Raw genomic sequence first — 57,671 nt, forward strand, 5'->3', positions numbered from 1 at the left:
CGATCGCCAGGATCCCAGAGCCGCAGCCAAAATCGATCACCGTTTTACCGTTCAGATCCAGACCGTCGAGCCACGTCAGACAGAGCGATGTGGTGGGATGTGTGCCGGTTCCGAAAGCCAGCCCGGGATCCAGCATGACATTGACGGCATTCGGATCGGGCACATCGCGCCAGCTCGGGCAGATCCACAAGCGTTCGCCAAAGCGCATAGGATGGAAGTTCTCCATCCACTCGCGTTCCCAGTCTTTGTCTTCGATCTGCTCGATCTTGTGGCGAAAATTCTCTCCCAGCAGTGGATGCTGTGAAAGTTCGGCAATGATGCCTTCCATGTCGCTTTCGGCATCGAACAACCCGATAACATCGGTATCGCCCCATAAACGGGTTTCCCCGGGCAGAGGTTCGTAGACGGGCGTGTCATGGGTATCCTGAAAGGTCACTGACACGGCACCGGTTTCCATCAGTGCATCGCTCAGCGCCTCTGCGTTGGCACCAGAACTGTTAATTTTGATTTGAATCCACGGCATAACATCTCTCTTAATTCAGTGTTGTGGTGCGTTAACCACGGCGGGTAAACGCCCAAACAGATTGCCGACCAGGAACGCCAGCAGACTTAACAATAAGGAAGGCACGATGGGATGAAATCCCCATAGTTGCAGGCCCAGGGTTGCCAGAATGGCATAACAGCCTCCGCCCACCACCATCCCGCTGAGCGCGCCTGCGGCATTGGCGCGTTCCCAATATAACCCCAGAACCAGCGGCCACAGGAATACTGCCTCCAGCCCACCAAACGCCAGCAGGTTAAGCCAGATAATCATGTCGGGCGGATGCCAGGCCACGAACAACAAAACGACACCCAGGGCAAATGTCACCGTGCCCGATAACATCCGCAGTCGTGGCTCATTGTCCAGTTGCTGAGGTGCGAGGCGTAAATACAGATCTTTTACCAGCGTAGCGGAAGCCTGCAACAGCTGCGCATTGATGGTCGACATGATCGCCGCCATCGGCGCCGCTAAAAACAGCCCAGCGGCCAGCGGCGGCAGGACGGTAATCATCAGCGTCGGGATAACCCGATCCGGCACGGTCAGATCGGGCAATATGGCGCGGCCCAGCGCGCCTGCCAGATGCATTCCCAGCATCAGTACCACCACCACGATAGTGCCGAGAACAATCGCCCGGTGAACGGCTTTACTGTCCTTGTAGGAAATACAGCGGACAGCGGTATGGGGCAGACCGATAACGCCAAAACAGACCAGAACGATAAATGAGCTCAGGAACGTCGGCGTAATGATATCGCCCGGCCCCTCAGGAGACAGCAGTTTGGGATCAATCGCATGCAGTTTTTCTACAGCAGTGTGGATCCCTCCGGCATGGTGAATAATTGCAAACAGCAGCAAAAAGGTGCCAATCAGCATCACAATGCCCTGCATGGCATCGTTAAGCACGCTGGCCCGGAAGCCACCAAATGCCGTATAAAGCGCGATAGTCCCACCGAAGATCAGTAATCCCGTGTCGTAGGGGATACCGGCTGCGGTTTCCAGCAGGCGTGCGCCACCGATAAACTGCACGGCCATCGCGCCCACAAAGGCAACGAGTAAACTCAGGCTGGCCAGGACCACCAATAGTGTGCTGCCATAGCGCGCATAGAGCATATCGTTAAGCGTGACCGCATTATGCTTACGCGCCAGAATGGCAAATTTCTTCCCCAGTACACCTAGTGAAAGCCAGACAGCAGGAACCTGAACCATGGCCAGCAGCACCCAGCCCAGACCATATTTATACGCTGCGCCTGGGCCACCGATAAAGGAGCTGGCGCTGATATAGGTGGTGGTGATGGTCATAGCCAGCACAAATCCGCCCATCGAACGGCTACCCAGAAAATACTCGGTCAGGAAATTTCCTTTGCGCTGTTTACGCATCGCAAAGACGGACAGACCGGCAATAACGACCAGATAAGCCAACAGTGGCAGGATGATTTCAGTGTTCATCTTCCTCCTCAAGAGACATCTCACGGAAGCGTGTACGGACCATTAGCCAGCACAGAAAAATGAACAGCAGAGGCGCAAAAATGCAGGAGAGCTCAAACCAGCGTGGCAAACCGGTTATGCCAACCGCATCGCCGCCCGACCAGGCGGAAATGCCCCAGACAGCCAGCCAGGCCAGCGTGAGACAGAGCGACCAGCGAGCCTCTTTGTGAGCCTGTAAAAAACGCGCGTCCATGATGTGACCTTAACGCCAGCGGGAAAAGAAAAAGGCCGGAATATCCGGCCTCAGACTAACTCAGCATTGCGATTACTTCTCGTGCAGGCCGAGTTTTTTCTCCAGATAGTGGATATTGGTGCCACCGTGCTGGAAGTTTTCATCGGACATGATTTTCATCTGCAGTTCGATGTTGGTTTTGATGCCGTCGATAATCAGCTCCGCCAGCGCGTTTTTCATACGGGCAATGGCGATATCACGGGTTTCACCGTAGGTGATGAGCTTTCCGATCATGGAATCATAATACGGCGGCACGCTGTAACCCGCATAAATATGGGATTCCCAACGCACACCAAAACCACCCGGTGCATGGAAACGGGTAATCTTACCAGGGCTTGGCAGGAAGGTGACCGGATCCTCGGCGTTGATACGGCATTCAACCGCATGACCGCGAATAATCACATCTTCTTGCTTGATTGACAGCGGCTGGCCAGCAGCAATACGCAGCTGCTCTTTAATCAGGTCGACGCCGGTGATCATTTCGGTGACCGGATGTTCAACCTGAATACGGGTGTTCATTTCAATGAAATAGAACTCGCCATTCTCGTACAGGAACTCAAACGTCCCTGCGCCGCGATAGCCGATATCGATACAGGCTTTAGTACAACGCTCACCGATGAATGAACGCAGCTCTGGCGTAATGCCCGGTGCTGGCGCTTCTTCCACGACTTTCTGGTGGCGGCGCTGCATAGAACAGTCACGCTCGCCCAGATAGATGGCGTTGCCCTGGCCATCAGCCAGAACCTGGATTTCGATGTGACGTGGATTTTCCAGATACTTCTCCATGTACACCATGTCGTTGTTGAAAGCCGCTTTGGCTTCCGCTTTCGTCATGTTGATGGATTGTTCCAGATCTTTGTCACTGCGCACAACGCGCATACCACGACCGCCGCCGCCGCCGGAGGCTTTAATAATGACCGGATAGCCGATGCGCTTGGCGAAGGCACGGTTTTTTTCCATGTCATCGGTCAGTGAGCCATCGGAGCCAGGTACGGTCGGCACGCCAGCTTTCTTCATCGCCGTGATGGCCGACACTTTATCGCCCATCAGGCGGATGGTGTCAGCTTTTGGACCCACAAAGATAAAGCCAGAGCGCTCAACCTGCTCAGCAAAATCCGCGTTCTCAGACAGGAAGCCGTAGCCAGGGTGAATCGCCACCGCGCCGGTGATTTCTGCAGCAGAGATCAACGCCGGGATGTTGAGATAACTTTTGACCGACTGTGCCGGGCCGATGCAAACCGTTTCGTCTGCCAGCAGCACGTGTTTCAGGTCACGGTCCGCGCTTGAGTGAACAGCGACAGTCTTAATGCCCAGTTCTTTACAGGCACGCAGAATGCGCAGTGCAATCTCACCGCGGTTAGCAATAACAATTTTATCCAGCATGGTTCGCCCCGTTATTCGATGACAACAAGTGGCTCGTCAAATTCTACCGGTTGACCACTTTCGACCAGAATGGCTTTAACAACGCCAGATTTGTCGGCTTCGATCTGGTTCATCATTTTCATGGCTTCAACGATGCACAGCGTGTCACCGGCATTGACTTTCTGGCCCACTTCCACAAACGCTTTCGCATCCGGGCTTGGTGTGCGGTAGAAGGTACCGACCATCGGTGAACGTACGATGTGACCACTGATTTCTGCTGGTGCAGCTTCTGCGACAGCGGCAACAGGTGCCACGGCGCTCGCCAGCGCCGGTTGCTGAGCAACAGGCGCAGCATAAGCCTGCTGCATCATCGGATAACCAGTGTTTGCAGGTGCACGACTGATACGAACAGACTCTTCACCTTCGGAAATCTCCAGCTCAGAAATGCCAGATTCTTCAACCAGTTCGATCAGTTTTTTAATTTTACGAATATCCATGAATGGGGTTCCGTACTCAGTTTGATTAATTAGTATGAGACAGGCGCTTTACTGCCGTTTGTAATGCCCACGAGTAGCCATCGGCGCCAAGCCCACAAATAACGCCCGCAGAGACATCAGAAAAATAGGAATGTTGGCGGAAGGGCTCGCGGCTGTGCACATTTGACAAATGAACTTCGATAAAGGGAATGTCCACTGCTAACAGCGCATCACGAAGTGCGACGCTGGTGTGCGTAAACGCGGCAGGATTGATGATGATATAATCCACGTTGCCTTTTGCCTCATGAATGCGATCAATGAGCTGATATTCAGCATTGGACTGCAAATGGCTTAACGCTACATTCAACTGGTCTGCCTGCTGCACCAGACGAGAAACGATCTGATCCAGCGTGACGTCCCCGTATTTTTCAGGCTCGCGCGTTCCCAACAGATTAAGGTTGGGACCGTTCAAAAGCAGAATATGTAATTTATCGGCCATCTTGCTGCCATCTCCCGCAATCATTGAGGCATCGCGTAAAATACCTTGCCGCTTTCCATTTGTCACCCGTCACGGTGAAAAAGAAGCGTCAAATCGCAATAAAGCCGGCCATTATATCCGTTTCGTGGCATTTCGCAGCAAAATACTGGTCTTATCTGCGAAGTTGATCGGATGCGGTCCGGAGACCGCATTTTTGCAGACGATAGCGGGGAAAAGAGCGGTTAACGCGGCCACCACTTAATGAACTTTTTGTAGCGCCACGCTAACAGGACCAGGGCTAAAAGCGCATAAATAATGGGTTGCGGCGAAAGGATTTTGACTGACCAGAGATAATGGACAGGTGCCAGGATCGCGACCAGATAGATCAGGTTATGCAATGTTTGCCACCGTTTGCCAAGTTTACGCTGCATGCGCTGGAAAGACGTGACGGCCAGCGCCAACAAGATAAACCAGGAGAGGATCCCCAGCGTCAGATAGGGCCGGGAAATCAGCTCACTGCCCAGCAGGCCGATGTTATTTATTCCCAGCTCCAACAGGTAGTAGCTGGTCAAATGCAAACTGGCCCAGAAAAATGTCCAGATCCCCAGCAGGCGTCGGGTCCGAATAAGCAGGGGTTGTTTTATCAGGCGCGTTAAGGGCGACACCAGCAACGTAGCCAACAGCAGTTTCAATGCCATTCGGCCGGTAAAATGCTGGATATCCTTTGCCGGATCGGCGCTCAGTCCACCGTGCATCGCGGCCATGATCAAATAAACCAACGGCAGGAACGCAGCCAGATGCAACAGGACTTTAAGCCAGCCGATCTGCTTTATTGTCAGGCGCACTCAATAATTCTCCCGCAAATCCATGCCGCGATAGAGCGAGGCAACCTGATCGGCATAACCGTTGAAGAGTAACGTGGGCTGACGATCCACATTAAAGCTACTGCCCGGACCAATAAAACGTTCGGTCGCCTGTGACCAGCGTGGATGGTTCACATGGGGATTCACGTTGGCATAGAAACCATACTCATTGTCGGCAATCTGATTCCATGTCGTTGGCGGTTGATCGTGAGTGAGCGTAATTTTCACAATGGACTTGATGCCCTTAAAGCCATATTTCCACGGAACCGTCAGGCGAATCGGCGCACCATTCTGCGGCGGCAGCGCTTTACCGTATACGCCCGTTGTCAGAATCGTAAGCGGATGCATCGCTTCATCCAGGCGCAAACCTTCTACATAAGGGTAATTGAGCCCGCCGCCAATAAACCGGTCTTTTTGCCCTGGCATCTGATCGGGCGCGTACAGCGTCTGGAAGGCGACGAAGCGGGCTTTGCTGGTGGGTTCTGCCAGCTTCAGCAGTTTATTTAGTTCAAATCCGATCCAGGGAACGACCATCGACCAGGCTTCAACACAGCGCATGCGATAGATTCGTTGCTCCATCGCGAAGCGCTTAAAAATATCATCCATGTCCAGCGTCACGGGCTTAGCCACTTCGCCCTCAATCGTCAGTTTCCAGGGATCGGTTTTTAGGGTACTGGCGTTCGCCGCAGGATCGGCTTTATCCAGACCAAATTCGTAGAAATTGTTGTATCCGGAAACTTTATCGGCGGGCGTTAAGGGCAGGTTAGCCTGGTACTGGGCGGGTTTGGTAAAGTCAAGCGGACGGCCTGCGGGGGCAGCAGGGCGGTCGTTGCCTTTGAACCAGCTCAGGATATCAGCATTCGCCATGCCGGGAAGGCCCATGGCTGCGGCACCCAGCCCCAGCGTCTGAAGCACCCGACGACGGTTCATATTAAAGATGCTTTCTGGCGTTACATCTGCTTCGGTCAGGCTTTTAGTCGGCTTCATCGTTTTTCTCCAGGCGCGATAGTCTCAACCAGCATGATGACTATTACTTATGCTGGCGAATTTCGCTGCAAAAATGTGAAATTTCCTGGCTTCGCTCTCAAATGGGAATCCACTGAAAAATGTAGAATCAGGCGCTGTGAGATCTTCTCAGCGGTATACTTCGCCTTCACGCACAACGCCACTGTTGCCAGACGACATTTGTGTTATTTTGCACAAATTTCTTCCGGCTGCAGTGCAGCGCCAGCGTGATCCGGCGACAACCGAAGTGAAACAGGCACAGGGATGCGATTAACGACCAAACTTTCTGCATTTATTACACTGATTAGCGTACTGGCAATGGTTTTAATGCTGGTGGGTTGTGCTTTTAGTGTTTTCTGGCTCACGCATCAGCGCGTCGAAAGTCGCGTACAGGTGCTGGCGACCGAAGTTGATAACGTCTTGCTGAGCCAGCCTCCCGATGCGCTCAAGGCCTGGCTGGCCCCGATGTTGCCTGTTATCAACGCGAAGCAACTTTCTCTCTATAATGGTCGCCAACCTGTTTTTACGCTGTCCCGCCATGAAAATCAGATGCTCGAGCACGAAAAAAACCGCTATATCCATTTTGACATTGCGCTAATGCACCAACCGGGAATGCGGCTCCAGTTGACGATTCTCGATCCTGCACAAACCTGGCTACGCTCGATTCCTGCAACTTATACCCTTGTCGCCCTCGTGCTGGTTGTACTGATTATGGCGGTGATGCTGTCCATCATCCATCGCTGGCTGGTGCGTCAATGGCGCGGGATGGAACACCTGGAAAGTCGTTCGGCATCGATTCTTGCTGGCGAGCGTACCTTCTTCCGCCAAAAGGAGCGTGATGAGTGGCCGCCCAAAGCCAGTCGGGCGATCGATCAGCTTCTGTCAGATTTACAGGAAGCCGGCGAGCAGCGCGTTCGCATTGATACGTTAATTCGTACCTTTGCTGCGCAGGATGGCCGAACCGGGCTGAATAACCGGCTTTTCTTCGATAATCAGTTGGCCACCTTGCTGGAGGACCAGGAAGATGTCGGGACACACGGCGTGGTCATGATGATCCGCTTTCCTGAGCTCGACACGCACGATCACTCGCTTGGACCGGTGCTGGTTGAAGAGTACCTGTTTAACGTCGTCAATATGCTGTCCACTTTTGTCATGCGTTATCCCGGCGCGCTTCTTGCGCGTTATTTTCACAGTGATTTTGCGGTATTGCTGCCGCACCGCAGCCTGAAAGAGGCCAACAGCATCGCTGACCAGTTAATTAATGCCGTTGATGCGTTACCTCCTATGCGCATGGTGAACCGTGACGACTTTATTCACATTGGTATCAGCGCCTGGCACAGTGGCCAGACGGTGCCGCAGGTAATGGAAAATGTGGAGATGGCGACGCGACGGGCAACGCTGTCCGGTGGCAATAACTGGTCAAACGGCGCGGGCAATCCGCAGGATGCCGGGCGCGGCAGTGTTCGCTGGCGCACTTTGCTGGAAAATACACTCAGTCGCGGTGGGCCGCGGCTCTATCAAAAACCTGCCGTGGACCGTGAGGGCAAGGTTCGTCATCGTGTCATACTCAGCCGCATCTTTGATGGTGATAAAGAAGTGCTGTCGGCTGAATACATGCCACTGGTGCAGCAGCTTGGGATGGTAGAGAGCTGGGACCGGCAGATGGTGTTGCGCATTGCCGCTTTGTCAGAGCTGTGGCCTGAAGAAACACTGGTTATCCCGGTCAGTATCGACTCTCTGTTAAAGCGTCCCTTTGTCGTCTGGTTGCAGCGAATGTTGCTGGCCTGCCCAAAAAGTCAGCGAAAACGATTTTTATTTGAACTTGCGGAAGGGGATGTTTGTCAACACATCAGCCGTTTGATTCCGGTGTTGCATTCGCTCCAGGCATTTGGCTGCCGGATTGCCATCAGTCAGGCAGGACTGACGGTAGTCAGTAGCGCCTATATCAGGCAACTGCCGGTCGCGTTAATCAAGCTGGATGCCGGCCTGGTGCGCAACATTGAGCGCCGTACTGAAAATCAGCTGTTTGTGCGGAGCCTGCTGGACGTCTGCAAGCCGACCGGTACCCGGCTTTATGCGGCAGGCGTTCGCACAAAAGCGGAGTGGCAAACTCTGGTCGAATTAGGGGTTGAAGGCGGGCAGGGCGACCTGTTTTCACCTTCTCAGCCGGTCAACAGTAATGTGAAAAAGTACTCGCAACGTTACCAGATTTAATCGTTTGCCTGAATTCGCCGGTTTTACGCCAGCTTTTAGTGAATACAGGACAACAAACAGGCAGAATAGAGCGCCTGAAATGTTAGATTTTATGTCGGAGTAAAGTTAAGAAAATTCTTTAACAAGCAGCTCTGATAGCGTGATATCGCTGTTCCGCTCGTGTGCGAAACAGCTGTAAATGATTTAATGCGAATGTCGCCTAATTTTTCACCGAAGCAGAACGTTTTTGCGCCTTGTGGCAGCTTCGTGTGGTTGGTAAAGTAAGCGGATTTTATTTTCCGCCTCCAGCTTGCAGGATTATCCCTTAGTATGTTTAAAAAATTTCGTGGCATGTTTTCCAATGACTTGTCCATTGACCTGGGTACCGCGAACACCCTGATTTATGTAAAAGGACAAGGCATCGTGCTGAACGAGCCTTCCGTAGTGGCTATTCGCCAGGATCGTGCCGGCTCACCTAAAAGTGTAGCGGCCGTTGGTCATGACGCCAAACAGATGCTAGGCCGTACACCGGGCAATATTGCAGCCATTCGTCCTATGAAAGATGGCGTTATCGCCGACTTCTTCGTGACCGAGAAAATGCTGCAGCACTTCATTAAGCAGGTTCACAGCAACAGCTTTATGCGCCCAAGTCCGCGCGTGCTGGTATGTGTGCCTGTCGGTGCCACGCAGGTTGAGCGCCGCGCAATCCGCGAATCTGCCCAGGGGGCGGGTGCACGTGAAGTGTTCCTGATTGAAGAACCTATGGCGGCCGCCATTGGCGCTGGCTTACCGGTTTCTGAAGCGACCGGGTCAATGGTAGTCGATATTGGTGGCGGTACCACTGAAGTTGCCGTCATTTCTTTGAACGGCGTAGTTTACTCTTCTTCCGTGCGTATCGGTGGTGACCGCTTCGATGAAGCCATCATTAATTATGTGCGCCGTAATTACGGTTCACTGATTGGTGAAGCCACAGCGGAACGTATCAAGCATGAGATCGGCTCTGCTTACCCGGGTGACGAAGTGCGTGAGATCGAAGTGCGTGGTCGTAACCTGGCAGAAGGTGTGCCACGCGGCTTTACCCTTAACTCAAATGAAATCCTTGAAGCCCTGCAAGAGCCGCTTACCGGAATTGTGAGTGCAGTAATGGTCGCGCTGGAACAGTGTCCGCCAGAACTCGCCTCTGACATTTCCGAGCGTGGCATGGTCCTGACAGGCGGTGGTGCGCTGCTGAGAAATCTGGATCGTCTGCTGATGGAAGAAACAGGCATTCCTGTTGTCGTCGCGGAAGATCCGCTGACCTGCGTTGCGCGCGGCGGCGGTAAAGCCCTGGAAATGATCGACATGCATGGCGGCGATTTATTCAGCGAAGAATAATGGCCTCAACCGGCTGAGACCGTCGTAACAGTGCGCAGGGAGTAGCGTGTAAACCGGCGCTGCGTGCATCGGTATGATGTGTCCAGCCCAGGAAAGTGCGGTACGTCCGTACTTTCTTACCTTGTAGTCGAGGAACACGCAGATTATATGAAGCCGATTTTTAGCAGAGGCCCTTCTCTGCAATTGCGTCTCTTTCTGGCGGTGATTGTGGCGATTGCCATCATCATCGCAGATAGTCGCGTGAGTTCATTTACGCAAATACGCAACTATCTGGACACATCGGTCAGTCCGTTTTACTTCCTGGCCAACGGCCCGCGTCAACTTCTGGATGGCGTGTCAGATACGCTGGCTTCACGCCAGCAGCTTGAGCTGGAAAATAAAGCGTTACGTCGGGAGCTGTTTCTGAAAAACAGCGACCTGCTCATGCTGGGGCAATACAAGCAGGAGAATGCACGCCTGCGCGAATTGCTGGGTTCACCTCTGCGTCAGGACGAGCATAAGATGGTGACCCAGGTGATCTCCACCGGTACCGATCCCTATACCGATCAGGTCGTGATTGATAAAGGCAGCGCCAATGGCGTATATGAAGGTCAGCCGGTCATCAGTGATAAAGGTGTTGTGGGCCAGGTCATCGCTGTCGGTCAGTTTACCAGCCGCGTTCTGCTCATTTGTGATGCATCACATGCGCTACCCATTCAGGTACTGCGTAATGATATTCGTGTCATTGCGGCGGGCAATGGCTGTACGGAAGATTTACAACTCGAACATCTGCCAGGCAATACCGATATTCGCGTGGGCGATGTGTTAGTCACCTCAGGCTTAGGTGGCCGCTTCCCTGAAGGCTATCCTGTCGGTGTCGTGTCCTCGGTAAAAGTGGATACGCAACGCGCTTATACCGTGATTCAGGCACATCCTACTGCGGGTCTGCAACGTCTGCGCTATTTGCTGCTGCTTTGGGGAGCCGATCATAATGGTGATATGCCTATGGCGCCTGATGAAGTGCATCGGGTCGCGAACGAGCGCCTGATGCAAATGATGCCGCAGGTGCTGCCGCCTGCCGGCGAAATGGGGCCGCCTGCGCCCACTACACAGACTACCACACCCGCTTCGGGCAGCAGCGAAAGTCGTTCGCAGGATGCCGCTTCCCGCTCACGCGGAGGCCAGAATTGAGTCGATATCGCAGCCAGGGACGATGGGTGATCTGGCTGTCCTTTCTGATGGCGTTTATTCTGCAAATCATGCCATGGCCGGAACAGATCTATATGTTCCGGCCATCGTGGCTATTGTTAATTCTGGTGTATTGGGTGCTGGCGCTGCCGCATCGCGTGAATGTGGGCAGCGGTTTTCTGCTGGGGGCGATTATGGATTTAATCGCCGGTTCGACGTTGGGCGTTCGCGCACTGGCGCTCAGCATTATCGCCTATCTGGTTGCGTTTAAATTCCAGTTATTCCGTAACTTAGCATTGTGGCAGCAGGCGTTAATGGTTATGGTGCTGTCATTAGCAATGGATGTGATCGTCTTCTGGGCAGAGTTTCTGGTGATCAACGTCTCATTCCGCCCTGAAATTTTCTGGAGCAGTGTTGTCGACGGGATTCTCTGGCCGTGGCTATTCTTATTGATGAGAAAGATCCGCCGTCAGTTCGCTGTTCAATAAGGAAATTTATGGTAACCCTGTATCTGGCCTCCGCGTCTCCCCGCCGACGTGAACTGCTGAGCAAGCTTGGCATCACCTTCGAGCGTCTTGTCACTGATGTTGAAGAGCAACGTCAACCCGGTGAAACGGCAGAGGGCTATGTTCGACGCCTGGCGCATGACAAAGCTAAAGCGGGCGTCACGCTTGCCCGGCAAGACTTACCGGTGCTGGGTGCCGACACCATCGTGGTGCTCAATGGCGAGGTGCTGGAAAAGCCCCACGATGCCGACCATGCCAGCGCAATGCTCAGTAAACTCTCGGGAAAAACGCATCAGGTCATGACGGCTATCGCGCTGGCCGATCGTCAGCAGGTGCTGGACTGTCTGGTGGTCACCGAGGTGACGTTTCGTAACTTAACCGCACACGACATCAATGAGTACATCGCCACAGGTGAACCTATGGATAAAGCAGGCGCTTACGGTATTCAGGGAAAGGGCGGAAACTTTGTTCGTAAAATCAATGGAAGTTATCACGCAGTCGTCGGATTACCGTTGGTTGAGACCGCGGAACTGATTGACCAGTTCCAGTCACTGCGTGCCGTAAGGGGTTAACATGACGGCAGAACTACTGGTTAACGTTACGCCTGCTGAAACGCGCGTCGCCTACATTGATGGCGGTATCCTGCAGGAAATTCACATTGAGCGCGAAGCCCGGCGGGGCATCGTCGGTAATATTTACAAAGGGCGCGTCAGCCGGGTTTTGCCTGGCATGCAGGCGGCATTTGTGGATATCGGGCTTGATAAAGCGGCCTTCCTGCATGCGTCCGACATCATGCCGCATACAGAATGCGTTGCGGGCGATGAAAAGAAAAATTTCGTGGTACGTGATATCGCGGAGCTGGTGCGTCAGGGACAGGATCTCGTGGTGCAGGTGGTGAAAGATCCCCTCGGCACCAAAGGCGCGCGGCTGACCACAGATATCACGTTGCCCTCGCGCTACCTGGTGTTTATGCCCGGCGCTTCACACGTTGGCGTTTCACAACGCATTGCCAGTGAAAAAGAGCGTGAACGGCTTAAAGCCGTCGTGGCCGACTACTGTGACGACCTGGGCGGTTTCATCATCCGCACCGCCGCGGAAGGCATTGGCGAAGAAGAGCTGGCGCAGGATGCTGCGTTTCTGAAACGGCTCTGGACCAAAGTCAGCGAGCGGAAAAAGCGCAATCAAACCCGTTGTTTACTCTATGGTGAGCTGGCGCTGGCGCAGCGTATTCTGCGCGATTTTGCGGGCGCAGCGCTGGATCGCATTCGTGTCGATTCGCGCCTGACCTGCGATCTCCTTAAGGAATTCACCAGCGAATACATCCCGGAGATGTCCAGCAAGCTCGAGCTTTACAATGGCAAACAGCCCATCTTTGATCTGTTTGATGTTGAGAACGAGATTCAGCGCTCACTGGAACGTAAAGTTGAACTGAAATCTGGCGGATACCTCATCATCGACCAAACTGAAGCGATGACGACAATCGACATCAACACCGGTGCCTTTGTCGGACACCGAAACCTTGATGAAACTATTTTTAACACCAATGTGGAAGCGACACAGGCGATCGCCCGCCAACTGAGGCTACGTAACCTTGGCGGCATCATCATTATCGACTTCATTGATATGAGTAATGAAGATCATCGCCGTCGCGTGCTGCATTCGCTGGAAACCGCACTCAGTAAAGACAGAGTGAAGACGGGCATCAGCGGGTTTTCCGCCTTAGGGCTGGTGGAAATGACGCGCAAGCGTACGCGCGAAAGTATCGAACACGTGCTGTGTGAGGATTGCCCGGTGTGTAAAGGGCGCGGCACACTGAAGACCGTCGAAACGGTGTGCTACGAAATTATGCGTGAAATTGTTCGTGTTCATCATGCTTATGATTCTGACCGTTTCCTGGTCTACGTGTCGCCGACGGTGGGCGAAGCGTTGAAAACGGATGAGTCCCATGCGCTGGCGGAAGTGGAGCTGTTTGTCGGCAAGCAGGTAAAGGTGCATGTTGAAGCGCTCTATACTCAGGAACAGTTCGATGTGGTCATGATGTAGTGCTGGCCGGTCAGGCTCACGATGTCTGGCCGCACATTTTAGGGTAAAATGTGGCCCCATACCGCTTATGTCATAAGACGCCGGGTATGAGCAGCAACCATCCGTCGTTAACGGTAGACAAGGAGAGGTGTGAGTGAGGCAGTTGCCAAGAGTGATGTTACTGCTGCTCGCGACAGTCATTGTGATTGTGGCGCTGCTGGTCAGTGCGCTGCGTCTGGCGATGCCGCACCTCGATAACTATCGTAGTCAGGTCTTAGAGTTTGTTTCTGACGTCAGCGGTGCCAATGTTAACGCCAGCCAGCTGAAGGGCAAGTGGGAAAATTTTGGGCCCACGCTGCAAATCCGTGACCTGAACGTGGACATGAAACAAACGGGGACGCTCTCGATCGCGCGTATTACCGTTGCGCTGGACGTCTGGCAGTCATTGCTCCACTGGCGCTGGCAGTTCCGCGATCTGACGTTCTGGCAGTTGCACTTTAACAGCACTCAGCCTCTCCTGACCAGTGACGACGAGAAGCACAGCTTCAGGCTCACCCAGATCAACGATCTGTTTTTACGCCAGTTCGATCACTTCGATCTGCGCGACAGCACGATTGGTTTTATCACGCCATCCGGTCAGCATGCTGAACTGGCTATCCCTAAACTCACCTGGCTGAACGAACATACGCGACATCGCGCAGAAGGTGAGGTCAGCCTGTCGAGTTTTACCGGACAGCACGGTGTTGTGCAGGTCCGTCTCGACCTGAATGATAACGAAGGCTTACTCAACGACGGTCGCATCTGGATGCAGGCTGATGACGTGGATATGCGCCCCTGGCTGGGCCGCTGGGTGCGGGATAACACCCGTCTGGACAGCGCCCGGTTTAGCCTGGCAGCCTGGGTCACTCTGCGTGATGGTGATATCTACGCTGGCGACCTGTTGTTAAGTCAAGGCGGCGCAAGCTGGCAGGGCGAGAGCGGTCCCCATACTCTCAACGTTGATGGTCTGACGGCGCACCTTTCGCGTTATAAAAATGGCTGGGTGGTAACGGTGCCGCAAACCAAACTCAGCACAGACGGCAATGCGTGGCCTGCTGGTCATTTTTCGCTGTTCTGGCAACCGCAGGACGAGCAGATGCTGGGCAGCAACAGCGAGGCCGAAGTCCGCGTTCGTGCGACGCAGTTAGCATTAGATCGCATCGCGCCGCTGGTGCCGCTTTTTGCGCCTCTCTCACCTGCGCTGTTTGATAACTGGCGTGCATTGCGGCCGCGGGGCACGATTGATGGGCTTGCGTTAGATATTCCCTTAGCACAACCCGAGCAGACCCGCTTTCAGGTAAAGTGGCGTGATTTTAGCTGGCAGTACTGGAAGCTGGTTCCCGGCATCAGCCATCTTAATGGTGAGGCGACAGGCAGCCTGAACGATGGGCAAGCCGCAATTGCGATGGGGCAGGCTACGGTGCCTTATGGTAATATGTTCCAGGCACCGCTGGAGATCAAACAGATCACCGGCAACCTTAACTGGACGCAGGATAAGCAGGGGCTGACGCTGGCGGGTCACGACCTTGACATTCAGGCTCGTTCCCTTTGGGCGCACGGCGATTTCCGCTATCAGCAAAACAGTGATGCGCAACCTCAACTGAATATTCTGGCCGGCATTAACGTCACGAACGCTGGTGATGCGTGGCGCTATTTTCCGACACCGATAATGGGCCACTCGCTGACACACTATTTAAGCGGTGCGATTAAAGGCGGCAAGGTCAGTAATGCCACGCTGCTGTTTAACGGTAATCCAGCGCTTTTTCCCTTCCAGCACAACGACGGGATGTTCCAGGTTTGGGTGCCGTTACGCCAGGCAACCTATGCGTTCCAGCCGGGCTGGCCCGATCTCAGCAATCTTGATATCGATCTTAACTTCCTGAATGACGGCCTGTGGATGAATGCGCCACTGGCGAAACTGGGTGAAGTCGATGCCCGCAATGTCAGCGCTGTCATCCCGGATTACCTGAAGGAAAAGCTGATTATCAATGGCGATATCAGCGGTGACGGGCAGCAAATCGGTGAGTACTTCCAGCACACGCCGCTCAAATCGTCGCTGGGAGCGGCACTGGAACAGCTCCAGGTCAAAGGCCTGACCAAAGGTCATCTCAAGCTGGATATTCCATTGAATGGCAAAGATGTTCACGCCAGCGGGGATGTGCAGATGAATAACAACAGCCTGCATATCAAACCCCTGAATACCACAATGACCCATTTGACGGGGCAGTTCCGCTATAACAACGGCAATCTCGAAAGCGATACGCTGCAGGCCAACTGGTTTGGACAGCCGATCGATGTCAGCTTCACGACGCAGGAGAATCCTGACGATTTTGGCGTGAACGTCAAATTACAGGCGGACTGGCAACTGGCAAAAATCAATGATATACCCCGACAGATTAGCAGCCAACTGGCCGGTCATCTTCCGTGGCAAGGTGAGGTAAACGTCACCTTGCCTCACAAGGGCGGTGCGCATTATGCCGTGCAACTCAAAGGAGACGGTAAGGAAGTAAGTAGTCGCTTACCTCCGCCACTCGACAAAAAGGCTGGCGAGAGCCTGCCGGTTACCGTTAATGCAAACGGCGACTTAACGCATTTCGATCTAAGCGGCAGCGTTGACGAGCGGCACCGGTTTAACAGCCGCTGGCTGCTGGAGCCCACGCTGCGCGTTGAGCGAGGCATCTGGCTTAACGACACCAAAACCACACCGGCGCTGCCGGATCGTTCAGGCATGGTGCTGAATTTGCCTGCGCTCGATGGCGAAGCCTGGGCGGCACTCCTGATGGTAGGCGAAGGCGGAGCGGCCAGCCCGACGGGTGAGCATAAGGTGGGCGGGGCAACGCTGCCAGGCAATATTATCTTACGTAGCCCCGCTGTCAGTCTGGCAGGGCAAGAGTGGCATGACGTGGATACCACCGTCACCCAGGTGATGGGCGGTAAAACCCAGGTGAAGGTTAATGCCAAAGAGTTACGTGGCCAGCTTACGACCTCGCCGTCAGCAGCGTGGCAGGTTGCTCTGGATTATCTTTATTACAATCCCGACTGGCAGGGCGCTGACGGAAAAAATACCGCGGCTTCGCCACTGGGGCAAAAAAGCGATCAGATTGACTTTAGCAAGTGGCCTGCGGTGCAGTTTCAGTGTGCAGAATGCTGGCTGATGGGACAAAAATACGGGCGCGTTTCCGCCGGGCTGCAACCTAAAGGAAGTACGTTAGCACTTACTAATGGCTTGGTGGATACAGGCAGTTCGCGTCTGAATATTCAGGGCGAATGGGTTAACCGGCCCAACGACCAGCGTACCTCGCTGAAAGGCACCTTGCAGGGCAGCAATATCAATAACGCAACCAACTGGTTCGGCGTAAATACGCCATTACGCGATGCACCTTTCAAAATTAACTATGACCTGCACTGGCGCGCTGCACCCTGGCAGCCATCAGCGGAAACGCTGAGCGGCACACTGAAAACACACTTTGGTAAAGGCCAGATAACGGATGTGGATACCGGTGCGGCGGGGCAGATTTTGCGCCTGCTCAGTTTTGATGCACTGCTACGTAAACTGCGTTTCGACTTCAGTGATACTTTTAAACAGGGTTTCTATTTCGATTCAATCAATGGTACCGCCTGGATTGAAGATGGCGTCATCCGTACTGATAACCTGTCAGTCGATGGGCTGGAGGCGGATATCGCCATGCAGGGCAATATGGATCTTGTGAAGCGACGGATTGATATGGAAGCCATAGTTACCCCGGAAATTTCCGCCTCCGTTGGTGTCGCCACCGCGTTCGCGATTAACCCAGTCGTCGGGGCCGCGGTATTTGCGGCCAGTAAAGTTCTGGGGCCGCTCTGGAGTAAAATTTCTGTGCTGCGCTATCACATCAGCGGCCCGCTCGATAAGCCCAAAATTGACGAGGTTATGCGTAAGCCACGCGAAACCTATAACAAGTGATATTTGACGGCGTAACATAATTGCCTCAGGCTATGAATATCCGAGCACATATTGAGTGAGAAACGATGACTCTGAATCTGGTAAGTGAGCAGTTGCTAACTGCTAACAACATTAATCAGCAGGACCTTTTTTCCCTGTTAGGGCAGCTTTCAGAACGTCGTCTGGACTATGCCGATCTTTATTTTCAGTCCAGCTTCCATGAATCCTGGGTTCTGGAAGATAAAATCATTAAAGATGGTTCCTACCATATCGATCAGGGCGTGGGTGTCCGCGCCGTCAGCGGCGAAAAAACCGGCTTCGCCTATGCCGATCAGATCACAATGAATGCCCTGCGTCTGTCATCAGAAGCGGCCCGCAGCATCGTACGCGAGCAGGGGAATGGCAAGGCGCACACGCTGTCAGCCGTCGTCAACCGCGCGCTCTATGCGCCTGTCGATCCGCTTGGCAGCCTCAGCCGTGAAGACAAAATCGCCCTGTTACATCGTGTTGACCAGGTTGCGCGGGCTGCGGACCCACGGGTTCAGGAAGTGAATGCCAGCCTGACCGGCGTATATGAGCAGGTCCTGGTGGCGGCAACCGATGGTACCCTGGCCGCCGATGTGCGTCCGCTGGTGCGTCTGTCCATCAGCGTTCAGGTGGAAGATCAGGGCAAACGCGAACGGGGTACCAGCGGTGGCGGTGCGCGTACTGGTTACGCGTTTTTCCTCGCTGATGAAAATGGCGATGTGCGCGCTGATGCCTGGGCACGCGAAGCGGTACGCATGGCACTGGTCAATCTTTCCGCAGTGGCTGCGCCTGCAGGCGCTTTACCGGTGGTGCTGGGGGCGGGCTGGCCAGGCGTGCTGCTGCATGAAGCCGTGGGTCATGGTCTGGAAGGCGACTTCAATCGCCGTGGAACCTCCGTTTTTAGCGGTAAGATGGGCCAACTGGTGGCGTCTGACCTCTGTACGGTGGTTGATGATGGCACGATCGAGGGATTACGCGGTTCACTGGCTATTGACGATGAAGGCGTACCCGGACAGTACAACGTACTGATTGAAAATGGCGTATTGAAAGGCTACATGCAGGACAAGCTGAATGCCCGGCTGATGGGCGTGAATCCTACCGGAAACGGTCGTCGCGAATCTTATGCGCACCTGCCAATGCCTCGTATGACCAACACCTACATGCTGGCGGGTAAATCGACGCCGCAGGACATTATTGAAAGTGTGGAATACGGGTTGTATGCGCCTAATTTTGGTGGCGGCCAGGTCGATATTACGTCGGGTAAATTTGTGTTCTCCACGTCCGAAGCCTATCTGATTGAGAAAGGCAAAGTCACCAAACCGGTAAAAGGGGCGACATTGATCGGCTCCGGTATTGAGGCAATGCAGCAAATCTCTATGGTTGGCAACGATCTGGCGCTCGATAAAGGCGTTGGCGTGTGCGGTAAAGAAGGCCAGAGTCTGCCGGTTGGCGTGGGCCAGCCTACGCTCAAGCTGGACAAGCTGACTATCGGCGGCACCGCCTGATTAGCCTGACAAACCCGCCTGCTGGCGGGTTTTTAGTGCGCTACTATTACATCCTGAAGGCGCCACATTCAGTAAACGCTGGCGCGATTTTCCTGTCTCTGCCGTAAATGATGCCTGTTTAAAGTCCTGCTCCGCACCTTTGTGATGCCCTGTTCTGCACCTTGCTAAAGGCGACGCGCTATGTCTTGCGGTGCTGCTTGTACTGCTCGGCAACCTGTTCAAAGTAGTGCGTCAGGTAGTCGATACAGACCTGAACTTTCAGCGGCAGCTTGTCTTTTTCGGTGTATAACGCATAAACCGGACGCGGGTCGGATTGATAGTGTGGGAATAAAATATCGATCTCTCCGCTCTTGATCTCATCTGCCACCCACATCATCGGGACATAGGCGATGCCGTTGCCTGCCTTAAGCCAGCGAATTAACGTCTGGGAGTCATTGGTGACGAAACGCCCCTGAGGTGACAAACGAGTCACAAGGCCTTCGGGTGCAATCAATTCAAAATTGTTGTCGGGGCGAACGCTGTATTCCAGCCAGGCGAATTTTGTAATGTCTGCCGGTTTTTCGGGTGTTCCATGCTGCGCCAGGTAGGATTTAGCGGCACACACCACCATGGGCATTGCGCCCAGCCTGCGTGAAAACAGACTGGAATCTTTCAATGCGCCCACCCGAATAACCACGTCCAGGCCATCGGCGATTAAATCGGGGGCAGGAATGCCGGTGACAAGATTGACACTCAGGCCGGGATAGTCACGCAACATATCACTGGTCATGCCGGCCAGGACGTTCTGCGCCATCGTGGAGGAACTGCCAATCCGTAACACCCCGACAGGCGTATTATTAAACGCATATAACTGCTCATGTACCTGGCTGGCTTCAGCCAGCATGCGGCGGCAACCCTGATAGTAAATTTTCCCCGCTTCGGTCAGGCCAATGCTGCGTGTGCTGCGATTGAGTAACTTAACCTGAAGGGCATCTTCCAGCCTGGCGATTATCTGGCTGATGGATGACACGCTGAGATGAAGCTGTCGTGCGGCCGCCGTGAAAGAACCTAATTCAACCACTTTGGCAAATATCGACATACCTTTAAGTCGTTCCATTGTTTACTCTGGCTAAAAAGTGATTTAGATCACATTCAGTAGAAAACGTATAGTTAAGCGCGTTACTATAAGCGTACCGGGGTATCACCTGGCGACGCTTCATTACCTGAAAACACCCGATGATACGCTATTATTAAGCCAGCCGTAGTTCAGATGTGGCTTAGGGCGCAGGCTTTTGCGTCGATCAAGGCGGTGGACTATCCCGGCCGTGTCGAACTAAGGATTTTTAATGAGTGTACTTCCGGTCTTTGTCATGTTTGGGCTCTCTTTTCCGCCCATTTTTATCGAACTCATCGTTTCACTTATGCTGTTTTGGCTGGTGAAACGCGTGCTGACGCCCAGTGGTATTTACGATCTTGTCTGGCACCCGGCACTCTTCAATACAGCTCTCTACTGCTGTGTATTTTATTTAGTATCCCGTTTATTCGTTTGAGGTTTACGTGAACACGCTTATAAGAAAAATCGCGCGTTACGCGATCACCATCCTGCTGGTCATCATCGCCGTTATCATCATATTCCGTGCCTGGGTGTTCTACACCGAATCGCCCTGGACGCGTGATGCCAGATTTGCAGCCGACGTGGTGGCCATTTCTCCTGATGTCACTGGGTTAATTACGGATGTGCCGGTTCATGACAACCAGCTCGTTAAAAAAGGCGATACACTCTTTGTTGTCGATCGTCCCCGCTATCAAAAGGCGCTGGATGAAGCCCAGGCGGACGTAGAATATTACCAGGCGCTGGTGAATGAAAAACGCCGCGAGGCCGGACGTCGTAACCAACTCGGCACCTCTGCGATGTCGCGTGAAGCCATCGAGCAATCCAATAACGATTTGCAAACCACAGAACACCAGCTGGCGAAATCTGTTGCGACCCGCGATCTGGCGAAAATTGATCTGGAACGGACCACGATTAAGGCACCGTCAGACGGCTGGGTGACGAACCTGAATGTTTACCAGGGTGAATTCATTACGCGCGGCTCGGTTGCGGTCGCCCTGGTGCAGCAGCACTCCTTTTATGTGCTGGCCTATCTGGAAGAGACCAAACTGCACGGCGTCAGACCGGGCTTTCGGGCAGAGATCACGCCATTGGGCAGCAACATCACCTTACGTGGCACCGTGGACAGCATTGCGGCAGGCGTAACCAACAGCAGTAGCAGTGTTGACAGCAAGGGGATGGCAACCGTTCAGTCTAATCTGGAATGGGTTCGCCTGGCTCAGCGCGTACCGGTCCGCATCCGACTTGATCAGCAGCCCGGTAATCAGTTCCCTGCCGGCACGACGGCGACCGTGGTGATTACTGGCGCGGAGGATCGTCCGCATCAGGCGGTTTCACCCATGATGTCCTTCTTTAACCGCCTGCGTGAGTTTGGTTAAGAGGGCGATATGATCGAATTTCTGCGTTTCCCGATAAAGCTGACCTTTGCGCTGGTGGCAGCGTTGATGATCGGCTTTCATCTCAACCTTGAAACACCGCGCTGGGCCGTGATGACCGCCGGGATTGTTGCAGGGGGAACGGCGTTTGCGGCAGGAGGCGATCCCTACTCTGGCGCATTACGCTATCGCGGTCTTCTGCGTATTATCGGTACTTTAATTGGCTGTGTTGCCGCTCTGGTTATCATGATTGCCACTGTGCGAGCGCCAGTGGTCATGCTGTTGCTGTGCTGTATCTGGGCCGGTTTTTGCGTATGGCTTTCGTCGCTGATTAAAGTCGAAAATTCCTATGCGCTCGGTCTCGCGGGCTATACCGCATTAATTATCGTGGTCACGGCAAACGCCAGCGGCGGCCTTACGCTGGTTCCGCAATATGCGGTGGAACGCTGTAGCGAAATTATCCTGGGCATCCTTTGCGCCATTCTGGCAGATATGATTTTTTCCCCGCGCTCCATTAAAAAAGTGATTGATGCCGAGGTGACGTCGCTGCTGGTGGCCCATTACCGGTTGCTGCAACTGTGTGTGGCGCATCAGGACAAAGAGGAAGTCGATAAAGCCTGGAGTGCGCTGGTACGACGCACAACGGCGCTGAGCAGTATGCGTAGCCAGTTAATGATGGAGTCGTCACGCTGGCAAAATACCAGCCGCCGTCTGCAGATGCTAAACACGCTATCGCTGACGCTGATTACACAGGCGGCGGAAACGTTTTTGATTCAGAACTCACGTCCTGAGTACATTCCCACGCAGTATCGCGTGCTGACGGAAAAAGAGGCCACGACGCCAGAAGATGTGCATAAACGTCTGAAAACGATGCGGCGACTCATGGCTGCCAGCAGTAAAACCGTGCCGGAAACGTTGGGGAGTTGGATGAGTGCCGCAACGGAATACCAGCTGTTGATTCATGGTGTGAAGAGTAATAGTCGTATTACCGATCTGGAAGCGCGCATTCTCCAGCGAGAAGTCGTGATTCAGGCGCGTTCGGCAGAAACCCACCATGCGATGATAAATGGTATTCGTACGTTTGTGGCGACGGCACTGGGCTCATTATTCTGGCTCTATACCGGCTGGACTTCAGGTAGTGGCTGTATGGTCATGCTTGGCGTGATTACCGCCCTGGCGATGCGCATGCCTAATCCGCTCATGATGGCGAAAGACTTCGTTTATGGCATGACGGTCGCGATACCGCTGGGGGCGCTTTATTTTATGTACATCTTGCCCAATACGCAGCAAAGCGCTCTGCTGCTGTGCATTGCCATCGGTTTACTGGGCTTTATTTCAGGCATTCTCATTCAACGCCGCCAGATTGGTACGCTGGGCGCGATGGCCGGTACGATTAACGTCCTGGTGCTGGATAATCCGATGCAGTTCAACTTTACGGTTTTTATCGATAACGCACTGGGGCAGTGGATCGGGAGTTTTCTTGCCTTAATGGTGATTCTGCTGATCCGTGATAAATCGAAAGCGCGAACAGGACGTAAATTGCTTAACCGCTTTATGTATGCTGCGGTGTCGGCAATGACAACCAATAAGGCGCGCCGGCGTGAAAACCATTTGCCAGCATTGTACCAGCAGCTCTTCTTATTGCTTAACCTGTTTCCCGGTGACATCGACAAATACCGCATCGCCCTGACGTTAATCATTGGACATCAACGATTGCGTGCGGCAGACGTGCCGATTAATGCGGAGCTTTCCGCCTTCCACCGCCAGTTACGGCACACGGCCGATCGTATCATTGCCGTCCGTAGTGATGAGAAACGCCGTTATTATTTCCAACGCTTGCTGCGCGAGCTGGATGTCTATCAGGAAAAGCTGGCCCTTTATGATGCACCGGACAGTGTTACCGAGCCGGTGAAACGGCTGTCTGAGATGCTTTCAAAGTATCAAAATACGCTCGTCCAAATCTGAATTTGGGCCGTCAGCCATGCTGGCGGCCCTTTCACTTTCCTTCCTTCCCCGACCTGTCATTTTTGCCATCTATACTTTCCTGAAGTAAAAACAAACTGACAGGAGTAACGCAGATGCCTTCTTCACTGCAAGACAGCGAACTGTTCCAGACCGGCTATTTAGTCAACGGGCAGTGGCTGAGGACGACGTCGACTTTTGACGTAACCAATCCTGCAACGGGGGACGTTGTTGCTCAGGTGGCGAAAGCCGGTAAAAAGGAAACCGAAGACGCGATTAAGGCTGCACAAGATGCCTTTCCCGCCTGGCGGGCGCAGACGGCTAAAGCGCGTTCAGCGCTGCTTTACCGCTGGTATACGTTAATCATTGAAAACAAACGCTGGCTTGCTGAGCTCATGACAACGGAGCAGGGCAAACCGCTTAAAGAAGCGGAAGGCGAGGTTGAGTACGCCGCCAGTTTCATCCAGTGGTTTGCCGAGCAGGCCAAACGAGCCAATGGTGAAATCATTCCGCCTGCTAAAGCGGGGTCGCGTATCCTGGCCACGCGGGAACCCGTTGGTGTTGTAGCGGCGATCACCCCGTGGAACTTCCCGATGGCCATGTTGACCCGTAAGTTAGGTCCGGCGTTAGCAGCTGGATGTACAGGGATCATCAAGCCTGCCAACAATACGCCGCTTTCTGCGTTTGCCTTGCTGGCTTTGGCAAAGAAAGCCGGTATCCCGGACGGCGTGCTTAACGGCGTGGCAGGGGATACGCATGCTATCAGCGATGCGATTATGGCGAGCAACGCCGTACGTAAAATCTCATTCACCGGTTCGACGGCGGTGGGCAAAACGTTGATGCGCAATGCGGCCGAGACCATGAAAAAAGTGTCGATGGAGTTGGGGGGCAACGCGCCCTATATCGTATTTGAGGATGCAGATATTGATGCTGCCGTTCAGGGCGCTATTGCCAATAAATTCCGTAACGCGGGCCAGGTGTGCGTCAGCGTAAACCGTTTTTTTGTTCATAATGCGATCTATGAGCGTTTCACAACCCAACTGGCAGATGAGGTCAATAAACTCAAAGTGGGTAACGGTATGGAAAGCGGCGTCATTGTCGGACCGTTAATTGAGCGTTCGGCGTTAGAAAAAGTGGAAGAACATGTTAACGATGCGGTTGCCCAGGGTGGCAAGGTGCTCGCGGGCGGTAAGCGACATGCGCTGGGCGGCAATTTCTGGCAGCCTACGGTCATCGTCGATGCGCATGAAGGCATGAAGCTGGCTCAGGAAGAAACATTTGGCCCGGTTGCGGCGTGCTTCCGGTTTGAGGATGAAGACGAGGTTATTCGTCGGGCGAACCAAACCGAATACGGGCTGGCGGCGTATTTCTATACGCAGAATCTGCAACGCGTCTTCCGCGTTTCCTCGGCGCTGGAAAGTGGGATGATAGGCATCAATGAGTGTGCCGTCTCGACAGAGCTGGCCCCCTTCGGCGGTGTGAAAGCGTCGGGACTGGGCCGGGAAGGATCGGTACTGGGAATGGAAGAGTACCTTGAGGTCAAAGCGCTGCACCTTGGCGGTTTAAGTTAAACGGCTATCTGGGCGGCACCGGGCCGCCCAGCGACGAATAACAGGAGTCACCTGTATGAGAGTCGAGCGTTTTGATTTTAATGAGATTGTCGATCAGGCCCATTTCTTCCGGCAATTCTGTGAACGCTTTTCCCTGAAAGCGCGCTATATCTGCGATTTGGATGGATTGTGGGACGTGATTGTCTGCAGAGGGCTACCTTTGCCCATCAAAATAGAGTTTGTGAACCTGGGGCAGGGACAGAAGCGGCGCTACGGTGCCTTGATTCTGCTGTTCGACGAGGCGGAGGAGGAACTGGAAGGGCAACTGCAGTTTAACGTGCTCTCATCTTCAACACGCTAAGGTCGGCTGTGATCATCAGGCTTAATGCCTTGTCCGCGTAAGTAAACATTATTTCTCGAGCATCCTCGCAACGTTAACGCTTACTGACGCCTCGCTTTTTATGGTCGTGATACTCTGCCCGCCAATCATCAGGACAGGTCACATGAAAAGTAAAAGAGGCACGCCCACGCCACATGATGCGACTTTCCGGCAATTTTTGTCCCAGCCTACGATTGCCCGTGATTTTATGGAACTGCACCTTCCCGCAGCGCTGCTCGCCCTGTGCGATCTGAATACATTAAAACTGGAATCGGGTGCTTTTGTGGAGGAGGATCTGCGGCAATATTTCAGCGATGTGCTGTATAGCATGAAAACTACAAGCAGAGAGGATGGCTACATCCATGTCTTAATCGAACACCAGTCATCACCGGATAAGCATATGGCGTTCAGACTGATGCGCTATGCCATTGCGGCAATGCAGCGGCATCTTGACGCAGGGAACAAACGGCTACCGTTAGTCATCCCGGTTCTGTTCTATAGCGGCAAACGTAGCCCGTATCCTTACAGTACCCGCTGGCTTGATGAGTTTGCAATGCCCGTGCTCGCCAGTGAACTGTATGGCAACGCTTTTCCGCTGGTGGACGTGACGGTTATTCCGGATGAGGACATTATCGGTCACCGCAGCATGGCGGCTTTAACATTGCTGCAAAAGCATATACATCAAAGAGAGTTGACAGAACTCATCGATAAGCTGGCCCCCGTCTTACTGGCTGGATATCTCTCTTCATCGCAAGTGATATCGTTGGTACACTATCTCTTGCAGGCAGGCGAAACAGCCGACGCCGACATTTTCGTCAGGACGCTGGCACAGCGAGTACCGCAACATGAGGATGCATTGATGACTATTGCACAGCAGCTTGAGCAGAAAGGCATTGAAAAGGGCATTCAGCAAGGTTTAAAAGAAGGAATTCAGCTCGGTGAGCAACGTGGTCTGGAGAAAGGACGCAGCGAGGGAGAGCGTGCGGCCGCGCTGAAGATCGCACGCACGATGCTGCAAAATGGTTTGCATCCCCGTGTTGTCGCCGAGATGACAGCACTCTCTGATGACGACTTAGCGCAACTCTGTCATTAAATACGTCACCCATTTCGCGTCAGAGCACCTCATGCGAAAGCCAGTTCCTTTCTTTTAACGCGCCTGAGTGTTGTGCCGATGGCGCGATCGTTAGCCGATGTCCGTTTTCCTGCGCCTTACGGCTGTCAGGTTCTGCCTCGCCGTTTCAGACAGAAAAAAGCCCCGGCGATCGGGGCTAAAGGGTTCGTCATGAACAGACGAGGAACTATTTATAAAGCTGTGCGGTGAGGTGATAGCTGTCACCGGTATTTGCTTCAATGATTTTGTAAGCGCTTGCGCCTTGCTCATCAGCTTTTTGAGACAGCTGAGCACGATAATCAATCGGAGAGCCTGCTACACCGCTGATGCTTACGGTTCCGGCAGGTTGTAAGTTCTGTGCTTGTTCGGCGGTCACCAGCTGTGCAGCGGAAGCGCCGAATGTCATAGCAGAAAGAAGACTTACTGTTGCGATGGTTGCTTTGATGTTCATGTTTATTTCCTCATAACTGTCAACAACCTACGGAGTCAAAACACAGAGCGGGTTGTCGATTAATTTCAGATGCGGCACGATTGCCGTCGATGTATTACTTATAAAGTTCAGCGGTAACGTGGAACGTATCGTCGCGATTATTTTCAATGACGCGATAGTGACCCGCACCCTGGGCATCTGCCTTTAGAGACAGAACCTGGCGAACATTCGTCTGATCGCCATCGATGCCGCTGACGGTGATGGTTTGATTCAGGGGCTGCAGGTTCATCTCCTGCGCCTGTTGATTTGTTACCGGGCTGGCGGCATGGGCACCAAAGGACAGGAGCGAAGCCAAACTCAGGGCGGCAAAGGTTAATGTGGTTTTCATTACTCTTCTCCAGCAATGTTAATTAACCAGTGAGCATGTGGTCTCATCTGGTTACCTGTCAGTTCAAACGCTTTTATTTGTACAACTCAGCGGTGGCGTGATAGTTGCCATCGTTGTAAGCCTCGATAACACGAAAAGCTTTAGCGCCGTGTTGATCCGCTTTCTCACTCAGTTGCTGTCTGATATCTGATGGCGCACCGGCGACACCACTAACGCTCACAGTGCCGACAGAGTGCAGATTCTGAGCATCCGCATCAGAAACATATTCAGCTGCAGATGCACCAAATGACAGGGCAGAGAGAATGCTTAAAGCAGCGATGGTAGTTTTAATTTTCATGAAAGATGTCCTCGTCGTGGCTGTTCTTCTTTTTTATTAGTGTGATTCACATCACGAAAGTAAGTATAGGACTAATAACGGCAGAAATTAATATCTGCCTAATAATATTTTGTAGTCATACTTTAACCTTATGGGATTTTTTTATAACTAAACGTTATTAAAAGCGGTTAAAAAACGGCCTTTGACAGGTAATTACTTATAAAAACAGTAAGATGCGCAACTTTAACTTTTGGTGCGGAAATTTATGGTCGATCAGGCTGCTTGTGAACATAACCTCAAAGGATAGCACCATCGATGCGGTGTAGAGCAGTATAAAATAGCGTGGAAAAGTAGTCAGGATAAAGGGTATGACCAATAGTACAAGGTAAATTGCGGCAATGAGATAGGCTCAACTCGTTGATAATAGAGCGTTTAAACAGAAGAGAACACAAGGAGGGACGCGCTGCAGATCAACCGGCAGATGCGCTGCCGGTCAGAGATAAAGGCTAAAGTTCTTGTTCAAACAATACCAGAATAGCATCGTGCAGTTGCCTGACAGTAAAGGCGCGTGCTGGCGTGATAAAAATGGTGTCGTCTCCTGCAATCGTGCCCAGGATGCCTTCGGACTTACCTAATGAGTCAAGTAAACGCGCAATTAACTGTGCGGCACCCGGGCTGGTATGAATCACGACCAGAGCATCGTTATAGTCAATATCAAGCACCAGATTCTTCAGAGGACTGGTGGTAGTCGGCACGCCCAGTTCCGCAGGTAAACAGTAAACCATTTCCATTTTGGCATTGCGGGTGCGCACCGCGCCAAATTTCGTCAGCATACGAGAAACTTTTGACTGATTAATGTTCTCGAAGCCGTCTTCCTGAAGCGCCTGAACAATCTCGCCCTGAGAGCTGAATTTTTCTTCTTTTAATAATGCCTTGAAGGCTTTAATCAGATCGTCTTGTTTCGATGGGTTTCGCATAATTTACCAGTATACGTAAGACAAACCGCGAACCAGGCCGCAGCAAAGACATTATTATGCATATAAATGAATTTTTATGCAATCGGTTGTTAATTGTACTGCGAGGTCATCATCGCGGGCGGCGATAATAGCAAAGAATCTCCTCAGACCAAAACCCAGCTCACAGCCTGAAAAGGCAAAGGTTGCAAAGGTGTTATATTATTGATGAGGTAAGAAAATAAAAATGTACATTGCCGATCTCTTTCTGCGGATAATACGGTTGCCAGTTCACGGGTATAATGTTTACAGCCTGTTAGTGAGAATGATGCCTTCATCATTTATTACTAAAGTAAGCCTGAACCGGGAATTGCCTGACTCGCGTGAGTAACCTGGCGAGTAAGGGACAGGAAGATGATGTGTCATTTTTTATCCGGCGCTTCTGTATTGAAGCAGGTAGAGCAGGCACCGGACAAACGTCATCCACTAAGCCGTTGGTTACGCTCTGATACAGATGGAATATCGGATCTTCTCTGCCCCACCTTAATAAGGAGTTATGAATGAAAGTTGCCGTTCTCGGTGCCGCGGGTGGCATAGGCCAGGCGCTCGCACTTCTACTCAAAACCCAGCTTCCAGCAGGTTCAGAACTGTCTCTTTACGATATCGCGCCTGTCACGCCGGGCGTGGCAGTAGATCTCAGCCATATTCCCACCGCAGTAAAGGTGCAGGGGTTCAGCGGTGAGGATGCGAAACCAGCCCTGAAAGGGGCCGACGTTGTGCTTATTTCCGCGGGTGTGGCACGCAAACCGGGCATGGATCGTGCGGATCTCTTTAATGTTAACGCCGGCATCGTCAGCAACCTGATCGAGCAGGTGGCGACTACCGCCCCTAAGGCGCTGATTGGTGTCATTACCAACCCTGTTAATACGACCGTGGCGATTGCGGCGGAAGTGCTCAAAAAACACGGCGTCTACGATAAGAATCGTCTGTTCGGTGTCACTACGCTGGACATCATCCGTGCAAACACCTTCGTTGCGGAGCTTAAAGGTAAACAACCTGGCGAAGTTGAAGTGCCTGTCGTCGGTGGGCATTCCGGTGTGACCATCCTGCCACTGTTGTCTCAGGTGCCGGGCGTCAGCTTCAGTGAGCAGGAAGTGGCTGACCTGACCAAACGTATCCAGAATGCGGGTACTGAGGTCGTTGAGGCCAAGGCTGGTGGCGGCTCTGCTACATTGTCTATGGGCCAGGCAGCTGCCCGTTTTGGATTATCGTTGGTGCGCGCATTGAATGGCGAAGCGAACGTAGTGGAATGTGCTTATGTTGAAGGTGAAGGAAAGTATGCCCGCTTCTTCTCCCGACCGTTGCTGCTGGGCAAGAATGGGGTTGCTGAGCGCAAGCCCATCGGCGCATTAAGTCCGTTTGAACAGCAGGCACTGGAAGGCATGCTTGAAACGCTGAAAAAAGATATCGCGCAGGGCGAAGCCTTTGTGAAGCAATAAAGCGTTTCAGACAACATAACGCCCGGTTCGACCGGGCGTTTTTTATTGCGTTCTGATAACCAACCTGAACAAGATTACGCGCTGTTTCGCTGCGCACCAATCCGCTCTTAACCGGCCCATTACGGCAATTTTTATTCTCAGAGCCCACCTGAACGGAACGTTCGGGTGGTCGATGCGCTATTACCTGTCGGCGTTTTTCGGCTCAGCGCTTCTACGCGCATCTGGAACGGCGGGAACGGCATTTCAATGCCATGCTCTGCAAAGCCATGTAAAATAAGCTGATGCAGTTCATGGCGAAGCGGCATTCGGTGGCCCATTTCCGCCGCATGCACGCGCAGTTCAAACAACTGAATTCCCTGCTGTAAATCCACCAGGAACACTTCAGGTGGCGGTGTATCCAGCACATAGCTGCAGCGCTCTGCCGCCTGTTTAAGTAGGGTAGTGACTTCTTCACTGCTAACGGTTGCGGGGGCAGGGATGGTCAGCACCACACGCGTGACGGAATCGGAAAGCGACCAGTTAACAAACTGCTCAGTAATGAACGCCTTATTGGGGACGATGATCTCTTTGCGATCCCAGTCAGTGATCGTGGTTGCGCGGGTATTGATGCGCGTAATGCTGCCGGTAAGGTCGCGGATGGTCACGGTATCACCGATACGAATCGGTTTTTCAAACAGGATAATCAGGCCGGAAATAAAGTTCGCGAAAATCTCCTGCAGACCAAATCCCAGCCCGACGCCCAGACCGGTAACCAGCCATTGTAGTTTTGACCACTCAATGCCAATGAGTGAGAAGCCCAGCAAGCCACCGATCAGCAACAGCACATATTTTGTCAGCGTGGTGATGGCATAACCGGTGCCCGGTGACAAATCAAGATGCTGCAGTAACGCAAGCTCAAGCAGAGCCGGCATATTGCGCACCAGTTGTGTGGTAATCACGAATACCAGAATGGCAATCAGGACGGCACCCAGCGTAATAGGTTGAATGCTTTCGACGCCCTGAACGGAGGTATTCACGTCCCACAGACGAATATTTTCAAGGAAACCAAATGCAGAGTGAATTTCTGACCACAGGACGATGACCGATACCAGCGCGATAAGTGTCAAAATGGAGCGTACCAGACGCAGCGACTGGGCACTGATGGCGTCCAGGTCGATAACAGGCTCTTCAATTTCAATCACGTCCGTATTTTGTGCGGCCTGATCTTTCTCCTCTTCGTTGCGCGCACGGTTGGCAAGCATATCGGCACGGCGTTGGCGTGCGCGATCAAAGCCCAGCCTGCGTCGCTGAATCAGCATCCAGCGGCGAATGATGTGGTAAATCACCAGCAGGAAAAACCAGATCGCCACAGAGGTTTCCAGACGGGCGAGCAGCGCCTGCGCGGTTTCAAGATAGCCCGTCATTGACGCAAGGGCGGCTACCAGTGGAATAGCAATCATTAGATTCCACAGCAGGCGGTTAATCATATTCTCGCCGCTGCCCTCTTTATCGAGATAAAGCGGTATGCCTGCACGCTTCAGGCTTACCGTCACAATACTGAGCGCGCCACAGATCAAAATAAAGCACAGCCGCCCCAGGGTGGCGGAGAACAGGCGATCGTCAAGGTTATCGAAGGTAATCAGCAACATGATCAGCGGCACGATCAGGCCAATACTCAACGAGTAATAGCGCATCGCGCGTGCAACACGCACCTGAGGCCAGCGGAAATGCACGATGAACAGGCCGTTCGGGCGTGCAAACTGTGCGCTGACCATAAAGATCCACAGCAAAGGTAAGGTGGCGGTGATGCCGTCGCCTATCGCCACGGCGACAGGATAGGGCCAGGCATTTTGCAGGCCGTATCCCAGCGTAGCCCAGAGTACCGGCAGCGGCAGCGCCACCAGAATCGACCAGAACACGGTACGGATTGTCAGGCGAAAACGATCCTGCGTCACCTTACCGACTTTGCTGGCTGAGCGTTCAAGGAAAGCATTGAAGTGACGGCGGGTACTGAGACTGAAGCCGACCAGCAGCACCGCACCGAGAATGGGTAATACCGTGCTGCGGCTGGTAAACATCATGGCCAGCGCTTTACCGAGCTGCCCCAGTGTGTCCAGCGTCAGCAGGTGAGACAGGCCGTTAGCCACATCAAGGGGATAACTCAACGAAATCGGGCTGACATCCGCCGTCCAGAACAGGTAGCGGTGCGTCGCGTCTTTAACTTCGGTTAGCGCATCCTGTAGCTGCGTGTTCGCCACTTTCAGCTTGGTGATTTCCAGAATCAGCGTATCGCAGCCCGAAATCAACGAGTTAAGCAGTTCGCGTTGCGTTTTAAGCTGCGCATCCAGAATCCGCTTTTGTTCGCTGGTAAAAGGCTGTCCGTCGGGCTGATGGGCCTTACGCAATACGTTTTGCTGTTCGAGCAAATCTTCATAATGCAGTCGCTGAACACGGAGCTGAGCCATCTCATTGTCGATCTGCTGAGACTTCGGCATGTCAGGTAATCGTGCGACCTGCGCGCGAAGGGCATCACCGAGAAGACTGGATGCACCCAGCCATTGAGATTGTTCCCGTAACGTGGATAGTGCCTGGCGGACCTGAATGATTTGATTGGTAGCGAGGCGTTGTTGTGAGGCCACCAGGTCCATTCGCTGCGCCTGCTGATTCAGTGCGCCAGATAACTCGCGGTTAACGTGAAATTGTTTACTGATCGCTGGCGGCAGATCACCGCTGTTTTCCGCCAGCTGTTCTGTCCGGGCCAGTGCAGTTTCTGCCTCGCGCTGACGTTGCTCATTAAGTTGATTACGCAGCGCCTGGAGATAATTATCGAGCTGGGTGACCTTACGCTGGTGGACTTCGGCGCGCATGCGCGCCAGTTCCTGACGGTTATTTGCCGACAGCTGCGCCAGCTCAAACTCATCCACCCGGGCCTTATTCGCGGCATTTTCTGCCTGACGGGCCATCAGTTGTGCCTGGCCGGCTGGCGTGGCAGGGCTGCCCGCGCTCTGCAGACGTCGCTCGCTCTCCGTCAGCGCCCGACGTGCTTCCGTTTGCTGCTGCGGCAGTTGTGACAGGGAATCGCTGATCTCGCGGGCCCGATCCTGCTCCTGTTGAGCCTGGCGTCCTTCCTCAATCAGCTGACTGCTGATTTGCAGAATCTCTTGTTCCAGCTCGGCACTGCTCATTGTGCTGCGTACCGTCTTCACACTGTCGTTGAGTGAGGCGATTTGCTGTCTCAGCTCGCGTGCCAGACGCGGAAAATCATCAATGACCTGTTGATACTGCTGCGCGCGCTCAACGGCATCATCACGTTCAGAAAGGGCCGCCAGTGCAGCTTCAAGCGACTGAATCTGATCGGTTTGCGAAGTGGCGTTTTTAGCGGACTTGACTTCTTCCAGCTGTTGTCTGAGCTGGCTGGCATCTGGCAGGCTGGCGGCAAACGTAGTACTGCTGAGCCCCAGGCTCAGCAGCAAACAGAGGAACGCGCGTACGAACACAGGGCTTACTCTTATTCGACAGCGTCAGACGGTGCGGTGGCCAGAGGCAGGGCGACCGCCATAGGTTGTCCCATCCGGACTTTGCTTTCGGCCTCAAGGCTTTCTGCCAGCCTGACACGGCCAGGCGCAAACAGGTTAATCACGGTCGAGCCCAGCTTGAAGCGGCCCATTTCCTGGCCTTTAAGCAGAACAACGGCACCATCGTGGTCGGCGGCCGGATAGTGCCAGCGTTTGATAATGCCTTCGCGTGGTGGCGTGACCGTGCCAGCCCAAACGGTTTCAATGCTCCCGACGATAGTCGCGCCCACCAGGATCTGTACCATCGGTCCCATATCGGTCTCGAAGTAACAAATGACCCGTTCGTTACGGGCAAACAGGTTAGGGATGTTGCGTGCGGTCAGAGGATTCACTGAGTAAAGATCGCCTGGCACGTAAATCATTTCACGCAGGATGCCGTTGCACGGCATATGGACGCGGTGATAATCACGCGGTGCCAGATACGTCGTGATAAATTCACCCTCACGAAACAACGCGGCCAGTTGCTCGTTCCCTGCCAGCAGCGCGTCGATCGTATAGTAGTGGCCTTTTGCCTGGAAAATCTGGTCGCCTTCGATATGCCCAAGTTGACTGATGGCACCGTCCGCAGGCAGCGCAATCAGGCTCGCATCCGGATCCACAGGGCGCGCCTCATCCTTTAACGGGCGGACGAAGAAATCGTTGAAGGTGCGGTAACTGGCGGTATCCGGTTTACGTGCTTCAGTCATATCGACTTTATAAAACCAGACGAAGCCGTCAATCACCAGCTTAGTCAGCCAGCCGCCGCGACGGCTTGCGCCCCAGCCAGCAAGTTCAGTCAGCCATTTTTTGGGGAGAATGTGGTTCAAGCCAAGTTTAAAACGATCAAACACCCTAGCCTCCTGGCTATCTTTTATAACATTGACAAAATGGGGGCGGATTGTAGCAGCGCCCCGGTCAGATGGCGACTACGCTGTTACTGGCCTTAATCTTCACTCTCAGCAAAGTTTTTCCGGACTTTCACCTGCGCCATACTGTCCAGAATGCGGTGATAGTTGTCAAAGCGGGATGCGTCGATTTTTCCTTGCTCAACGGCTTCACGGATGGCACAGCCAGGGTCCGAGCCATGTTTGCAGTCACGGAACTTGCATTCGCCTAAAAACTCACGGAATTCGACAAATCCCCGGGTGATTTGTTCCGGCTCCAGATGCCATAAACCGAACTCACGAACGCCGGGCGAATCGATCACATCGCCGCCGTCGGGGAAATGATAAAGCCGGGAGGCTGTCGTCGTATGCTGACCCAGACCCGACACGTCGGACACGTCATTGGTCAGAATGGCCGTATCTTCCTGTTGATCAAAGCCGAGCAGGGCATTCAACAGGCTCGACTTGCCGACGCCGGACTGTCCCGCAAAGATACTTATCCGGTCAATCAATGCCGCCTGCAATTCACTCAGACCGGCCTTCTCATGGCTGGAGACCATTAAGACCCGATAACCAATCTTGCGATAGATCGCCATTTGCTCATCGACAAACGTGCGGGCTTTATCATCCAGCAGGTCGATTTTATTGAGCACCAGCAGCGGCTCGATATCCAGCGTTTCACTGGCGACCAGATAGCGGTCAATTATGTTCAGGGAGAGCTCGGGCAAAATGGCCGACACGATAATAATCTGATCGATGTTCGCGGCAATAGGTTTAACGCCGTCGTAAAAATCAGGACGTGTCAGTACGCTGGTGCGCTCATGCACCGCTTCAACAATGCCTTTGCCGCCGTTGAGGGCAGGGCGCCAGACCACACGATCGCCCGTCACCAGTGAACGAATCGTCCTGCGAATATTGCAGCGATGCGTAATGCCCGCACTGTCTTCGACATCGGCATGCATGCCAAATCGGCTGACCACAATGCCCTCAGCATCTTCACCAAATAAATTATCGTCCGCTTCCGGGCGCGTTTTGCGCTGATTTAAACGACGATCGTGGTTAGCGCTTACGCGGCGTTGTTGACCTTTCGACAGTTTATTTTTACTCACTCACCCTCACCGGTTTAGCTGGATTTCGCCACAGGGGCAAAACGTCTATGATACACCTTATTGATGACGAATGACGACTCAGCAACCACAGGTAATAGCATGGCCACTGGAAACGAAAATAATTTAATCTGGATTGATTTGGAAATGACCGGGCTCGATCCGGAACGCGATCGTATCATTGAGATTGCCACTCTGGTGACTGATGCCGATCTGAATATTCTGGCGGAGGGGCCGGTGATGGCGGTTCATCAGTCTGATGAGCAACTGAGCCTGATGGATGACTGGAACGTCCGTACTCATACCAGCAGTGGACTGGTTGCGCGCGTTAAGGCCAGCCAGACAGATGACCGTGCTGCTGAAAAGGCAACGATCGAATTTCTGAAACAGTGGGTGCCAGCCAATACCTCGCCGATCTGCGGCAACAGTATCGGCCAGGATCGCCGTTTCTTGTTTAAGTACATGCCGGAGCTGGAAGCCTACTTCCATTATCGCTATCTGGATGTCAGCACACTGAAAGAACTGGCTCGCCGCTGGAAGCCAGACATCCTGCCAGGCTTCAAAAAGACGGGTTCGCACCAGGCACTGGACGATATTCGTGAGTCTGTTGCCGAGCTTGCTTATTACCGTCAACACTTTTTGCAGCTTTAACCAGCAAAGGGTGCACAGAAAATCGCCATGTTGCTGTAATAATCAGCAAACGCGTTAAAAGCGCAAAATTTTGTTGTCAGCATCTTGCAGCAGCAGCGATTTCTCGTATAATGCGCACCCCGTACCGGTGAAGAATTTATGACGGTACAAGGCGCGGGAATAGCTCAGTTGGTAGAGCACGACCTTGCCAAGGTCGGGGTCGCGAGTTCGAGTCTCGTTTCCCGCTCCAAATGATGTTTAGCAGTATCCTACTATGCGGGAATAGCTCAGTTGGTAGAGCACGACCTTGCCAAGGTCGGGGTCGCGAGTTCGAGTCTCGTTTCCCGCTCCAAAATGTGTTTTGCAGTGCCCTTCTATGCGGGAATAGCTCAGTTGGTAGAGCACGACCTTGCCAAGGTCGGGGTCGCGAGTTCGAGTCTCGTTTCCCGCTCCAGATTTATCGTCACGCTTTTGTTAACAGCCTGTCAGGCTGGCAGCAGTATCAACGACAATTCAGTCCAGTTATCCACAGCCGTTATCGCGTTGTCTGTGCCGTTTTCGCCCTTCTGAAATTTTCTTTTAAACAGAGTTATCCACAGGTTTATGAATTAAGCCAGACGGTAGACGCATTTGCAAAATAACACAAATTTTATTTAAATTACTGATTTTTAATGAAATAATAATATTTCATTATGTTATTCTTTTCTGTCAGTTGTGTTATTACGATTGAATGACAACGCGTTTTTATTTTTATTCACAGGATGTGGAAATCCGCGCCTTCTAGACAGTTGCGCAATCAGGCATCACGTGGTAATCCCTTTTCAATGACTCTCACCAGCCGTTTTTGCTGCGCGGGTTGAACATCGATCGCCAGCGCTTTTCGCTTATGTAACTGCTGCGTGATGGCCCACTCAATATGTTCGTCCAGCAGATCGCTTTCGCCACGTCGTTGCTTAAGGACGCTAAGGATCTCTGTATGCCAGGGGGCATTGCCCAGCGCGACGGCAATATTACGGGACCAGCGCTGATAACCAATGCGCCGAATAGGGGACCCTTCAGTAATGCGCAGGAATTTAGCTTCATCCCACTGAAACAGCGCGGTTAACTCTGGGGCATGCAGCGCGGCGCGGGGCGAAAAATCGGCTTCGTCAGTCAACTGCCCATAGCGATTCCAGGGGCAAATCAACTGGCAGTCGTCACAGCCATAAATCCGGTTTCCCATGAGCGGCCGAAACTCCTCCGGTATAGCTCCTTCGAGTTCGATCGTCAGGTAGGAAATGCAACGTCGCGCATCGACGGTATAGGGCTCAACAATCGCGCCCGTCGGGCAAATGGTCATGCAGGCAACGCAGCGCCCACACTGTTCTTCCTGCGGTGTATCGATGGGAAGGGGCAGATCGATCAGCAGTTCACCCAGAAAAAACCACGAACCGGCTTCACGATTCAGAATCAGTGAATGTTTACCGGTCCAGCCCAGTCCGGCTTTCGCCGCCAGCGGGCGTTCAAGCAGCGGCGCAGAATCCACAAACGGGCGAAACTGGCTTTCGCCACAGTGCATCTGGATCATTTCTCCAAGCTTTTTCAGGCGATTGCGCAATACTTTGTGGTAATCGCGGCCCAGCGCGTAACGGCTGACATAACCCAACTGTGGGTTTTTCAGCGTGCTGGCAAACGCGGCTTTCGCGGGCAAGTAGTTCATGCGAACGCTGATCACCCTCAGCGTGCCGGGTAGCAGTTCATGCGGACGTGCGCGCATCATTCCATGGCGGGCCATCCATTCCATTTCGCCATGGTACTGCTTATCCAGCCAGGCTTGCAGGCGCGGTTCTTCTGCGCTGAGATCGGTATCGGTAATACCGACCTGCTGAAAGCCCAGATCGCGTCCCCACTGCTTAATGTGTTGAGCGAGTTGATCAAGATCCAGAGGGTATGACATGACTAACCAGAATCCGAAGAGAAACCGCGGCAGTTTACCACACTCTGTCTGGCCTGCGCAGGCGCTGAAACAACTTGAGCGCGAGGGGGCAGATGCGCTGGGCATTACGCTCTACGAGCTGATGTTACGTGCAGGTCAGGCGGTATATGAACATATTATGGCGCACTGGCCAGAAGCTCAGCACTGGCTGGTGTTGTGCGGTCACGGCAACAACGGAGGCGATGGCTACGTTGTTGCCCGGTTGGCTCAGGCTGCAGGTAAACAGGTGACGTTGCTGGCGTGCGATGGCAGTAAACCTTTACCCGACGAAGCGCGTACTGCGCGAGACGGATGGCTTGAATCGGGCGGCGAAATTCACGCGCCCGACGCCGCCTGGCCTGAAAACGTCGACGTGATCGTAGACGCGTTGTTAGGCACTGGCGTTTCACGGGCGCCGGTTGAGCCTTTATCCACCCTGATTGCACAGATCAATGAGCATAGCGCGCCGGTCGTGGCCATCGATATGCCATCCGGCCTGTCGGCAGAAAACGGCACGACGCCGGGTGAGGCGACAGAAGCCACGCATACGGTGAGCGTGATCGCGTTAAAACCCGGACAGCTCACCGGTAAAGCACGGGATTGTGTCGGACAACTTTATTTCGCCGGTCTGGGTTTACACGACTTTCTGGCAGCACAGCAGCCCCCCATGGCCCGATACGATGCACACAGTTTACGCCAGTGGCTTAAGCCGCGTAAGGCGACTTCCCATAAAGGCGATCAGGGCCGCCTGCTGATTATTGGTGGGGACAGTGGAACCGCGGGCGCTATTCGGATGTCTGCGGAAGCAGCGCTACGCACCGGTAGCGGCTTGGTGCGAGTACTTACTCACAAGGATAATATTGCGCCCATTCTTACCGCGCGCCCGGAAGTGATGGTGGACGAGCTGACGGATACGCGCCTGGATGACGGCATCGCCTGGGCGGATGTCATTGCGATTGGACCGGGGCTGGGACAGCGTGAATGGGGCCAGAATGCACTGGAGAAGGTTAAAAGCGCTGAAAAGCCGATGCTTTGGGATGCTGATGCGCTTAACTTGCTGGCAATAAAGGCAGAGAAACGTCAGAATCGCATTATAACGCCGCATCCAGGCGAAGCGGCTCGCTTGCTGGGTGTTAAAACCAGCGAAATTGAAAGTGACCGCTTACATGCTGCACAGGAACTGGTGAAACGCTATGGTGGTGTCGTGGTCTTAAAAGGTGCCGGCACCATTATTGCCAGCGAAAGTGGTCAGATGGCTTTTGCCGATGTGGGTAATGCAGGAATGGCATCGGGTGGTATGGGTGATGTGCTCACCGGTATTATTGCCTCGTTGATGGGACAAAAATTGGCGCTGTTTGATGCTGCCTGCGCAGGTTGTGTCGCTCACGGTGCTGCCGCTGATAAGCGAGCGGCACTATGGGGCACGCGCGGTATGCTGGCATCAGACTTATTTGATCTGCTGTGGCAGTTTGTTAATCCAGAGATGAATCAAGAAGCATGAAGAGCTGTGTTATACCTTTGCCCACTGAGGCGGCAACACTCGACCTGGGTGCTCAACTGGCGCATGCCTGTGGCAAGGCGGCGGTTATCTATCTTTACGGCGACCTCGGTGCGGGAAAAACCACATTCAGCCGCGGTTTCTTACAGGCATCCGGCCACGTGGGCAATGTGAAAAGTCCGACCTATACGCTGGTTGAGCCGTATGTTCTGGACGGGCGGGCTGTCTATCATTTTGATCTTTATCGCCTTGCCGATCCGGAAGAACTTGAGTTCATGGGGATTCGTGACTACTTCACCAATGACGCGATTTGTCTGGTGGAGTGGCCGCAACAGGGGGCCGGTATTTTGCCTCCCCCGGATATCGCCTTAACGCTGCGTTATGTCAATGAGGCACGCGAGGCCGAACTGGTGGCACATTCCGAACAGGGACAGCGCTGGGTGACGCAGATCGAACAAGGCAGGGCACCGGCATGATGTCATGGATGAAAACAGTTATCGTGGCAGGATTGCTACTGGTTGCGGGTCCGCTATTTGCCGCTAATTTATCGGACATTCAGGTATCAAATGGCGGGAACCAGGCGACAGTAACGCTCAGCTTTTCTGGCCAGCCGGTTTATGCCTATTTTCCCCTACATAATCCCGACCGCGTTGTTCTGGATATCCGTCAAAGTGGCGTGATTAAAGGGCTACCCTTAACGTTTAGCGGCGATAACATCGTAAAGCGCATTCGTACCAGCACGCCAAAAGATAAACAAAGTATCCGGCTGGTTTTTGAGCTAACGCAGTCGGGAAAAACCCGCGCAGTGACACAGCGCAATGGCAGCAATTACAGCGTTGTCTTTACTATTCAGGGTAAGCATCCCGCCGTTACGCGCAGCGCAACTGCTGCCGTGGCAGAATCCCAGCCCACCCGAACGCGACAACGCAATGCCAGCAATCCGTTCAATGCGAATCCGGTCACTACGGTAACCAATACCAACAGCACGGCCGTACCGGGTGGCACGTCCAGCCGCAACGATACGGTGATTGTCGCCATTGATGCGGGACATGGCGGTCAGGATCCCGGCGCAATTGGGCAGCACGGCCTGAAAGAGAAAAACGTCACTATTGCGATTGCGCGTAAATTGAAAGTGCTTTTAAACAATGATCCGATGTTTAAAGGTGTATTGACGCGTGATGGCGACTACTTTATTTCAGTGATGGGCCGGTCAGACGTGGCGCGTAAAGCGAATGCCAACGTGCTGGTCTCTATCCATGCGGATGCTGCCCCCAGCCATGCGGCCACAGGTGCCTCGGTCTGGGTCTTGTCTAACCGTCGTGCAAACAGTGAGATGGCGAACTGGCTGGAGCAAAAAGAGAAACAGTCTGAACTCCTGGGCGGGGCTGGCGATTTACTGGCCAACAGCCAGGCCGATCCTTATCTGAGCCAGGCGGTGCTTGATCTCCAGTTTGGTCACTCGCAGCGCGTCGGATATGACATTGCGGTGAAAGTCATCCAACAGTTGCGCGGTGTGACGTCGTTACACAAACGTTTACCGGAGCATGCCAGCCTTGGCGTGTTGCGTTCGCCGGATATTCCGTCGCTTCTGGTGGAAACCGGATTTATCAGTAATGCCTCGGAGGAGCGACTGCTCGGCAGTAGCGCACACCAGGATAAGATTGCACAGTCAATATATAAAGGACTGCGCGCTTATTTCCTGGCGCACCCGCTACAATCGGTCCCAAAGGAGGAAAACCGGCCGCTGGGCTCGTCGCCAGCGGTCAGCGTAGCCAGTAATCCGGCTACCGGTGAGACGCAGTATACGGGCGCTGTGCAACGGCATACCGTGACACGTGGAGAGACGCTGTCCGGTATTGCAGCAAAATATGGCGTAAGTATGGCAACGTTACGGCAGATGAATACCCTGAAGCGCGATGTCGTCTGGGTGGGACAGCGACTGAAAGTGCCTGCCAGCGCGGTAGCCAGCAGGACAACGCCAGCTGCAACGACTCCCCGTCGCCCGATCCGACATAAGGTGGTTCGTGGTGATTCACTGAGCAGCATCGCCGCCCATTACGGTGTCAGCCCGAAATCGATCCTTCAGGCGAATAACCTGAAATCAACCAACGTGATGTTGGGTCAAAACCTGAAAATCCCTGCATCCTGATTGTGGGCCCGGCCAGCAGGCCGGGCAACCAGCTACAAGGATATCCCGCATGCCAATACAAATTTTACCGCCGCAACTCGCTAACCAGATTGCCGCCGGAGAAGTGGTTGAGCGTCCCGCATCGGTTGTGAAGGAACTGGTGGAAAACAGCCTTGATGCGGGGGCAACGCGAATAGATGTGGATATCGAAAAGGGCGGTGCAAAACTCATCCGCATCCGCGATAACGGCTGTGGTATCGCAAAAGATGAACTCGCGATGGCGCTGGCTCGCCATGCAACCAGCAAAATTGCATCACTGGACGATCTGGAAGCCATTATGAGCCTGGGGTTCCGTGGGGAAGCGCTGGCCAGTATCAGCTCGGTTTCCCGCCTGACGCTGACGTCGCGCACGGCCGAACAAAGCGAAGCCTGGCAGGCGTACGCGGAAGGCCGTGATATGCAGGTGACCCTCAAGCCTGCCGCGCATCCCTGTGGATCGACGCTGGAAGTCCTTGACCTTTTTTACAATACGCCAGCGCGCCGCAAGTTTATGCGTACTGAGAAAACCGAGTTTGGTCATATTGATGAAGTCATCCGTCGCATTGCGCTGGCGCGGTTTGACGTGGCGATTTCTCTGAACCATAACGGCAAGCTGATGCGTCAGTACCGGGCGGTTAACGATGAGCGCCAGCGTGAACGTCGCCTTGGCGCGATTTGTGGCACGACCTTCATGCAGCACGCACTGCGGATTGACTGGCAGCATGACGATTTAGCTCTGCGCGGCTGGGTTGCCGATCCCGCCGGCTCTCGTCAGATCAGCGACATCCAGTACTGTTATGTTAATGGCCGCATGATGCGTGACAAGCTCATTAACCATGCCATCCGGCAGGCGTTTCAGAGCCAGTTGCAGGACGATCAACAGCCCGCCTATGTGCTTTATCTGACGATCGATCCTCACCAGGTCGACGTCAACGTCCACCCGGCAAAACATGAGGTGCGTTTTCATCAGTCACGTCTGGTGCATGATTTTATCTACCAGGGTGTCATGAGCGTCTTGCAGGAAAGTGCGGCGTCCGTTCTGCCAGCCGTACAGGCGGAGGAGCCTGCACCACGCTGGCAACAGGAAAACCGCCAGGCCGCAGGCGGCAATCATTTCAGCCAGCCTGCGGCAACGCCGCGTAACAGTGGTGGCACAACCGGTGGGGCGGGTTGGCAAAGTAAAGAGCCGGGTTATCGCCCGCGTGAAGGCAAGGTTTATCAGCAGTTGCTGGATACCGCAGCCCCTCCTGCCACTGCGGCAAAAGCGCCGGTCTCGCCGCCACGTGAGGCGACGATTACGCCAGCGCCTGTGAAAGCGCATCTGCACAGTTTTGGTCGCGTACTGACGGTGCTGGCGGATCAGTATGCCGTGCTGGAGCAGGACCAGACTTTACTGCTATTAGCCCTGCCCGTGGCGGCGCGGTGGTTAAAACAGGCCCAGTTAGAGCCGCAGGAAGGCGGATTAAAAGCACAACCGCTTTTGATTCCTGTGCGGTTAAAAATCGCCTCGGCAGAGCGCAAGGCGGCACAGGACAATCTCAGTCTGCTTAACCAGATGGGCATTGATTTGCATCCGGAGGGCGACCACATTATCTTGCGCGCCGTGCCTTTACCGTTACGAACACAAAATTTACAAATCTTGATTCCTGAACTGTTAGGCTATCTCGCCCGACAGCAAGAGAACTCTGCGACGCAGCTGGCCCAGTGGCTGGCGCGACGAGAGGATGCAGAGCCTCAGAACTGGAATCACTCCCAGGCGATTACGCTGTTGACGGAGCTGGAAAGGCTTTGTCCACAGCTGCTGAAATCGCCACCTTCAGGCTTGTTGCAAGCCATCGAGATTGAGAGCGCGATAAACGCGTTGAAGCATGAGTGAATTAAACCAGGCTGGCCGGCCAAAGGCGATTTTTTTGATGGGGCCGACAGCGTCAGGCAAAACCGCATTAGCGATTGAGCTGCGTAAACAGTTGCCGGTGGAACTGATCAGCGTAGATTCTGCTCTGATTTATCGAGAGATGAACATCGGTACGGCGAAGCCTTCTGCGGAGGAGCTGGCGCTGGCACCCCATCGTTTGCTGGACATTCGCGATCCTGCTGAGGCCTATTCGGCAGCGGAGTTTCGGCGAGACGCGTTAGCAGAAATGGCGGATATCGTTCAGCATGGACGAATTCCGTTGCTTGTTGGTGGAACTATGCTCTACTTCAAGGCGTTACTTGAAGGATTGTCGCCGCTGCCCTCGGCCGATCCGGATGTCCGCCAAAAAATAGAGCAAATGGCGAGTGAAAAAGGCTGGGAAGCTTTACATCGTCAACTTTGCGAAATTGATCCGGTCGCAGGCAGTCGTATTCATCCGAATGATCCGCAGAGACTTTCGCGAGCACTGGAAGTTTTTTTTATTTCGGGTAAAACTTTAACGGAACTGACTAAAATTTCCGGCGAAGCGCTCCCTTACGATGTTCACCAGTTTGCTATCGCCCCCGCGAGCCGCGAGCTGTTGCATCAACGCATCGCGTTGCGTTTCGACCAGATGTTGGCGTCAGGATTTGAAGCGGAGTCTCGGGCCCTGTTTGCACGAGGTGATTTGCATACGGATATGCCTTCCATTCGTTGTGTCGGCTATCGCCAGATGTGGTCTTATTTAGCGGGCGAGATCGACTACGACGAAATGGTTTATCGGGGAGTTTGCGCAACCCGGCAACTCGCTAAACGGCAGATGACCTGGTTACGTGGCTGGGAGAACATTCACTGGTTAGACAGTGATGAACCTCACTTAGCGCGTGATACAGTACTTCAGGTTGTTAGTGCGAAGCATGGGTGATTGTGTACAATTGGCAAGTTACGTGCGCAAATTTTTACGCAGTTTTTTTCAGAACCACTGTGTTCTACAAGCAACAAACAACAAGCATATAAGGAAAAGATAGAATGGCTAAGGGGCAATCATTACAAGACCCGTTTCTGAACGCACTGCGTCGTGAACGTGTTCCGGTTTCGATCTATTTGGTCAACGGTATCAAGCTGCAAGGTCAGATTGAATCCTTTGATCAGTTCGTTATTTTGTTGAAAAACACGGTAAGTCAGATGGTGTATAAGCATGCCATCTCTACTGTTGTGCCTTCACGTCCGGTTTCTCACCATAGCAACAATACCGGCGGTGGCAGCAACAACAATTACCATCACGGCGGCAGCAATACGTCTGCTCAGTCGCAGCCACAACAAGACGGTGATAACGCAGAGTAAGGCGGCACCGTTTAACCAGGACTGGAAAGCCTCAGGTTTTCCGTCCTGGTCTTTTTATATAAGCGAGGTTATAGCTTGTTTGACCGTTATGATGCCGGTGAGCAGGCCGTACTGGTACACATCTGGTTCTCCCAAGACAAAGAGCTCGAAGATTTACAGGAATTCGAAACCCTGGTTTCTTCTGCTGGCGTTGAAGCACTGCAGGTTGTCACCGGCAGTCGTAAAGCGCCACATCCCAAGTATTTTGTCGGTGAAGGAAAAGCCGTTGAAATTGCCGATGCGGTAAAAACAAGTGGAGCATCGGTCGTCCTTTTCGATCATGCCTTAACGCCCGCTCAGGAACGAAATCTTGAGCGCCTGTGCGAGTGCCGTGTTATCGACCGCACTGGCCTGATTCTTGATATTTTTGCCCAACGTGCACGTACCCATGAGGGGAAATTGCAGGTTGAGCTGGCGCAGTTGCGTCACCTGGCAACACGCCTGGTACGAGGCTGGACGCACCTTGAACGCCAGAAAGGCGGTATTGGCCTGCGTGGCCCGGGTGAAACGCAGTTAGAAACTGACCGCCGTTTATTGCGTGGCCGTATCAGCCAGATTTTGTCACGTCTGGAACGCGTTGAAAAACAGCGCGAGCAGGGACGACAGGCGCGCGCTAAAGCCGATGTGCCGACTGTCTCGCTGGTGGGTTACACCAACGCCGGCAAGTCTACCCTTTTTAACGCCATCACCTCTGCCAACGTTTATGCCGCGGATCAGCTGTTTGCCACGCTGGATCCCACGCTGCGTCGCCTGAATGTTGCCGATGTCGGTGAAGTTGTGCTGGCCGATACCGTCGGCTTCATCCGCCATCTGCCGCATGATTTAGTGGCCGCATTTAAAGCTACCTTGCAGGAAACCCGCCAGGCCACGTTGCTGATGCATGTGATCGATGCAGCCGACGTACGGGTCAATGAAAACATAGATGCTGTCAATGAGGTGCTTGAAGAAATCGAAGCCGATGAAATTCCCGCGTTACTGATCATGAATAAGATCGATATGCTGGACGGTTTTGAACCGCGCATTGACCGTGACGAAAATAACCTGCCGGTGCGAGTATGGCTCTCTGCGCAGACGGGGGCGGGGATTCCGCTGTTATGGCAGGCGCTGTCCGAGCGTCTGTCGGGCGAGATTGCCCAGTACGATTTACGTTTGCCACCGGATGCGGGGCGCTTACGCAGCCGTTTCTATCAGTTGCAGGCGATTGAAAAAGAGTGGAACGAAGAGGACGGCAGTGTGGGGTTGCATGTGCGAATGCCGATTGTTGACTGGCACCGCTTATGCAAGCAGGAGCCGTCGCTGACCAGTTATATTGTTTGAGATTGCCAAACCGAACTTACCCTGACGATTTTATGTTGTTGCGCGGCGTTAGTTGACATATTTCCCGACGGCCACTCTCTTCACCGGGTCGGCGAGTCGGGAACACAGACGCAGCCAGTGCCGCCACAACGGAAAATCACAAGGGTAAGCCGCTAAAACTATAAATGGAGTAATGACATGGCGTGGAATCAGCCCGGAAATAACGGACAGGACCGCGACCCGTGGGGAAGCAGCAATAATCAAGGCGGCAACTCTGGGGGGAATAAGGGAGGTAAGGAATCTGGGCCTCCTGATCTGGATGATATCTTCCGCAAGCTGAGTAAAAAGCTTGGCGGATTCGGCGGCGGCAATAAAGGTGACAATGGTCAGCGCAGTTCCGGCGGTAGCGGCAAACTTTTTGGCATTGTCGCTGTTGCGGCAGTAGTGATCTGGGCAGCAAGCGGATTTTATACGATCAAAGAAGCGGAACGCGGTGTTGTCACGCGCTTTGGTAAGTTCAGCCACATCGTTGAGCCAGGCCTGAACTGGAAGCCCACCTTTATCGATCAGGTCCGCGCCGTGAATGTCGAAGCCGTGCGTGAACTGGCGGCATCGGGCGTCATGCTGACCTCTGATGAAAACGTCGTGCGCGTGGAGATGAACGTGCAGTACCGCGTAACCGATCCGGAACGCTATTTGTTCTCTGTTACCAGCCCGGACGACAGCCTGCGTCAGGCAACGGACAGTGCGCTGCGCGGCGTAATTGGTCGCTCTACCATGGATCGTATTCTGACAGAAGGTCGTACGGTCGTGCGTAGCGAAACGCAGCGCGAAATCGACGAAACCATTCGCCCGTACCATATGGGCATCACGGTGCTTGACGTTAACTTCCAGGCGGCGCGTCCTCCTGAAGAAGTGAAGTCAGCGTTTGATGATGCGATTGCCGCGCGTGAAAACCGTGAGCAGTATGTGCGTGAAGCGGAAGCCTATGCGAACGAAGTTCAGCCGCGGGCTAACGGTCGTGCGCAGCGTGTGCTGGAAGAAGCACGTGCTTATAAAGAGCGCACGGTGCTGGAAGCACAGGGTGAAGTGGCGCGTTTTGCCAAGCTTTTACCGGAATACAAAGCCGCGCCGGAAATTACCAAAGAGCGTCTGTACATTGAGACCATGGAGCGTGTTCTGAGTCATACACGTAAAGTGCTGGTGAACGATCGTGGTAACAACCTGATGGTTCTGCCTCTCGATCAACTGATGCGTGGTGTTCAGTCTTCCTCTGCGAAGAACGGGCAAAAGAGCAGCGCAGCATTGCCGTCACTTTCCGATCGGAGTGCAAGCCGCACGGACACGTCGTCATACAGTCCAGACAGCATCATGGATCAGCGTCGAGCCAACGCTCTGCGCAACGATACCCAGCGCGAAGGGAGAGAGTAATCAATGCGTAAGCCAGTCATAGTTGTCATTATTATCGCGTTGGTCGCCATTTATGCGTCGCTCTTCGTGGTACAGGAAGGTGAGCGCGGTATTGTCCTGCGCTTTGGTAAAGTCCTGCGCGACAGCGAAAACAAGCCTCAGGTTTTTGCACCGGGTCTGCATTTCAAGATTCCGTTTATCGAAACGGTTAAAATGCTGGATGCGCGTATCCAGACCATGGATAACCAGGCCGATCGCTTCGTCACCAAAGAGAAGAAAGATCTGATTGTCGACTCTTACATTAAGTGGCGCATCAGCGATTTCAGTCGCTACTACCTGGCAACCGGTGGTGGGGATGTGTCTCAGGCCGAAGTGCTGCTGAAGCGTAAATTCAGTGACCGTTTACGTTCAGAAATGGGCCGTCTCGACGTGAAAGACATCGTGACCGATTCTCGTGGTCGTTTGACCACGGATGTCCGCGATGCGCTGAATACCGGTACGGCAGGCGGTGACGATGACGTGTCTACACCAGCCGCAGATGATGCTATCGCCAGTGCAGCGGCACGGGTTGAACGGGAAACCAACAGCAGTGAACCTGCGCCAAATCCAAACAGTATGGCGGCGTTAGGGATTCAGGTTGTTGACGTGCGGATCAAGCAGATCAATCTGCCGACGGAAGTCTCAGATGCGATCTTTAACCGTATGCGCGCCGAGCGTGAAGCGGTTGCGCGTAGCCAGCGTTCACAAGGTCAGGAAGAGGCGGAAAAACTGCGTGCTCAGGCTGACTATCAGGTTACCCGTACGCTGGCAGAAGCCCAGCGTGAAGCCCTGATTACCCGCGGTGATGGCGATGCAGAAGCGGCAAAACTGTTTGCGAATGCTTTCAGTCAGGATCCGGATTTCTACGCCTTTATCCGCAGCCTGCGTGCTTATGAAAACAGCTTCAACGAAAATCAGGACGTGATGGTGTTGAGCCCGGATAGTGACTTCTTCCGCTATATGAAGGCACCGTCTAACGCCACGCGCTAAGAACTGATATAACTGACAGGCCGACAATGTTGTCGGCCTTTTTTTTGGATGCGGAATGAACGTAAATATCTGGATGGCACTGGCATTGGTTTTAGTGCTCGAGGGACTGGGGCCGATGTTTATGCCACGGCTGTGGCGGCGCGTAGTGTTGAGCATGACCCAGTTGCCCGATCGGCTTTTACACCGTTTTGGTGGGGGATTAGTGGTCGCCGGCGTGGTGATTTACTGCATGCTGCGGCTGCATGGCGAAGCCTGATAAGATGGCGCTCGCCGTCTGTGTGGTATCTGAAGTCGTGTTTACCCCCTGGATGTAGTAGTGATCAAAACGCAGGCAAAAAAGCGCGCAATCGTGTGCTAAAAGTGCTGAAAACCATAAAATCAGATGGTAGAATCCTTTTTTAAGCAATCGGTGATTTTGAGAAATGGGTAAGAACGTCGTCGTACTGGGCACCCAATGGGGTGACGAAGGTAAAGGTAAGATTGTAGACCTTCTGACTGAGCGCGCTAACTACGTGGTGCGTTATCAAGGCGGCCACAATGCGGGCCATACACTTGTCATCAACGGTGAAAAAACCGTTCTCCACTTAATCCCTTCTGGCATCCTGCGTGATAACGTTACCAGCATCATTGGTAATGGCGTGGTTCTCTCTCCTGAAGCATTGATGAAAGAGATGAAAGGCCTGGAAGAGCGTGGGATTCCCGTACGCGAACGTCTGCTGATTTCTGAAGCCTGTCCGCTGATCCTGCAATACCATGTCGCCATGGACATGGCGCGCGAAAAAGCGCGCGGTGCAAAAGCGATCGGGACGACGGGCCGTGGCATCGGACCGGCTTACGAAGACAAAGTTGCCCGTCGTGCACTGCGCGTCAGCGACCTGTTCAACAAAGAAACCTTTGCTGCCAAGCTGAAAGAAGTGATGGATCTCTATAACTTCCAGCTGGTGAATTATTACAAAGAAGAAGCCGTCGACTACGATAAAGTGCTGAACGATGTCATGGCGGTTGCCGACATCCTGACCGGCATGGTGGTCGATGTGTCTGAACTGCTGGATACGGCGCGTAAGCGTGGCGATCTGATTATGTTTGAAGGCGCGCAGGGAACACTGCTGGATATCGATCACGGTACCTATCCCTATGTGACCTCGTCCAACACCACCGCCGGTGGCGTGGCGACAGGCTCAGGTATCGGCCCGCGTTTTGTCGATTACGTACTGGGTATTGTTAAAGCCTACTCAACGCGTGTGGGTGCGGGTCCGTTCCCTACCGAGCTGTTCGATGAAACCGGTGAGTTCCTTTGCAAGCAAGGTAACGAATTTGGTGCCACTACAGGCCGCCGTCGTCGTACGGGCTGGCTGGATGCCGTTGCGGTCCGCCGTGCGGTGCAGATCAACTCACTGTCTGGTTTCTGTATGACCAAGCTGGACGTACTGGATGGTCTGAAAGAAGTAAAAATTTGCGTGGCTTATCGCATGCCTGACGGCAGTGAAGTCACCACTACGCCGCTGGCTGCTGAGAACTGGGAAGGCATTGAGCCGATCTATGAAACTCTGCCGGGCTGGAGCGAAACCACTTTTGGCGTTAAAACGCTGGAAGGCCTGCCTCAGGCGGCGCGCAACTACATCAAACGTGTAGAAGAAGTGACCGGTGTTCCGATTGATATTATTTCAACCGGCCCTGATCGTAGCGAGACAATGATTCTGCGTGACCCATTCAGCGCGTAATCATCATCTGGCCGGACAATGTCCGGCCTTTGTTTTTTATGTGATTTAATGCCACTAAAACTCCCTTCGCTTGTCCAACTCTACACTGGCTGAAAAAAATACACAGCCGCCAACACTCTGGTTTATCATCGTAGCGAAATACGTCAGAACCAGTTCAATATTGAAATAAACAACAGGACGGGCGAGCATACAGGTGCCACCGAATGATTGACTGAGGTCACTGTGCAGCTAACTAGTTTTACCGACTACGGCCTGAGGGCGTTGATTTATATGGCCACGCTGCCGGAAGGCAGACTAACCAGTATTACAGAGGTCACCGATACGTATGGCGTGTCGCGTAATCATATGGTCAAAATTATCAATCAACTTAGTCGTGCTGGGTTTGTTGCGGCCATACGTGGCAAAAATGGGGGCATTCGTCTGGGAATGCCTCCGGGAAATATCATCATTGGTGATGTGGTTCGCAAAATGGAACCTTTGCAGTTGGTTGACTGCGCCCGGTGCGCTATCACGCCTGCCTGTCGCCTTAAGCAGGCCTTACATGATGCCGTACAGTTATTTTTAAAAGAACTGGACGGCTATACGCTGGCAGATTTAGTGGAAGGTAATACGCCTTTATATGAAATTGTATTGTCTGAACCGCCGGTGGCAATGAATACTCAATGACATCGGAGGAACCGTAATGTCAAAAGATCCTTTTCTGGACAGAGAAGCTGAAAAGTACGAAAACCCTATTCCAAGCCGTGAATTTATTCTGGCTTTATTAGAAAAACGCGAAAAACCTGCCAGCCGCGAAGAGCTGGCACAAGAAATGAATTTGCAGGAAGAAGAACACCTCGAAGCCTTACGCCGTCGTTTACGTGCAATGGAACGTGATGGCCAGTTAGTTTTCACCCGCCGCCAGTGTTATGCCCTGCCTGAACGTCTTGATCTGCTGCGTGGAAAGGTCATTGGTCATCGCGATGGCTATGGCTTTTTACGCGTTGAAGGGCAAAAAGACGATCTGTATCTTTCTGCCGAACAGATGAAATTTTGTATGCATGGCGATGTCATCCTGGCGCAACCGCTGGGGGCCGATCGAAAAGGTCGCCGCGAAGCGCGTGTCGTTCGGGTTCAGGAACCGCGCAATAATCAAATCGTCGGCCGTTATTTCACTGATGCCGGCGTTGGCTTTGTTGTGCCCGACGACAGTCGTCTGAGCTTCGATATTCTGATCGGGCCTGAAGAAACCATGAATGCCCGCATGGGGTCCGTCGTGGTCGTTGAGCTTTTACAACGTCCAACCCGCCGTTCGAAGGCAATCGGTAAAATCGCCGAGATTCTGGGCGATGATATGGGCACCAGCCTGGCCGTGGATATGGCGCTGCGCACCCATGAAATTCCGCACAGCTGGCCGCCAGAGGTTGAAGCTCAGGTGAGCAAGCTGAGTGAAGAGGTGCCGGAGTCGGCGAAAAAAGGCCGTGTCGATCTGCGCCAGTTGCCGTTAGTCACTATCGACGGTGAGGATGCCCGCGATTTTGATGACGCGGTTTACTGCGAGAAAAAGCGTGGAGGTGGCTGGCGTCTGTGGGTGGCCATTGCGGACGTCAGTTACTATGTTCGCCCCGGCACACCGCTGGATAACGAAGCGCAGCAGCGCGGGACATCGGTATATTTCCCTTCGCAGGTAGTGCCAATGCTGCCGGAAGTGCTGTCGAACGGCTTGTGCTCGCTGAATCCTCAGGTCGACCGCCTGTGTATGGTGTGCGAAATGACCGTATCGGCAAAAGGTAAACTCACCGGCTTTAAACACTATGAAGCGGTGATGAACTCTCATGCGCGTCTGACCTACACCAAAGTGTGGAATATTCTGCAAGGCAACCCGGAGCTGTGTGAGCAGTACGCGCCGCTGGTCAAAGACCTGCAGGAACTGCACAACATGTACCAGGTGCTGGAAACCGCCCGCGAAGAACGAGGTGGTATCTCCTTTGAGACAGAAGAAGCGAAGTTCATTTTCAACGCTGAACGCCGCATCGAACGCGTTGAACGCACCTCGCGCAATGACGCCCACAAGCTGATTGAAGAGTGCATGATTCTGGCAAACATTGCCTCTGCCCGCTTCGTGGAGAAGAATCAGGAGCCTGCGCTGTTCCGCGATCACGATCGCCCCAGCGACGACAGCATCAAAAGTTTCCGCACCGTATTAAATGAACTTGGCCTGAGTTTGCCAGGAGGCAATAAACCGCAGCCTGTCGACTACGCCGCGTTGCTGGAGCAGGTTGCCGATCGTCCGGATGCGGAAATGCTGCAAACCATGCTGCTGCGCTCCATGAAACAGGCGGTGTACGACCCGGAAAACCGTGGGCACTTTGGCCTGGCGCTGGCGTCATATGCTCACTTCACTTCACCCATCCGCCGTTATCCGGATTTACTCCTGCACCGCGCCATCAAGTATTTGCTGGCTAAAGAGCAGGGCGACGTGAAAGGCCTGACGACACCAACGGGCGGTTATCACTACGATATGCAGCAGATGCTGCAACTGGGCCAGCACTGTTCCATGACCGAGCGTCGTGCCGACGAAGCCACCCGCGATGTCGCCGACTGGCTGAAATGTGACTTTATGCAGGATCAGGTCGGTAATGTCTTCAATGGTGTCATCTCCAGCGTTACCGGCTTTGGCTTCTTTGTCCGTCTCAGCGATCTGTTTATCGACGGCCTGGTGCATGTGTCGACACTGGACAATGATTACTACCGCTTTGATCCGGTGGGGCAGCGGTTGATCGGTGAATCCGGTGGACGCACGTATCGTTTAGGTGATGCGGTTGAAGTACGTGTTGAAGCGGTCCATATGGACGAGCGCAAGATTGACTTTGCGTTGATCTCCAGCAAGCGTCAGGTGCGCGGCGAAGGGAAAACCGAACGTGACAAGGCGAAGCGGGACGGTAAAGCACCAACCAAACGCCGTCGCCAGGCCAGCCGTAAAACCAACTTTGAACCGGATTCCGCTTTCCGCAAGAGTGGCAGCAAGCCTGCTGCGGCAAAGACTGAGAAAAAAAGTAAAAAAGTTTCGGAGAAAACCCGTAAAATCGCCGCCGCCACTAAGGCGAAGCGCGCCGCGAAGAAGGCGAAGCCTGCCTGATGCGCCCAGGCCTCTGCGTTCGCGCAGGGGCTGTTATCCATTTATTTCCAACCACTGAGCAGATTGATGAGCGAAATTATTTTTGGTATCCATGCCGTGCAGGCGTTGCTGGAACGTGACCCACAACGTTTCCAGGAAGTCTTTATTCTCAAAGGCCGCGACGATCGTCGCCTGCAACCGCTGGTGACCGCGCTGGAAGCTCAAGGGATCGTCATTCAGCTGGCCGACCGCAAATGGCTGGACAGCCAGGTCGAAGGCGGCGTACATCAGGGCATCGTGGCACGTGTTAAGCCGGGTCGGCAGTATCAGGAGGGCGATCTGCCGGATCTGCTGCAGAGCCTGGAGAAACCCTTCCTGCTGGTGCTGGACGGCGTCACCGATCCGCATAACCTGGGTGCCTGCCTGCGCAGTGCCGACGCGGCGGGGGTACATGCCGTTATCGTGCCGAAAGATCGCTCTGCGCCCCTGAACGCAACCGCTAAAAAAGTGGCCAGCGGTGCAGCGGAAAACATCCCGTTAATCAGGGTCACGAATCTGGCGCGTACCTTACGTCTGCTACAGGAATATCACATCTGGGTTGTGGGTACCGCTGGTGAAGCCGACCACACCGTTTATCAAAGTAAGATGACAGGCCCGATGGCGCTGGTCATGGGCGCGGAAGGCGAAGGCATGCGCCGCCTGACACGTGAGCACTGTGACGAACTGATCAGCATTCCAATGGCAGGAAGCGTTTCCTCGCTCAATGTTTCAGTCGCAACGGGCGTCTGTTTGTTTGAGGCGGTGCGTCAGCGCAACGCGTGATCGCCGCCGCAAATTAGGTTTTCTGTCCGGTCATAATGGCCACTCACCTTACATACTGAGTGAGTGATATCGCGAGGAGCCGTTATGACCTGGACAACTCACACCGTGTTTAATCAACCTTTTCCTCTCAGTAACAGCAACCTGTTTCTGTCTGACGTGCCGTTATGTGACGCGCTGTTGCGTGAAGGCGGCGGATGGGACAGCGACTGGCTGGCATCGGTAGGCAGTCAACTGGGCAGTGCAGAGTCGCTGGAGCTGGGGCGGCTTGCGAATACCTGTCCTCCTGAACTTCACCGCTATGATGCGCGCGGCATAAGAGTGGATGACGTGCGCTTTCATCCTGCCTGGCATCTGCTGATGCAGGGCGTGTGCAGCAGCCGTCTGCATAATCTCAGCTGGCAGCCTGATGTACAGCCAAACGCCAGCGTGGCGCGCGCGGCCCGGTTTATTTTGCATGCCCAGGTTGAGGCCGGCACGCTTTGCCCGGTGACGATGACGCACGCCGCGATTCCCTTGCTGCAACGCTATCTGCCCACCGCGTTTCGGGGCTGGCTTGAGCCATTACTCAGCGATCGTTACGACACACATGCGATGCCGGGCGATCAGAAGCGTGGACTGTTGATCGGCATGGGGATGACTGAAAAGCAGGGCGGCAGCGATGTGCTGACGAATACCACGCGCGCAGAGCCGCTGCAGGGACGGGGAAGTGGCGAAGCGTATCGCCTCATCGGCCATAAATGGTTTTTCTCTGTACCGCAAAGCGATGCCCACGTCATCCTGGCGCAAACGCAGCAGGGACTCAGCTGTTTCTTTCTGCCTCGCCTGCTGCCGGACGGGTCACATAACGCCATTTTCATTGAGCGCTTAAAAGACAAACTCGGTAACCGCGCCAATGCCAGTAGTGAAGTGGAGTTCAAAGACGCAACCGGCTGGCTGCTGGGTGAAGAGGGCGAAGGCGTGCGCCTGATCCTGAAAATGGCCGGCATGACGCGCTTTGACTGTGCGCTGGGCAGCCACGGACAAATGCGCCGGGCCTTCTCCGTCGCCCTTTACCATGCCCACCAGCGCCAGGTGATGGGGAAAAATCTGGTGGATCAGCCCCTGATGCGTCAGGTGTTAGCGCGTCAGGCGCTACAACTGGAAGGGCAAACGGCCTTACTGATGCGGCTGGCGCGTGCCTGGTCGCAGGCGGATGACGCGAATCAGGCGGCGTTTGCCCGGCTGTTAACCCCCGCGGTGAAGTTTGTGATTTGCAAAGCGGGCATGCCGTTTGTAGCGGAATCCATGGAAATGCTGGGAGGGAATGGCTACTGCGAGGAAAGCGAACTGCCCCGGCTTTACCGTGATATGCCCGTTAACAGCATCTGGGAAGGCTCAGGCAATGTGATGTGTCTGGACGTTCTGCGTGTGATAAGCAAAAAGAGCGGCATCGTGGAAGCGTTAATTCGGGAATGTGATGAGGTAAAGGGCGTTAACCGCCACTTCGACAGACGCTGGCGTCAACTGAAGCTGCGCCTGGGCAAACACGATGAAGCCCAGGCGCGGACGTTAACACAGGACATCCTGCAGTTGGCCACAGCGGTTCAGCTGTTACGCCACGCTGAACCGCGACTGGCGGATGCCTGGTGCGGCCAGTGGCTGGATACGCGGGGCGACCCCACTATCGATGCGGCGCTGGCCGATCGCCTACTGGCGCGCGCCAGTGGCCGGTGAGGCACCGTAGAGGATCGCGGTGGTATACCAGATGCCAGGCGTTATCGTTTCGTCGACCATCAGAATCTGATAATAAACGGCGCCTGCCTGATTCGCGCGCGCAGCAATCGCCCGCTCCGCGTCATCTGGTGAGCCTCTCACGCTGGCGCTAATCGTACCGAGCTTCGGTAAACCATAGCTTTGCGCGCGGGTAATCGACTGCGCCTGAGCCGTTGGCGCGGGCGGGGCTTTCGGCGTCTCCTGAAACGCCGCGCAGCTACTCAACAACAGACTCAACGTCAGTAACGCAACATAACGCATAGCTAATCCTTGAAAGTCACCTTAACAGGATAAGTGTAAGCCACCGCCCCACGATCATCACGACTTAATCGAGAAAACGCTGACAAGCTGCGTCAGGTGGTGGCCTTTATCACTCAGGCTCTGGGCTGTCTGTTCTGCCTGCGTAACCAGTTCACTGTTCTGATGCGTGGCCTGGCTAATCTGATTCATCGCCAGGTTAACCTGGCCAATGCCGGCCGTTTGCTGTTGTGCGGCGACGTTAATTTCACCCATTAACGCCTGAACCTGCTCAATATGCGTCACAATTTCGCTCATCGCATCGCGGGTTTGTTCCGACAATGCATGGCCTTCAGCAACATGACGTATTGAGGTCGCAATCAACGTATCAATTTCTTTTGCTGCCTGGGCGGAACGCTGTGCCAGCGCCCGTACTTCGGCGGCAACGACGGCGAAGCCGCGCCCGTGCTCACCCGCCCGGGCGGCTTCCACCGCGGCGTTCAGCGCCAGAATATTGGTCTGGAAGGCAATGGACTCAATAACGTGCGTAATGTCAGCGATGCTCTGCGACGAAACGTTGATGGCGGACATGGTGTTGACCGAACGGGTGACCGTCTGGTTGCCGTTATCCACAATACTGCTGGCCTCGGCTACCAGCGACATGGCCTGACGCAGGCTGTCGGCGGTATGCTCAACGGTCGCACCAAACTGTTCCATGCTGGCCGATGTCTCTTCAACGCTGCTTGCCTGGCGCCCAATTTGCTCACTGATGTTGTGACTGCTGGCGGCAATGGTATCCGTGCCATCGCTGATTTCCTGCGCGGCACGGCGAACCTGCGCGACTATTTTCTCCAGCCCTTCGCCAATCCCGTTAATGGCATTAATCAGCTGACCCACTTCATCGTGGCGCGTCGTAGCCAGATGAACCAGTAAGTTACCGGCCGCGTATTGCTCAGCCAAATGGATGACCTGCTGTAACGGACGCGTAATGGCACGACGGCTGTACCAGA

Annotated in this window: 50 protein-coding genes and 3 tRNA genes (2 of these 53 cut by a window edge); 34 read left to right on the forward strand and 19 right to left on the reverse strand. The window is 53.8% G+C overall.

Translation table 11 applies throughout. The features are described 5' to 3' along the window. The 8 genes from prmA to msrP form a co-directional block, all read right to left on the reverse strand. Positions 1-523, reverse strand: the 5' portion of a protein-coding gene (gene prmA, locus C1N58_RS19690) for a 50S ribosomal protein L11 methyltransferase (protein WP_054686963.1). It extends 362 nt beyond the left edge of the window; 523 of the gene's 885 nt are visible here — the first part of the coding sequence; its start codon is at positions 521-523; its stop codon lies off the left edge, out of view. Positions 524-538: 15 nt separating this feature from the next. Then, positions 539-1,984 carry a sodium/pantothenate symporter gene (gene panF / locus C1N58_RS19695; RefSeq protein WP_033740073.1) on the reverse strand — a complete coding sequence of 482 codons (1,446 nt, stop codon included), beginning with the start codon at positions 1,982-1,984 and terminating at the stop codon, positions 539-541. Next, on the reverse strand, positions 1,974-2,216 hold the full coding sequence (locus tag C1N58_RS19700) for a YhdT family protein (RefSeq protein ID WP_033740072.1): 243 nt from the start codon (positions 2,214-2,216) through the stop codon (positions 1,974-1,976). Before C1N58_RS19700 ends, panF begins: the two co-directional genes overlap by 11 nt. 72 nt (positions 2,217-2,288) lie before the next feature. Next, the gene (accC, locus tag C1N58_RS19705; RefSeq protein ID WP_039341728.1) at positions 2,289-3,638 is read right to left on the reverse strand and encodes an acetyl-CoA carboxylase biotin carboxylase subunit; all 1,350 of its coding nucleotides are present in this window, start codon (positions 3,636-3,638) and stop codon (positions 2,289-2,291) included. Positions 3,639-3,649: 11 nt separating this feature from the next. Next, positions 3,650-4,114 (reverse strand): acetyl-CoA carboxylase biotin carboxyl carrier protein, encoded by a 465-nt coding sequence (gene accB, locus C1N58_RS19710; RefSeq protein ID WP_033740068.1) that lies wholly within the window; start codon positions 4,112-4,114, stop codon positions 3,650-3,652. Positions 4,115-4,139: 25 nt separating this feature from the next. Beyond that, positions 4,140-4,592 carry a type II 3-dehydroquinate dehydratase gene (gene aroQ / locus C1N58_RS19715; protein WP_033740114.1) on the reverse strand — a complete coding sequence of 151 codons (453 nt, stop codon included), beginning with the start codon at positions 4,590-4,592 and terminating at the stop codon, positions 4,140-4,142. Between the two features lie 221 nt (positions 4,593-4,813). Further along, on the reverse strand, positions 4,814-5,416 hold the full coding sequence (msrQ, locus tag C1N58_RS19720) for a protein-methionine-sulfoxide reductase heme-binding subunit MsrQ (protein ID WP_006120980.1): 603 nt from the start codon (positions 5,414-5,416) through the stop codon (positions 4,814-4,816). Further along, positions 5,417-6,421 carry a protein-methionine-sulfoxide reductase catalytic subunit MsrP gene (gene msrP, locus C1N58_RS19725; RefSeq protein ID WP_394550771.1) on the reverse strand — a complete coding sequence of 335 codons (1,005 nt, stop codon included), beginning with the start codon at positions 6,419-6,421 and terminating at the stop codon, positions 5,417-5,419. 282 nt (positions 6,422-6,703) lie between these two features. Here msrP and csrD point away from each other — a divergent pair, with 282 nt between their 5' ends. From csrD to tldD, 8 genes are all read left to right on the forward strand, one after another. Further along, on the forward strand, positions 6,704-8,653 hold the full coding sequence (csrD, locus tag C1N58_RS19730) for an RNase E specificity factor CsrD (protein WP_394564431.1): 1,950 nt from the start codon (positions 6,704-6,706) through the stop codon (positions 8,651-8,653). A gap of 309 nt (positions 8,654-8,962) precedes the next feature. After that, complete coding sequence (mreB, locus tag C1N58_RS19735) at positions 8,963-10,006, forward strand: rod shape-determining protein MreB (RefSeq protein WP_003855260.1); 1,044 nt, start codon at positions 8,963-8,965, stop codon at positions 10,004-10,006. A gap of 147 nt (positions 10,007-10,153) precedes the next feature. After that, entirely contained in the window at positions 10,154-11,176 is a 1,023-nt protein-coding gene (gene mreC, locus C1N58_RS19740; RefSeq protein WP_006120977.1) for a rod shape-determining protein MreC, read from the forward strand. Continuing rightward, the gene (mreD, locus tag C1N58_RS19745; RefSeq protein WP_006120976.1) at positions 11,173-11,661 is read left to right on the forward strand and encodes a rod shape-determining protein MreD; all 489 of its coding nucleotides are present in this window, start codon (positions 11,173-11,175) and stop codon (positions 11,659-11,661) included. The genes mreC and mreD overlap by 4 nt, the downstream gene beginning before the upstream one ends. Before the next feature lie 8 nt (positions 11,662-11,669). Beyond that, positions 11,670-12,251 carry a Maf family protein gene (locus tag C1N58_RS19750; protein WP_394550247.1) on the forward strand — a complete coding sequence of 194 codons (582 nt, stop codon included), beginning with the start codon at positions 11,670-11,672 and terminating at the stop codon, positions 12,249-12,251. 1 nt (position 12,252) lies between these two features. Then, positions 12,253-13,722, forward strand: a complete 1,470-nt coding sequence (rng, locus tag C1N58_RS19755; protein ID WP_033740062.1) for a ribonuclease G — start codon at positions 12,253-12,255, stop codon at positions 13,720-13,722. 133 nt (positions 13,723-13,855) lie between these two features. Next, complete coding sequence (yhdP, locus tag C1N58_RS19760) at positions 13,856-17,683, forward strand: AsmA2 domain-containing protein YhdP (RefSeq protein WP_394564432.1); 3,828 nt, start codon at positions 13,856-13,858, stop codon at positions 17,681-17,683. 65 nt (positions 17,684-17,748) lie between these two features. Next, positions 17,749-19,194: a metalloprotease TldD gene (gene tldD, locus C1N58_RS19765; RefSeq protein WP_006120972.1), complete on the forward strand. Its 1,446-nt coding sequence runs from the start codon at positions 17,749-17,751 to the stop codon at positions 19,192-19,194. A gap of 178 nt (positions 19,195-19,372) precedes the next feature. On the opposite strand, the gene aaeR is transcribed toward tldD, so the two are convergent. Next, on the reverse strand, positions 19,373-20,290 hold the full coding sequence (aaeR, locus tag C1N58_RS19770) for an HTH-type transcriptional activator AaeR (RefSeq protein ID WP_006120971.1): 918 nt from the start codon (positions 20,288-20,290) through the stop codon (positions 19,373-19,375). Between the two features lie 229 nt (positions 20,291-20,519). Here aaeR and aaeX point away from each other — a divergent pair, with 229 nt between their 5' ends. From aaeX to C1N58_RS19800, 6 genes are all read left to right on the forward strand, one after another. Further along, the gene (gene aaeX, locus C1N58_RS19775) at positions 20,520-20,723 is read left to right on the forward strand and encodes a p-hydroxybenzoic acid efflux pump operon protein AaeX (protein WP_006120970.1); all 204 of its coding nucleotides are present in this window, start codon (positions 20,520-20,522) and stop codon (positions 20,721-20,723) included. A 7-nt stretch (positions 20,724-20,730) separates the two neighbouring features. Beyond that, positions 20,731-21,663 carry a p-hydroxybenzoic acid efflux pump subunit AaeA gene (gene aaeA, locus C1N58_RS19780; protein ID WP_033740058.1) on the forward strand — a complete coding sequence of 311 codons (933 nt, stop codon included), beginning with the start codon at positions 20,731-20,733 and terminating at the stop codon, positions 21,661-21,663. 9 nt (positions 21,664-21,672) lie between these two features. After that, positions 21,673-23,625, forward strand: coding sequence for a p-hydroxybenzoic acid efflux pump subunit AaeB (gene aaeB / locus C1N58_RS19785; RefSeq protein WP_039341742.1), 1,953 nt, complete (start codon positions 21,673-21,675; stop codon positions 23,623-23,625). Between the two features lie 113 nt (positions 23,626-23,738). Further along, positions 23,739-25,193, forward strand: a complete 1,455-nt coding sequence (locus tag C1N58_RS19790; protein WP_283785744.1) for an NAD-dependent succinate-semialdehyde dehydrogenase — start codon at positions 23,739-23,741, stop codon at positions 25,191-25,193. A 55-nt stretch (positions 25,194-25,248) separates the two neighbouring features. Then, the gene (locus tag C1N58_RS19795; protein WP_033740055.1) at positions 25,249-25,533 is read left to right on the forward strand and encodes a barstar family protein; all 285 of its coding nucleotides are present in this window, start codon (positions 25,249-25,251) and stop codon (positions 25,531-25,533) included. Between the two features lie 142 nt (positions 25,534-25,675). Further along, a complete protein-coding gene (locus C1N58_RS19800; RefSeq protein ID WP_039341748.1) occupies positions 25,676-26,644 on the forward strand; it encodes an Rpn family recombination-promoting nuclease/putative transposase in 969 nt (322 codons plus the stop codon). Between the two features lie 205 nt (positions 26,645-26,849). Here C1N58_RS19800 and yhcN (C1N58_RS19805) read toward each other — a convergent pair whose 3' ends face one another. The 4 genes from yhcN (C1N58_RS19805) to argR all read right to left on the reverse strand — a co-directional run bounded on the left by yhcN (C1N58_RS19805) (position 26,850) and on the right by argR (position 28,773). Continuing rightward, positions 26,850-27,113, reverse strand: a complete 264-nt coding sequence (gene yhcN, locus C1N58_RS19805) for a peroxide/acid stress response protein YhcN (protein ID WP_006120965.1) — start codon at positions 27,111-27,113, stop codon at positions 26,850-26,852. Positions 27,114-27,207: 94 nt separating this feature from the next. Next, positions 27,208-27,480 (reverse strand): YdgH/BhsA/McbA-like domain containing protein, encoded by a 273-nt coding sequence (locus C1N58_RS19810; RefSeq protein WP_054633007.1) that lies wholly within the window; start codon positions 27,478-27,480, stop codon positions 27,208-27,210. A gap of 73 nt (positions 27,481-27,553) precedes the next feature. Beyond that, positions 27,554-27,817: a peroxide/acid stress response protein YhcN gene (yhcN, locus tag C1N58_RS19815; protein WP_054633008.1), complete on the reverse strand. Its 264-nt coding sequence runs from the start codon at positions 27,815-27,817 to the stop codon at positions 27,554-27,556. A gap of 485 nt (positions 27,818-28,302) precedes the next feature. Continuing rightward, a complete protein-coding gene (argR, locus tag C1N58_RS19820) occupies positions 28,303-28,773 on the reverse strand; it encodes a transcriptional regulator ArgR (protein ID WP_006120962.1) in 471 nt (156 codons plus the stop codon). 536 nt (positions 28,774-29,309) lie between these two features. On the opposite strand from argR, the gene mdh reads away from it, so the two are divergent. Beyond that, the gene (mdh, locus tag C1N58_RS19825; RefSeq protein WP_394564433.1) at positions 29,310-30,248 is read left to right on the forward strand and encodes a malate dehydrogenase; all 939 of its coding nucleotides are present in this window, start codon (positions 29,310-29,312) and stop codon (positions 30,246-30,248) included. Positions 30,249-30,385: 137 nt separating this feature from the next. Here mdh and mscM read toward each other — a convergent pair whose 3' ends face one another. The 3 genes from mscM to rsgA all read right to left on the reverse strand — a co-directional run bounded on the left by mscM (position 30,386) and on the right by rsgA (position 35,774). Continuing rightward, entirely contained in the window at positions 30,386-33,724 is a 3,339-nt protein-coding gene (mscM, locus tag C1N58_RS19830; protein WP_006120960.1) for a miniconductance mechanosensitive channel MscM, read from the reverse strand. A gap of 11 nt (positions 33,725-33,735) precedes the next feature. Further along, positions 33,736-34,632: an archaetidylserine decarboxylase gene (gene asd / locus C1N58_RS19835; RefSeq protein WP_033740050.1), complete on the reverse strand. Its 897-nt coding sequence runs from the start codon at positions 34,630-34,632 to the stop codon at positions 33,736-33,738. Between the two features lie 92 nt (positions 34,633-34,724). After that, a complete protein-coding gene (gene rsgA / locus C1N58_RS19840) occupies positions 34,725-35,774 on the reverse strand; it encodes a small ribosomal subunit biogenesis GTPase RsgA (protein ID WP_006120956.1) in 1,050 nt (349 codons plus the stop codon). A 99-nt stretch (positions 35,775-35,873) separates the two neighbouring features. Between rsgA and orn the strand changes: the two genes are divergently transcribed. The 4 genes from orn (at position 35,874) to C1N58_RS19860 (ending at position 36,855) form a co-directional block, all read left to right on the forward strand. Continuing rightward, positions 35,874-36,422, forward strand: coding sequence for an oligoribonuclease (orn, locus tag C1N58_RS19845; protein WP_054686968.1), 549 nt, complete (start codon positions 35,874-35,876; stop codon positions 36,420-36,422). Positions 36,423-36,575: 153 nt separating this feature from the next. Then, positions 36,576-36,651: transfer RNA gene (locus tag C1N58_RS19850), tRNA-Gly, on the forward strand. Between the two features lie 26 nt (positions 36,652-36,677). After that, positions 36,678-36,753: transfer RNA gene (locus tag C1N58_RS19855), tRNA-Gly, on the forward strand. 26 nt (positions 36,754-36,779) lie between these two features. Next, positions 36,780-36,855, forward strand: a tRNA-Gly gene (locus C1N58_RS19860). A gap of 342 nt (positions 36,856-37,197) precedes the next feature. On the opposite strand, the gene queG is transcribed toward C1N58_RS19860, so the two are convergent. Next, positions 37,198-38,337 (reverse strand): tRNA epoxyqueuosine(34) reductase QueG, encoded by a 1,140-nt coding sequence (queG, locus tag C1N58_RS19865; protein WP_283785745.1) that lies wholly within the window; start codon positions 38,335-38,337, stop codon positions 37,198-37,200. Here queG and nnr point away from each other — a divergent pair. The 15 genes from nnr (at position 38,336) to C1N58_RS19940 (ending at position 56,385) form a co-directional block, all read left to right on the forward strand. Next, complete coding sequence (gene nnr / locus C1N58_RS19870; RefSeq protein ID WP_054633012.1) at positions 38,336-39,856, forward strand: bifunctional ADP-dependent NAD(P)H-hydrate dehydratase/NAD(P)H-hydrate epimerase; 1,521 nt, start codon at positions 38,336-38,338, stop codon at positions 39,854-39,856. The genes queG and nnr overlap by 2 nt on opposite strands. Beyond that, the gene (gene tsaE, locus C1N58_RS19875; RefSeq protein ID WP_054633013.1) at positions 39,853-40,329 is read left to right on the forward strand and encodes a tRNA (adenosine(37)-N6)-threonylcarbamoyltransferase complex ATPase subunit type 1 TsaE; all 477 of its coding nucleotides are present in this window, start codon (positions 39,853-39,855) and stop codon (positions 40,327-40,329) included. The genes nnr and tsaE overlap by 4 nt, the downstream gene beginning before the upstream one ends. Further along, on the forward strand, positions 40,326-42,002 hold the full coding sequence (gene amiB / locus C1N58_RS19880) for an N-acetylmuramoyl-L-alanine amidase AmiB (protein WP_283785746.1): 1,677 nt from the start codon (positions 40,326-40,328) through the stop codon (positions 42,000-42,002). Before tsaE ends, amiB begins: the two co-directional genes overlap by 4 nt. Positions 42,003-42,051: 49 nt before the next feature. Beyond that, positions 42,052-43,896: a DNA mismatch repair endonuclease MutL gene (gene mutL / locus C1N58_RS19885; RefSeq protein ID WP_054686971.1), complete on the forward strand. Its 1,845-nt coding sequence runs from the start codon at positions 42,052-42,054 to the stop codon at positions 43,894-43,896. After that, positions 43,889-44,839 (forward strand): tRNA (adenosine(37)-N6)-dimethylallyltransferase MiaA, encoded by a 951-nt coding sequence (gene miaA / locus C1N58_RS19890; protein ID WP_006120944.1) that lies wholly within the window; start codon positions 43,889-43,891, stop codon positions 44,837-44,839. The genes mutL and miaA overlap by 8 nt, the downstream gene beginning before the upstream one ends. A 104-nt stretch (positions 44,840-44,943) precedes the next feature. Beyond that, positions 44,944-45,258 (forward strand): RNA chaperone Hfq, encoded by a 315-nt coding sequence (gene hfq, locus C1N58_RS19895; RefSeq protein WP_033740039.1) that lies wholly within the window; start codon positions 44,944-44,946, stop codon positions 45,256-45,258. 75 nt (positions 45,259-45,333) lie between these two features. Then, positions 45,334-46,614: a ribosome rescue GTPase HflX gene (gene hflX / locus C1N58_RS19900; RefSeq protein ID WP_006120942.1), complete on the forward strand. Its 1,281-nt coding sequence runs from the start codon at positions 45,334-45,336 to the stop codon at positions 46,612-46,614. A 177-nt stretch (positions 46,615-46,791) separates the two neighbouring features. Beyond that, positions 46,792-48,024, forward strand: coding sequence for an FtsH protease activity modulator HflK (hflK, locus tag C1N58_RS19905; RefSeq protein ID WP_033740037.1), 1,233 nt, complete (start codon positions 46,792-46,794; stop codon positions 48,022-48,024). Positions 48,025-48,027: 3 nt separating this feature from the next. Further along, a complete protein-coding gene (gene hflC / locus C1N58_RS19910) occupies positions 48,028-49,032 on the forward strand; it encodes a protease modulator HflC (protein ID WP_006120940.1) in 1,005 nt (334 codons plus the stop codon). Between the two features lie 55 nt (positions 49,033-49,087). Then, the gene (locus tag C1N58_RS19915) at positions 49,088-49,288 is read left to right on the forward strand and encodes a DUF2065 domain-containing protein (protein ID WP_006120939.1); all 201 of its coding nucleotides are present in this window, start codon (positions 49,088-49,090) and stop codon (positions 49,286-49,288) included. A 166-nt stretch (positions 49,289-49,454) separates the two neighbouring features. Further along, positions 49,455-50,753: an adenylosuccinate synthase gene (locus C1N58_RS19920; RefSeq protein WP_033740036.1), complete on the forward strand. Its 1,299-nt coding sequence runs from the start codon at positions 49,455-49,457 to the stop codon at positions 50,751-50,753. Positions 50,754-50,975: 222 nt separating this feature from the next. Then, positions 50,976-51,419: a nitric oxide-sensing transcriptional repressor NsrR gene (gene nsrR / locus C1N58_RS19925; protein WP_054633015.1), complete on the forward strand. Its 444-nt coding sequence runs from the start codon at positions 50,976-50,978 to the stop codon at positions 51,417-51,419. Positions 51,420-51,435: 16 nt separating this feature from the next. Then, a complete protein-coding gene (gene rnr / locus C1N58_RS19930) occupies positions 51,436-53,871 on the forward strand; it encodes a ribonuclease R (RefSeq protein WP_006120935.1) in 2,436 nt (811 codons plus the stop codon). 66 nt (positions 53,872-53,937) lie between these two features. Continuing rightward, positions 53,938-54,672 carry a 23S rRNA (guanosine(2251)-2'-O)-methyltransferase RlmB gene (gene rlmB, locus C1N58_RS19935; RefSeq protein WP_033740035.1) on the forward strand — a complete coding sequence of 245 codons (735 nt, stop codon included), beginning with the start codon at positions 53,938-53,940 and terminating at the stop codon, positions 54,670-54,672. Positions 54,673-54,756: 84 nt separating this feature from the next. Beyond that, positions 54,757-56,385 (forward strand): isovaleryl-CoA dehydrogenase, encoded by a 1,629-nt coding sequence (locus tag C1N58_RS19940; RefSeq protein ID WP_394564434.1) that lies wholly within the window; start codon positions 54,757-54,759, stop codon positions 56,383-56,385. Here the strand turns inward: C1N58_RS19940 and bsmA are convergent. After that, positions 56,359-56,685 carry a biofilm peroxide resistance protein BsmA gene (bsmA, locus tag C1N58_RS19945; RefSeq protein WP_283785748.1) on the reverse strand — a complete coding sequence of 109 codons (327 nt, stop codon included), beginning with the start codon at positions 56,683-56,685 and terminating at the stop codon, positions 56,359-56,361. The two genes, C1N58_RS19940 and bsmA, sit on opposite strands and share 27 nt — an antisense overlap. Positions 56,686-56,742: 57 nt before the next feature. Continuing rightward, on the reverse strand, positions 56,743-57,671 hold the final stretch of the coding sequence (locus C1N58_RS19950) for a methyl-accepting chemotaxis protein (protein WP_394550259.1). The gene runs 1,003 nt beyond the window's last position; 929 of the gene's 1,932 nt are visible here — the last part of the coding sequence; its start codon lies beyond the right edge, outside the window; the stop codon is at positions 56,743-56,745.

The organism is Pantoea sp. SGAir0180 (genome assembly GCF_043546245.1).

What these genes read in the sequence shown, in the direction of transcription:
- panF (WP_033740073.1), bottom strand. Translation starts at nt 1,984, where the DNA reads ATGAACACTGAAATCATCCTGCCACTGTTGGCTTATCTGGTCGTTATT.
- C1N58_RS19700 (WP_033740072.1), bottom strand. Translation starts at nt 2,216, where the DNA reads ATGGACGCGCGTTTTTTACAGGCTCACAAAGAGGCTCGCTGGTCGCTC.
- accC (WP_039341728.1), bottom strand. Translation starts at nt 3,638, where the DNA reads ATGCTGGATAAAATTGTTATTGCTAACCGCGGTGAGATTGCACTGCGC.
- accB (WP_033740068.1), bottom strand. Translation starts at nt 4,114, where the DNA reads ATGGATATTCGTAAAATTAAAAAACTGATCGAACTGGTTGAAGAATCT.
- aroQ (WP_033740114.1), bottom strand. Translation starts at nt 4,592, where the DNA reads ATGGCCGATAAATTACATATTCTGCTTTTGAACGGTCCCAACCTTAAT.
- msrP (WP_394550771.1), bottom strand. Translation starts at nt 6,421, where the DNA reads ATGAAGCCGACTAAAAGCCTGACCGAAGCAGATGTAACGCCAGAAAGC.
- csrD (WP_394564431.1), top strand. Translation starts at nt 6,704, where the DNA reads ATGCGATTAACGACCAAACTTTCTGCATTTATTACACTGATTAGCGTA.
- mreB (WP_003855260.1), top strand. Translation starts at nt 8,963, where the DNA reads ATGTTTAAAAAATTTCGTGGCATGTTTTCCAATGACTTGTCCATTGAC.
- mreC (WP_006120977.1), top strand. Translation starts at nt 10,154, where the DNA reads ATGAAGCCGATTTTTAGCAGAGGCCCTTCTCTGCAATTGCGTCTCTTT.
- C1N58_RS19750 (WP_394550247.1), top strand. Translation starts at nt 11,670, where the DNA reads ATGGTAACCCTGTATCTGGCCTCCGCGTCTCCCCGCCGACGTGAACTG.
- rng (WP_033740062.1), top strand. Translation starts at nt 12,253, where the DNA reads ATGACGGCAGAACTACTGGTTAACGTTACGCCTGCTGAAACGCGCGTC.
- tldD (WP_006120972.1), top strand. Translation starts at nt 17,749, where the DNA reads ATGACTCTGAATCTGGTAAGTGAGCAGTTGCTAACTGCTAACAACATT.
- aaeR (WP_006120971.1), bottom strand. Translation starts at nt 20,290, where the DNA reads ATGGAACGACTTAAAGGTATGTCGATATTTGCCAAAGTGGTTGAATTA.
- aaeX (WP_006120970.1), top strand. Translation starts at nt 20,520, where the DNA reads ATGAGTGTACTTCCGGTCTTTGTCATGTTTGGGCTCTCTTTTCCGCCC.
- aaeB (WP_039341742.1), top strand. Translation starts at nt 21,673, where the DNA reads ATGATCGAATTTCTGCGTTTCCCGATAAAGCTGACCTTTGCGCTGGTG.
- C1N58_RS19790 (WP_283785744.1), top strand. Translation starts at nt 23,739, where the DNA reads ATGCCTTCTTCACTGCAAGACAGCGAACTGTTCCAGACCGGCTATTTA.
- C1N58_RS19795 (WP_033740055.1), top strand. Translation starts at nt 25,249, where the DNA reads ATGAGAGTCGAGCGTTTTGATTTTAATGAGATTGTCGATCAGGCCCAT.
- C1N58_RS19800 (WP_039341748.1), top strand. Translation starts at nt 25,676, where the DNA reads ATGAAAAGTAAAAGAGGCACGCCCACGCCACATGATGCGACTTTCCGG.
- yhcN (WP_006120965.1), bottom strand. Translation starts at nt 27,113, where the DNA reads ATGAACATCAAAGCAACCATCGCAACAGTAAGTCTTCTTTCTGCTATG.
- C1N58_RS19810 (WP_054633007.1), bottom strand. Translation starts at nt 27,480, where the DNA reads ATGAAAACCACATTAACCTTTGCCGCCCTGAGTTTGGCTTCGCTCCTG.
- yhcN (WP_054633008.1), bottom strand. Translation starts at nt 27,817, where the DNA reads ATGAAAATTAAAACTACCATCGCTGCTTTAAGCATTCTCTCTGCCCTG.
- argR (WP_006120962.1), bottom strand. Translation starts at nt 28,773, where the DNA reads ATGCGAAACCCATCGAAACAAGACGATCTGATTAAAGCCTTCAAGGCA.
- mdh (WP_394564433.1), top strand. Translation starts at nt 29,310, where the DNA reads ATGAAAGTTGCCGTTCTCGGTGCCGCGGGTGGCATAGGCCAGGCGCTC.
- orn (WP_054686968.1), top strand. Translation starts at nt 35,874, where the DNA reads ATGGCCACTGGAAACGAAAATAATTTAATCTGGATTGATTTGGAAATG.
- nnr (WP_054633012.1), top strand. Translation starts at nt 38,336, where the DNA reads ATGACTAACCAGAATCCGAAGAGAAACCGCGGCAGTTTACCACACTCT.
- queG (WP_283785745.1), bottom strand. Translation starts at nt 38,337, where the DNA reads ATGTCATACCCTCTGGATCTTGATCAACTCGCTCAACACATTAAGCAG.
- tsaE (WP_054633013.1), top strand. Translation starts at nt 39,853, where the DNA reads ATGAAGAGCTGTGTTATACCTTTGCCCACTGAGGCGGCAACACTCGAC.
- amiB (WP_283785746.1), top strand. Translation starts at nt 40,326, where the DNA reads ATGATGTCATGGATGAAAACAGTTATCGTGGCAGGATTGCTACTGGTT.
- mutL (WP_054686971.1), top strand. Translation starts at nt 42,052, where the DNA reads ATGCCAATACAAATTTTACCGCCGCAACTCGCTAACCAGATTGCCGCC.
- miaA (WP_006120944.1), top strand. Translation starts at nt 43,889, where the DNA reads ATGAGTGAATTAAACCAGGCTGGCCGGCCAAAGGCGATTTTTTTGATG.
- hfq (WP_033740039.1), top strand. Translation starts at nt 44,944, where the DNA reads ATGGCTAAGGGGCAATCATTACAAGACCCGTTTCTGAACGCACTGCGT.
- hflK (WP_033740037.1), top strand. Translation starts at nt 46,792, where the DNA reads ATGGCGTGGAATCAGCCCGGAAATAACGGACAGGACCGCGACCCGTGG.
- hflC (WP_006120940.1), top strand. Translation starts at nt 48,028, where the DNA reads ATGCGTAAGCCAGTCATAGTTGTCATTATTATCGCGTTGGTCGCCATT.
- C1N58_RS19915 (WP_006120939.1), top strand. Translation starts at nt 49,088, where the DNA reads ATGAACGTAAATATCTGGATGGCACTGGCATTGGTTTTAGTGCTCGAG.
- C1N58_RS19920 (WP_033740036.1), top strand. Translation starts at nt 49,455, where the DNA reads ATGGGTAAGAACGTCGTCGTACTGGGCACCCAATGGGGTGACGAAGGT.
- rnr (WP_006120935.1), top strand. Translation starts at nt 51,436, where the DNA reads ATGTCAAAAGATCCTTTTCTGGACAGAGAAGCTGAAAAGTACGAAAAC.
- rlmB (WP_033740035.1), top strand. Translation starts at nt 53,938, where the DNA reads ATGAGCGAAATTATTTTTGGTATCCATGCCGTGCAGGCGTTGCTGGAA.
- C1N58_RS19940 (WP_394564434.1), top strand. Translation starts at nt 54,757, where the DNA reads ATGACCTGGACAACTCACACCGTGTTTAATCAACCTTTTCCTCTCAGT.
- bsmA (WP_283785748.1), bottom strand. Translation starts at nt 56,685, where the DNA reads ATGCGTTATGTTGCGTTACTGACGTTGAGTCTGTTGTTGAGTAGCTGC.